Origin of the sequence: Geminicoccus harenae (assembly GCF_019800005.1) — a bacterium.
Lineage (GTDB): Bacteria > Pseudomonadota > Alphaproteobacteria > Geminicoccales > Geminicoccaceae > Geminicoccus > Geminicoccus harenae.
Window position 1 is genome coordinate 57,672 of the sequence record NZ_JABGCL010000002.1, and the last position, 57,507, is coordinate 115,178.

Consider the following 57,507-nt stretch of genomic DNA (forward strand, 5'->3'; position numbering starts at 1 on the left):
CAGCTCCAGGCGCATCCCCGCACTCATCGGCCGGGCTCCGGACAGCAGCGGGCCCGGCCGCGGGGGGCGGGCACCATGCGCCCAATCCCTGCCGGTCCGGCGTGGCCGCCCATCACGGTGCCGTGGCTCACAGGGCGAAATCGTCGCCGAGATAGACCTTGCGGACCATCTCGTCGGCGACGATCGAGCTCGGCGTGCCCTCCATGATCACGCGCCCCTCGTGGAGGATGTAGGCACGGTCGATGATCTCCAGCGTGTCCCGGACATTGTGGTCGGTGATCAGCACGCCCAGGCCGCGGTCCTTCAGATGCGCCACCAGGCTGCGGATCTCGGCTACATTGATCGGGTCGATGCCCGCCAGCGGCTCGTCCAGGAGCATGAAGCCCGGCCGCGATGCCAGGGCGCGAGCGATCTCGACGCGGCGCCGCTCGCCGCCGGACAGGCCCAGCGCCGGGGCGCGGCGGAGATGGCTTAGCCCGAACTCGGCCAGCAGTTCGTCCAGCATCTCCTCGCGGCGTAGCCGGCTGGGCTCCACCAGCTCCAGCACCGCGCGCAGATTGTTCTCGACGCTGAGGCCCCGGAACACCGAGGCTTCCTGGGCCAGATAGCCCACGCCCAACCGGGCACGGCGGAACATCGGCAGGTCGGTGACGTCCGAGCCGTCCAGCACCACCTGGCCATAGTCCGGCGAGATCAGCCCGGTCAGGATGTAGAACGAGGTGGTCTTCCCGGCACCGTTCGGCCCCAGAAGACCGACCGCCTCGCCCCGGCCGACCCGCAGGCTGACGTCGCGCAGCACCGTGCGGCCGCCATACTGCTTGCCGATCTTGAAGGCCGACAGCTCGGAGACCGCGGCACCGCGGCGTGCGGCGGCCTGCACCTGCTCGTGGCGCTGCTGGGCTGGCAGGAGGTCGGGCGACACCAGGCTCACGGCTGCTCGCTGCCCCCATTCTCGGGGCTGAACACGGCGCGGACCCGCTCGCTGCGCTTGCCGCCCGACACGGTCGACAGGCCGGTGTTCAGGTCCATGTCCAGCCGGTTGCCACGGATCACGTTCTCGCCGCGGGTCAGGACCACGTCGCCGGTCAGCTGCATCGTGCCCGCCACCACGTCATAGACCCCGGCATCGCCCTGGGCGCTCTCCGCGGGCGAGGTGATCACCACCTTGCCGAACGCCTCGATCATCCGGATCGAGTTGTCGGCCGGATTGGCGCCGCCGCCTGCGCCAGACCCGCTGCCGGACCCGCCGCCTCCCGCCTCGTTGCGGGCATAGTGCACCAGCAGCCGGTCGGCGCGCAGCTTCATGTCGCCCTGCACCGCATCGACATTGCCGGCGAACGTAGCGAGCTGCTTTGGCTGCTCCACGGTGAGCGTGTCCGAGGTGATCTCGATCGGCTGGCGGGAGTCGTGGCCGGCCAAGCCGTTGCTTTCCTGCGCTGCCGCGATGGCCGTCGGCAGGCAGGCGATCAGAGCGAGTGCCGCTGCTGCCCGGTGCCTCATCAAGGAGCCTCCCCCTCGGGCCGGTCCTGCGTCAGCACGACCCGCACATTGCCCTGAAACCGGATCACGTCGCCCCCTTCCTCGATGGCGAAGCCATCCGCGTCGATCGTTCCCCTGGACCCGGTCCCGTGGACCGGCTGCTCGCCCGCCGCGCGACGCTCGTCCAGGAGGATGGTCGCCTGCTCGGTCGTGAACTCCATGCCGTCCGGCGTATAGAGCTTGACGTCGCGGGCAAGGTCCAGTCGTTCGATATCCCGCTGATAAAGCGCGTCCTGCGATTCCAGCCGGGTCAGCCCACCGTCCATGCTCTCCATCCTGGCGCGCATGTGGGAAAGCGCGATCCGGTCCGGCGCCTTGGGGTCGATCTGCGCCTCGTCGGCCTCGACCACATAGGGCCGCCCGCCTTCGCTGTCGGCGCCGACATAGCGCGGCTGGCGCATGCGCATGGGCTCGGTAATCGAGATGCCCTCGAACAGGCCGGACGGGGCGATCATCCCGGCGACGTCGCCGAAGATCTTGGGCCAGGCGATCACCAGCACGATCAGGCCGATCGCGATGCCGGGCAGCACCAGCCGCATCAGGCCGACGAAGCGGCGCCTTTGCCGCCGGGGCGGCGTGCTTGGTCCTGCGGCGGCGGCCCGGCCCCGCTCGGGGGCCGGCTCGGGCGGGGCGGTAGTGGGTGCCTCGACCACGCGCTCAGGCCACCCCGGCCTTGAGGCAGTCGTGCAGGTGGATCGCCCCCACCGGGCGACCGTCCACCACCACGAACAGCACGGTGATCGCGGCGGCATTCATCGTGCGCACGGCCTCCACCGCCAGCGCGTCGGGTGCGATGGTGCGCGCCCGGCTGGTCATCAGTGCTTCCACCGAGCGGCCCAGCAGGTCGGGCGCCATGTTGCGGCGCAGGTCGCCATCGGTGACGATGCCGACCAGCCGACCGTCCTCGTCGACCACGCCGACGCAGCCCAGCCGCTTTTCCGTCATTACCAGCAGGGCGTCGGCCATGCGGGTGCCGACCGGGACGAGCGGCAGGTCGGCGCCCTCGTGCATGAGCTGGCGTACGCGCACCAGCCGGGCGCCGAGCTTGCCGCCCGGATGCAGCTCGGCGAAGGCATGGCTGGAGAAGCCGCGCCGGCCGAGCAGGACCACGGCCAGCGCGTCACCGAGAGCCAGCATCGCGGTGGTGGAGGTGGTGGGTGCCAGGCCCAGCGGGCAGGCCTCGACCACCGCCGGCAGGACCAGGGCCACGTCGGCGCTGCCGGCGAGCGTGCTGGGTGCCCGGCCGACCATGGCCGCCAGCGGGATGCCGAACCGGCGGGCATGCACCAGGATCGCGTGCAGCTCCGGGGTCTCCCCGGAATTGGACAGTGCCAGCACCGCGTCCTGGGCGGTGATCATGCCGAGATCGCCATGGGCGGCTTCGGCCGGGTGGACGAACTGGGCAGGGGTCCCGGTGGAGGCGAGGGTGGCGGCGATCTTCGCCGCCACATGGCCGCTCTTGCCCATGCCGGTGACCACCACCCGGCCGGTCGCTCGCTGGAGCAGGTCGCAGGCCGCCACGAAGTCGCGCCCCAGCGTCCCGGCCAGGTCCTGGAGTGCCCGGGCCTCGGTGGCGAGCACCTCGCGGGCGGCCGCCAGATCGGCAGCCGCGATGGCACCGGCCATATCCGTGCCGGCCGGGCCGGCTCCGGGCTGGCCCTCGGCTGGGAGGATGGTGGCGGCCATGGCCTTCGGCATGAGCGGCTCCGCTGGCCGGTTCAGTGGGCGAGGATATCCTGTTCGGCAAAGCCGGCCAGGTCCAGTTCCGCCCGGGTGGGCAGGAAACCGAAGCAGGCCTGGGCCAGATGGAGGCGGCCCTCCCGGCGCAGCATCGCCTCCAGCCGCTCCTTCAGGCGGTGGAGATGCAGGACGTCGCTGGCGGCATAGCGCAACTGCGCCTCGCTCAACTGGTCGTTGCCCCAGTCCGAACTCTGCTCCTGCTTCTGCAGCTCCACGCCCAGGAGCTCGCGGCTCAGGTCCTTCAGGCCGTGGCGGTCGGTATAGGTGCGCACCAGCTTCGATGCGATCTTGGTGCACCAGAGCGGTGCCACCGCCACGCCCAGGAAATGCCGGAGCACGGCCACGTCGAAGCGGGCGAAATGGAAGATCTTGAGGACAGTGGGATCGGCCAGGAGCGCGCTCAGGCGCGGTGCCGCGTAGTTCCGATCGGCAAAGCGCACCAGATGGATCTCGCCGTTGGCCTTGGCGAGCTGCACCAGGCAGAGCCGGTCGCGATGCGGCTGCAGCCCCATCGTCTCGGTGTCCAGCGCCACCGGCCCGTCGGCAACGAAATCCGGCGGCAGGTCGCCCTGATGAAGCTGGAATTCCATACGCACCGTTTCCGATCCTTCGGTCCTGGGAAGCACCCTAGACCCTAGATGGTAAACGATCCGTGAACGCTAAGAGTAAGTGGTGCCCAGGAGAGGACTCGAACCTCCACGCCCTTGCGAGCGCTAGCACCTGAAGCTAGTGCGTCTACCAATTCCGCCACCTGGGCACTCGGTGCGGGGCGGGAAGTAGGCGAGTTCGCGACGGCCGTCAACGGGTGCCGGTGCGCTTTCCTGCAATTCTCCGCCGCGGTGCCGCCGCGCCGGCAATACCGCGTCCAGGCGGTGCCGGCCGTGGCCACGACCGGGTGCGTTTGCCAGCCGATCGGTGCCGGACTAGATCAGCGGCAGTCGGGGTGATGGGCGAAGGAGAGCGGGATGCGCGGCATGGTGGTTGCGGTGACGGGCGGCACCGGCTTCATCGGCGGGCATCTGATCCAGCAGCTCTGCACCGGGGGGGCGCAGGTCCGCGTGCCCTGCCGGAACCCGGACCGGGCCCTTGTGCTCAAGCCGCTGGGGCAGGTCGGGCAGGTGACGCCGATCGAGACTGATCTCGGCCAGGACGAGCAACTGGCCCGCGCTCTTTCCGGCGTCGACGCGGTGGTGAACCTGGTGGGCATCCTCCACGAGCGTCGCGCCGGCGATTTCCAGCGCCTCCATGCGCAGCTGCCCGAGCGGATCGGCCGCCTGGCCCCGGCAGGCGCCAAGCTCGTCCACATCTCGGCGATCGGCGCCGATTCGAACTCGCGCAGCATCTATGCCCGCACCAAGGCCGCCGGCGAGCAGGGCCTGCTCCGGGCACGGCCGGATGCGGCGATCCTGCGGCCGTCCGTGGTGTTCGGGCCCGAGGACCAGTTCCTCAACCGGTTCGCAGCGATGTCGGCCACCATGCCGTTCCTGCCAGCGATCGGCGGCGGGCATACCCGGTTCCAGCCGGTCTATGTCGGCGATGTCGCCCGGGCGATCGTCGCGGCACTGGCAGGCCAGGCCAGGCCCGGCGTCATCTATGAGCTGGGCGGGCCGGAAGTGCTGAGTTTCCGCGAGACTCTAGTCTGGCTGCTGCGGGTGCTGGGCCGCAAGCGGCGGATCATCAACGTCCCGTTCGGCGTGGCCGAGTTCCTGGGGCGGATCCTGCAGCATCTGCCGGCACCGCCGCTCACCCTCGACCAGGTGGTGCAGCTACGCACCGACAACGTGGCGAGCCCGGACCGGCCGGGCTTGGTCGAGCTGGGCATTCCTCCGACACCGATGGAAGTCGTGGCGCCGCCCTACCTCCAGCTGTTCGCCCGCCAGCAGGTCCGGACGCTTCCGGCGCAGTAGTCCTGATATGAGACTATATCTCAGAAGCGGCTGAACGTGATGGGCTGAGCCCGATGATCCCAGCAGTAGATCCAGAGAAACAAGTATCGAGTCGGGACCAAACTCTTGGCGTGAACTTTACCTGCCCCATCCTTCTCGTTTAGGACGCTTCCAAGGCGGCACGTCCCGCGTGCCGCGGCTTCTGCAAGTCGTGCGTGAAGGACAGGGCGATGGCCTCGAAGATGATGCAGTTCGTTGCCGTGCCGCAGACCCTGCCGCACAAGCGCAGCGCCGAGGAGCGGGTCCAGGATTTCGCCGAGATCTATGACCGCTTCCGACCGGAGCGTGCGTCCGAGCAGGCGTCGCGCTGCGAGCAGTGCGGCATCCCGTTCTGTCAGATCCACTGCCCGCTGCACAACAACATCCCCGACTGGCTGCGCATGACCGCCGAAGGGCGGCTCGAGGAGGCCTACGAGCTGAGCTCGGCCACCAGCGCCATGCCGGAGATCTGCGGCCGGATCTGTCCGCAGGATCGCTTGTGCGAAGGCAACTGCGTGATCGAGAAGGGCTTCAACTCGGTCACGATCGGCACGGTCGAGCGCTACATCAACGACACCGCCTTCGAGATGGGCTGGGTCAAGCCGCCCGTGCCGCTGCGTGAGCGGGACGGCCGCGTCGCCATCATCGGTGCTGGGCCCGCCGGCTATTCCGCTGCCTTCGAGCTGCGCCGCAAGGGCTGGCAGGTCGATGTCTACGACCGCTACGACCGGGCGGGCGGGCTGCTGATGTACGGCATCCCCGGCTTCAAGCTGGAAAAGGAGGTCGTGGTCCGCCGCACGCGGCTGCTCGAGGAGGCAGGCGTGCGCTTCCACCTGAACTGCGACGTGGGCGCCCCCGGCCAGCCGGGCTTCGCCGAGTTGCGCGCCCGCTACGACGCCGTCTTCATCGGCACCGGGGTCTACAAGGCGCGCGCCCTGCAGGTGCCGGGTGTGGGCCTGCCGGGCGTTGTCCCGGCCCTGCACTACCTGACCGCGTCGAACCGCAAGAGCCTGGGTGACCAGGTGGCCGCGTTCGAGGACGGCAGCCTGAATGCCGCCGGCAAGCACGTGGTCGTGGTGGGCGGCGGCGACACCGCCATGGACTGCGTGCGCACCGCGATCCGCCAGGGCGCACTCTCGGTCAAATGCCTGTATCGGCGCGACAAGGAGAACATGCCGGGCTCGATGCGCGAGGTGAAGCATGCCGAGGAGGAGGGCGTGGAGTTCGTCTGGCTCTCCGCACCCGAGGCCTTTGTCGGCGATGCCCGGGTCGAGGCGGTGCGCGCGGTCCGCATGCGGCTGGGCGCCCCCGATTCCACCGGCCGCCAGTCGCCGGAGCCGGTGCCGGATTCGGGCTTCCGGTTGCCGGCCGACCTGGTGATCGCGGCGCTCGGCTTCGACCCCGAGGATCATCTCGCCATGTTCGGCGAGCCGGAGCTCAAGGTCTCGCGCTGGGGCACCATCACCATCGACTGGAACACCATGCAGACCAATCTGGCAGGCGTGTTCGCTGGCGGCGACATCGTGCGCGGCGCCTCCCTGGTGGTCTGGGGTGTCCGGGACGGCCGCGATGCCGCGGCCTCGATGCACCGCTATCTCCTGAACCGCACGGCCGGGCACGACGCGCTCGCCACGGCCGCCTGAGGGACGACGATCATGAGCCAGCTTCCCATCGAGAGCGGTGCGGCGTTCGTCCGGGCCTATCGCGAGAACCGCAAGGTCCTGCTCGAGCGGGGCATGTATGCGGACGAGGACGAGCATTCGTCCTGCGGTGTCGGCATGGTGGCCGCGATCGACGGCAAGCCGCGCCGCGAGGTGGTGACCAAGGCGATCGAGGCGCTGAAGGCGGTCTGGCACCGCGGTGCCGTCGACGCGGACGGCAAGACCGGCGACGGTGCCGGCATCCATGTCCAGATCCCTGACGCCTTCTTCCGCCGCTACGTCACCGATGTCGGCGTCGACGTGGAGGAGCGGCTGGGCGTGGGCATGGTGTTCCTGCCGCGCAATGATTTCGGCGCGCAGGAGACCTGCCGCTCGATCGTCGAAAGCGAGATCATCCGCGGCGGCTACCAGATTCGCGGCTGGCGCCAGGTCCCGGTCGACACCTCGGTCCTGGGCGACAAGGCCCAGGCGACCCGGCCGGAGATCGAGCAGATCATCGTCGGCAACCCGGACCCGGCGATCGACGCCGACCGGTTCGAGCGCGACCTCTACATCATCCGGCGGCGGATCGAGAAGCAGGTCCAGGCCGCGCACATCGCCGAGTTCTACATCTGCTCGCTGTCCTGCCGCTCGATCATCTACAAGGGCCTGTTCCTGGCCGAGGCCCTGTCGGTCTTCTACCCGGACTTGCAGGACGAGCAGTTCGTCTCGACCTTCGCGATCTTCCACCAGCGCTACTCGACCAACACCTGGCCCGCCTGGCGGCTCGCCCAGCCGTTCCGCACGCTCGCCCATAACGGCGAGATCAATACGCTGCGGGGCAACACCAACTGGATGAAGAGCCACGAGACCCGGATGGAGGCCGAGGTCTTCGGCGAGTTCAACGAGGACGTGAAGCCGCTGATCCAGGCCGGCTCCTCGGACAGTGCTGCGCTGGACGCGGTGGTCGAGGCGCTGATCCGGGCCGGGCGCGCCCTGCCGCTGGTCAAGACCCTGCTGGTGCCGCCCGCCTGGTCGAACCGGATCGTCATGCCCCAGGCCCATGCCGACCTGTTCAACTACTGCAACTGCGTGATGGAGCCCTGGGACGGGCCGGCAGCCCTGGTCGCCGCGGACAGCCGCTGGGCGATCGCCGGCATGGACCGCAACGGCCTGCGCCCGATGCGCTACGCCCGCACCGCCGACGGCCTGCTGGTGGTGGGCTCGGAAGCCGGCATGGTGCCGCTGGACGAGGGCAGCATCGTCGAGAAGGGCCGGGTGGGGCCGGGTGAGACGATCGGCGTCGACCTCACCAGTGGGCGCTTCTTCCGCGATGACGAGCTGAAGGACTGGCTGGCCGGCCTCAAGCCCTATTCCAAGTGGGTGGAGAACATCCGCAGCCTGGAGGATCTGGCCGCCGCGCGCGACTTCCAGCCGGCGAGCTTCCCCCGCGACGAGCTGCGCCACCGCCAGGCGCAGTTCGGCGTGAGCGTGGAGGACCTGGAGCTGATCCTGGCGCCCATGGTCCAGGACGGCAAGGAAGCCCTGGGCTCGATGGGCGACCACAGCCCGGTGGCCGTGCTGTCCAAGCGCTATCGCGGCCTCCACCACTTCTTCCGCCAGCAGTTCGCCCAGGTCACCAACCCGCCGATCGACCCGTTGCGCGAGTGGCGGGTGATGAGCCTGAAGACCCGCTTCGGCAATCTCGGCAACGTCTATGACGAGGACCCGAGCCAGACCTCGATCCTGCAGCTCGAAAGCCCGGTCATCACCACGACCGAGCTGCTGGCGCTGGAGGAGCACTTCCAGAAGCGCATGCGCCGGATCGACTGCACCTTCCCGGCGGACGGCTCGGAGTCGCTGAAGCTGGCGCTGGAGCGGATCCGCCACGAGGCCGAGGACGCGGTGCGCGGCGGGGCCGAGAACCTGCTCCTCACCGACGAGGACGTGGGGCCGGAGCGGGCGCCGCTGCCGATGATCCTGGCCGTGGGTGCCGTGCACAGCCATCTGGTCGGCCAGAAGCTGCGTGCCTTCTCCTCGATCACCGTGCGCTCGGGCGAGTGCATGGACACGCACTGCTTCGCCGTGCTGATCGGCGTGGGTGCCACCGCGGTGAACGCCTACCTCACCGAGGCGGCGATCGCGGATCGCCATGCCCGCAACCTGTTCCCCGGCCTGACGCTGCAGGAGTGCCTCGCGCGCTTCAAGGAGGCGATCAACCAGGGCCTGCTCAAGATCATGTCCAAGATGGGCATCTCGATCGTGTCGAGCTACCGGGGCGGGTGCAATTTCGAGGCGATCGGCCTGTCCCGCTCGCTGTGCCGCGAGTACCTGCCGGGCATGGTGTCGCGCATTTCCGGCATCGGCCTGGCCGGCATCAGCAAGCGCATCCTGGAGATGCACGATCGCGCCTTCGGCGAGGGGGCGGCCGTGCTGCCGATCGGCGGTTTCTACCGCTACCGGCGGGGCGGCGAGCCGCATGCGCTGGAAGGCAAGGCGATCCACCAGCTCCAGCACGCGGTCCAGACCGACAGCTACTCGGCCTACAAGCGCTTCACCGAGATGCTGTACGACCATGAGCCGATGGCGATCCGCGACCTGCTCGCGTTCGCGCCCAAGGCCCAGCCGGTCCCGCTGGACGAGGTCGAGAGCATCACCGAGATCCGCAAGCGCTTCGTCACCCCCGGCATGTCCTTGGGCGCGCTCTCGCCCGAGGCGCACGAGACCCTGACGATCGCCATGAACCGGATCGGCGCCAAGGCCGATTCCGGCGAGGGCGGCGAGGGCAAGGAGCGCTTCACCCCCAGGCCCAACGGCGACAACGCCAACTCGCCGATCAAGCAGGTGGCGTCCGGCAGGTTCGGCGTCACCGCCGAGTACCTGAACGCCGCCAAGGAGCTGGAGATCAAGGTCGCCCAGGGGGCCAAGCCCGGCGAGGGCGGCCAGCTGCCGGGCTTCAAGGTGACGGTCGAGATCGCGCGGCTGCGCCACGCCACCCCCGGCGTGACCCTGATCTCGCCGCCGCCGCACCACGACATCTACTCGATCGAGGACCTGGCCCAGCTCATCTACGACCTGAAGCAGATCAATCCCGACGCCAAGGTCTGCGTGAAGCTCGTCTCGGAGGCCGGGATCGGCACGATCGCGGCCGGTGTCGCCAAGGCCAAGGCCGACGTGATCCTGATCTCGGGCAATGTCGGCGGTACCGGCGCCTCGCCGCAGACCTCGATCAAATATGCCGGCACGCCCTGGGAGATGGGCCTGTCCGAGACCAACCAGCTCCTCACGCTCAACCGGCTGCGCCACCGCATCACCCTGCGCACCGATGGCGGGATCAAGACTGGCCGCGACGTGGTGATCGCCGCCATGCTGGGTGCGGAGGAATACGGCATCGGCACGTTGTCGCTGGTGGCGGTCGGCTGCATCCTGGTCCGCCAGTGCCACTCCAACACCTGCCCGGTGGGCGTGTGCACCCAGCGCGACGACCTGCGCGCCAAGTACGAGGGCCGGCCCGAGCACATCGTCAACCTGATGAGCTTCATCGCCGAGGATACCCGCGAGGTCCTGGCCTCCTTGGGCCTGCGCTCGCTCAACGAGGCGATCGGCCGGACCGACCTGCTCCGCCAGGTCAGCCGCGGCTCCATCGACCTGGACGACCTGGACCTCAACCCGATCCTGGCCAATGTCGATCCCGGCCCGCACCCGCGCTACTGCGTGGTGGAGGGGCGCAACGAGGTGCCGGACACGCTGGACGCGCGGATGGTCAAGGACGCCCGCCCGCTGCTGGAAGACGGCGAGAAGATGCAGCTCCAGTACAATGTGCGGAACGTGCATCGCGCCGTCGGCACAAGGCTGTCCGCGCACATCACCCGCAAGTACGGCATGGCCCGCCTGCCGGAGGGCCACATCACCGTGCGGCTGCGTGGCTCGGCCGGCCAGTCGCTCGGCGCCTTCGCCGTGCAGGGCCTGAAGCTGGAAGTGTTCGGCGACGCCAACGACTATGTCGGCAAGGGCCTCTCGGGCGGCACGATCGTGGTCCGTCCGCTCGTGTCCTCGCCCTTGATCCCGCACCAGAACGTCATCATCGGCAACACCTGCCTCTACGGCGCCACGGCCGGCAAGCTGTTCGCCTCGGGCATGGCCGGCGAGCGCTTTGCTGTGCGCAATTCCGGTGCGGTCACCGTGGTGGAAGGCGTCGGCGACAATGGCTGCGAGTACATGACCGGCGGCACCGCGGTGATCCTGGGCCCTACCGGTGACAATTTCGCGGCCGGCATGTCGGGCGGCATGGCGTTCGTCTACGACCCGGGCAACCTCCTGGAGACCCGGATCAACAGCGAGATGGTGATCTGGCAGCGGGTCGAGGTCGACCATTATGCCGACCTGCTCCAGGCGCTGATCCGCGAGCACGTGGCCGAGACCGGCAGCCCGCTCGGCAAGCAGATCCTGCACGACTACCCGGCGGAGCTCGGCCGGTTCTGGCAGGTCGTGCCCAAGGAGATGCTGGACAAGCTGGCCGTGCCGGTGACCCGGGACGCCACGGTCGAGCAGGCGGCATTGCTTGCCTGACCGGCCGGCGGGCCAAGCGGAGACCCAGGCGGAGGCGGCGGAGCGGATCCTCCGCCGGTCGCTGGAAGGGGACGAGCGGGTCCTGTGGACCGGCCGTCCCGAGCCGGCGGCCCTGGTCAGGATGGAGCGCAGATGGCGCCCGGGCGGGCTCGCTCTGGTCCTGATCGCGCTGTGGATCGCGTGGCGGACCGAGGCGCTGCTGCTGGCGGCGCTGGTGGCGGCGTTCGGTGTGAACGCGCTGACCCTGGCTTGGCGGGCGGCGCGGGCGGCACCCGGCATCCTCTATGCCGTCACCGACAAGCGGGTGCTGATCATCGATCCGGCACGGCTCCAGCCGGTGCAGCCTTATCCGTTCACTGCGCTGAAGCTCCAGCTTCGCCAGGCAGAAGGTGCCGAAACCGGCGACCTCCTGCTGCGGCGGCGCGATTTCTTCCCGGCCGCCATCGAGGGAGTGGCCCGCCAGCGCCGGCCGGTCTTCCAGGCGATCGACGATCCGCAGGCGGTGGCCGAGCTGATCCGGCGCCAGGCGGTGCGGTTCGCACACGCGGCATGAAACGTCGCATCTCCGCCACGGTAGCGTGAGCAGTGCCCAACCGGGTCGGAACATTTATTGACAGTAGATTAACAAAAAAACCATCTGGCCTGAGAACACAGATACAGGGCCAGGGACAGATGTCGCGTTTGCTTCGCTGGATGTTGCTCGGCAGTTGCGCCCTCCACCTTGTCCCGCTCGCCGCCGAGCAGGCCCGGGCTTCCGGGTATTCGATCCGCGAGCAGAGCGCGGTCGGCCAGGGCAGCTCGTTCGCCGGCATGACCGCGGGCGAGGGCGGCCTGTCGGCGATGTTCTTCAACCCGGCCGCCCTGGGCTTCGCCACCGCGCCTACGATCGAGCAGCACGTCACCCTGGTGGTGCCGGACGCGGAGCTGGTCTCGTCCTCGGCCTCCACGGTGCTGGGCACGCCCATCGGCGGGCGCAACCGCCAGGGCGACGTGTTCCCCGACGTGGGTGTGCCAGCACTCTATGCCGCCTATCCGGTGGACGAGCGCTGGACGCTGGGCCTTTCGGTCAATGCCCCCTATGGGCTCGGTTCCAAGTATGACGAGGACTGGGTCGGCCGCTACCATGCGGTCAAGTCGAAGCTGTTCTCGGTCAACGCCACGCCGACCGTGGCCTATCGGCCGGTCTCCTGGCTGACCCTGGGCGGCGGGATCAGCGCGCAGTATCTCCATGCCGAGCTGACCAATGCCGTGGATTTCGGCACGATCGGCGCACTGCTCCAGCAGCGCACCGGCGCCAACCTGCCGATCGCACCGGTGCCGGGCGCCCAGGACGGCAAGGCCAAGGTGGAGGGCGACGACATCGGCTTCGGCGTGGTGCTGGGCGCCATCGCCGAGCCGGTGGCGGGCACGAGGCTGGGCGTCTCCTACCGCTCGCAGATCAGCCAGTCGCTCAAGGGCGACGCCGATTTCGACCTGGGCACGTCCGGCATGGGGTCCATCATCTCCGCCGCCACCGGCCAGTTCGTGGACGGGGGCGCCAGGGCATCGCTCACCACCCCCACCACCGTCTCGCTCGGCGTCTCCCAGGCGGTCGGCAGCGACCTGACCCTGCTGGCCGACCTCCAGTGGACCGACTGGTCGCAGTTCGACGAATTGCGCATCGACTTCGACAACCCGGCCCAGGCGGCGAGCGTCACCACCCAGAACTGGAGCGACACCTGGTTCGCCTCGGTGGGTGCCGCCTACCGGCTGAACGAGCAATGGACGCTGCGGGCCGGTGCCGCGTTCGACCAGTCGCCGGTACCCAATAACGACCGCACGCCGCGCATCCCGGACGCCGACCGCTACTGGCTCTCGGCCGGGGTCTCCTGGGCGCCCTGGCAGGACTGGACCTTCGACCTCGGCTACTCCCACATCTTCCTGGAAGACACCGAGGTCGACCTGACTGCCGGCGGTGCGGGCAACGCCACGCGCGGCAATCTCTCGGCCAACTACGAGAGCCAGATCAACATCATCGCGGTGGCGGCACGGGTCGCGTTCTGAGGCAGGAGGGCTTCCCGGCTGCCTGTCATCGGTCTGCCACGGGGCCATGCTAGCCGGGTCCGGTAGACGAACATCGCGGGACCGCTCAAGCTCATGGCCCCTGCCGCATTGGAAGAGTTCCCGAAGATCGGCCCGCTGCAGGGCTTGCCCGCCGCGGCCCTGGCCGATCTCTACCGGCAGTGTCGTCGCATCGAGCACGAGGCCGGCCAGATCCTGGATCAGCCTGCCGCCGAGGACGGTGTCCTCCTGATCCTGGAAGGCGAGGCCGAAATCCGCCACCACCGGCCGCCCGCACGGCCCTTATGGCTGGAGAGTCTGGGCCCGGGCAGCCTGATCGGTGCGTTCGCCCTCCTGGACAGGCCGCGCGAGCACTGCACCATCCAGGCATTGACCCCGATCCGGATGGTCCTGATCCCGCCCGACCTGTTCCGCTCCCTCCTGGAGCGGCATGCCTGCGTGAGCATGCGGCTGCTGCATGAACTGATCCGCAGGGTCCATGGTCTCGACGACCGGCTGGCCACGCTGACCAGGGCCCAGGCCGAGATCGAGCAGGTCCGCCGGAACCTGATGCGCTTCATCTGCTGAAGGCGCGGACCCGTCCCGGACCTCTGCCAGGACCTCGTCCGAATCCCAATTCTCGGCTGCACCTCGTTTGGTCATTCATTGGTGGATGACCGCTGCGGTACCAAGTGTCGATTTCTTGCTGCATCTAGTAGATTTCATTAAGGCACACGGGATGCATCATGATGCCCGGAAAGATATGCAAACATCTGCCGGAAATGAATCCCTGAATATTCGTACTGAAGAGGAATCAATGCAGATCATCGGAACTCCATCCAATGACTTGTTGAACGGAAGCACAGGTGATGACGTGATGATCGGGCTGCAGGGCGATGACCGGCTGCTCGGTGCTGCAGGGAACGATCTGTATTTTTTCTCGGGAATGTTCGGGAAGGACACGATCGAGGACAGCACCGGTAGCGGCGACGAGATCAGGCTCGGGCCGGCGATCCGGTTCCGGCAGCTGAACCTGTCGCAGACCGACGCCGGGCTGCGGATCATCGACACTGCCACCGACAGCGAAATCCTGGTCCGCGGCCAGTACGGAACACCAGGCGGCGTCATCGAGAAGCTGAGCCTTGCCTTCAACAACACGAGCTATGTCTGGAACGGCACCGGTTTCGTCCTGCAACTGCGGCCCGATCAACAGGGCACGGACGGTGACAACTTGAAAGTGCTCGGCAGCGGCAACGACTATTTCGCGGGGCTTGGCGGTGATGACGTCATCTTCGGTGCAGCCGGCAACGATACGCTGGACGGTGGCGCCGGTCGCGATCGGTTGGCCGGCGGCATGGGTGACGACGAGTTGTTCGGCGGCGCCGGCAACGACCGCCTGGACGGAGGCAGCGACCTGGACCTGATCTTCGGCCAGGACGGCGACGACTTCCTGCTAGGTGGCGACGGTGCCGATCGACTCCATGGCGATGCGGGCCGCGACCTGATCTTCGGCGGCATCGGCGACGACTGGATCGAGGGCGGTGCCGGTGGCGACCTCAAGCTGGCCGGCGGGCTCGGCGACGATCAAATCTTCGGCGGGACCGGCAACGACCTGCTCGACGGTGGTTCCGGCAATGATCAGCTGAATGGCGATGCTGGCACCGACGAGCTGGTCGGCGGTGCCGGCGACGACATCCTGTCCGGTGGCACTGGCCAGGACCGGCTGGTGGGTGGCTTCGGCGACGACCGGCTCCTCGGTGGCACGGGGGATGTTCTGCTGATCGGCGGTCGGGGCAACGACTTCCTCGATGGCGGCGAGGGGACCGACACCGCCAGCTACAATGGCCCGGCCGCCCGCTACCGGATCGAGGAGACCTCGACCGGCTGGCGGGTCACCGACAGCGCCCCGCTGGGCAATCTCGGCGTGGACCTGCTCACCAGCGTCGAGCAACTACAGTTCAGCGACCAGCTCGTCATGCTGGGCTGAGCCGGGCGGTCGGGCCCCCTACCAGCTCGAGCCCAGGCCCAGCCGCTCCAGGATCCGCAGCCGCACCAGCCCGGAATCGTTGCGGTGGCACGGGTAGGTCCGGTCGACCCGCAGCTCCTCGACGATCCGGGCCGGACATGAATGAAGCACCCACGGTCGTGCCAGCAGCCGGGTCGGCGCGCCGACGGCCGGTGCGGCTTCGGCAAGCCGATGATCGACCGTATGGACGGTGGCGCCGTGGGCCGATGCAACCGCCAGGTGCATCGCGTCACCGGCGCGGAGCCCGAGCAGGTGCTGGTCCGCCAGCCAGTTCTGGACGCGCGCCGTCATTGGCTCGCTGGCAAACGCCGCCACGAGCAGCGACGTGTCGAGATAGAGCATCAGAAGCGATCGCCATCTCGCATCGAGCGCACCAGCTCGGCAGCGTTCTCGGCCGGTGGCGGCATGGCCGCCGTCATGGCGCTGAGCCGGGCCGCGTCGATCCTCCTACGTGGCTTGGCTACCGCGGCAAGTCCGGCTACCGGCTTGGCGCGCCGGGTGATCTCGATGGATTCTCCCGCCTCGGCCCGGTCGACCAGCTCGCTCAAGCGCGCCTTCGCATCCGCCAGGGTGAACCTGTCCATGGCATGTTCCTGACCATCCAGATGGTCATGTCGCATGTCCGGACATGCGCCTCCATCGCGTCGTGATGCGCCCGGTCGGCGGCGACCGGGTCCCGCGCTGCTTGGCGCCGCTACCAGCTCCCGCCCAGGCCCAGCCGCTCCAGGATCCGCTGGCGCAGCCGCACCAGCTCGGGGTCGTCGCGGTGGCGCGGGTAGGGGCGGTCGACCCGCAGTTCCTCGACGATGCGGGCCGGCCGGTCGCTGAACACGATCACCCGGGTCGCCAGGAACAGCGCTTCCTCGATGTCGTGGGTCACCATCAGCGCGGTGAAGCCGGCGCGCTGCCAGAGCGAGACCAGCTCGCCCTGCATGGTGAGCCGGGTGAGCGAATCGAGCTTGCCCAGCGGCTCGTCCAGGATCAGCAGGCGCGGGTCGTTGACCAGGGCGCGGGCCAGGGCCGCCCGCTGCGCCATCCCGCCCGAGAGCTGGTGGGGCAAAGCACTGGCGAACCGGGCGAGGCCCACCAGCTCCAGCGCCTGGTCGACCCGGTGGCGCTGGCTCTTCAGGATGCCGCGCGCCTCCAGGCCCAGCGCCACGTTGTCCCAGACCGTGCGCCAGGGGTAGAGGGTCGGGTCCTGAAACACCACGACCCGGGACGGGTCCGGCCCGGTGATGGGCAGGCCATCGGCCAGGATCCGGCCGCCGCGCGGCGGCTCCAGCCCGGCGATCAGCCGGAGCAGGGTGGACTTGCCGCAGCCCGAGGGGCCCAGCAGCGCCACGAACTCGCCGGGCTCGATGTCCAGGGCGATGTCCTGGAGCACGGGCAGCAGCTCGTCCTGCAGGACGAAGCCGTGGCTGACCCGCTCGACCGACAGGGCCATTCCGGGCGGCAGTGCTGCCGGGGCCAGCGCGGCGCTCACCATTTCAGCATTCCCTTCTGCCAGGCCAGGTGCCGGTCGCGCACCTTGAACAGGAGCGTCACCAGGCTCGAGCACATCAGCGCGGTGATCAGCAGGGCGGCATACATGTTGCCATAGGCCGCCCAACCCAGCGCCCATTGCAGGTACCAGCCCAGGCCGGCCTTCACGCCCATCATCTCGGCCACCACGAGCACGGCGAACGAAGCGGCCATGCCCATGAACAGGCCGACATAGACATGCGGCATCGCCGCTGGCACGGCCACCTTCAACACCAGGAACCGGTTCTTTGCTCCCAGCGTGCGGGCGATGTCGTAATAGGCGGAGTTGACGCTCGCCACGCCCGACCAGGTCAGGATCGTGACCGGCACGAAGGTCGCCAGGGCAATCAGGAACACGCTGGCCGCCCAGCTCGACGGGAAGGTGAAGAACGCCACGGGCAGCCAGGCCACCGGCGGCAGCGGCCCGATCAGGCGCAGCACCGGGTGCACCCAGTAGCCGACCAGCCGCGACCAGCCGAGCCCGAGCCCGGTGACGAAACCGGTGACCGCACCTAGCAGGTAGCCGGTCACCAGCAGGCCGAGCGAGGCCAGCACGCATTCGACGAGGCGCGGCCAGTCATCGATATAGACGGTGAGGAGTTCCTGCGGCGGCGCGAAGAACGGCCGGGGCAGCAGGTCGAGCTTTGCGGTCGCGATCTCCCAGACCGCAAGGCCGATGCCCAGGACCAGGAACCACGGCCCCGCCCGGCGCAGCCGTGCCAGGCCCGGTGCCCGCGGCAGGAGACCCGCCAGCGCCAGCACCGCGGCTGCGGCCGCGGCCAGATAGGCCAGCTCCTCGGTGAACGCCCAGTCGTCCGTGGCGTTCGGCCAGAGAAGGGTGAGTGCGGCCGCCCCGGCCCAGGCGAGGCCCGCCAGGAGCAGGACCGGGTCGATCCGGCCCGGCGCCTGCCCCAGTTCCAGGGCCGGCAGGCCGGCACTGCTCGTCGCATGCGCCAAGTTGCTGGTTCCTTTCCTGCCTCAGACCGCGACGGGCGCGTAGATCTTGTCGGCGAACTTCTCGGGATCGGTCCGGGGCCGCATCACGCCGACCAGCTTCAGCTCCTCGGTGTACTGCGCCAGCTCCTGGCGCAGCGCGTCGCCCGACGGCGAATGGCTGTGGCCGTGGTAGCGGATCTGCGTTTCCAGATCCTCGATGCTCGTGTTGGGCGAGAAGGGCTGGTAGGCCTCGGCGGCGATCCGCGGGTTCTCCGCGGTGAAATGCTGGGCCTCGATCAGCGCCCGGGTCAGGCGCTGGACCGCCTCGGCATTCTCGTCGAGCAGCGAGTTGCGCACCCCGATGATGCAGCAGACCCGCCGGGCGTACTCGTCGTCCATGTTGGAGGCGACCTCGACGAACTGGTCGCTTTGCAGGAACTTGTAGGTGAGCGGGTCCCAGTGCGCGATCGCATCGGCCTCGCCGCGCTCGATCACCGCACCCAGGAGCTCGCCCGGGAACACCCGCCAGTCGACCTCGCTCTCGGGATCGATGCCCTGCTTGGCGAGCTGGATCGCGAAGAAATGCTTGGACGGGCTGGCGAGGTCGCTGATCGCCACGGTCTTGCCGCGCAGGTCGGCGACGCTGGCGATGCCCGCGTCCTTGGCGGCCAGCAGGCGCAGGCAGCCGGAATGGAGGCCCGCCACGATCTTGACGTCGAAGCCCTGCTCGAGGGGCTTCAACCAGCGCAGCGCCATGCCGTGCCCGGCATCGGCCTTGCCCGTGGCGATCGTCTCGAGCAGCGCCTCGGTGGAGCCGGCGAAGTTGACGAACTCGACCTGGAGCCCGTGCTTCTCGAAGATGCCGCTGGTCTGGGCAGCCGCCACCGGCGCCCCGCACACCGCCCCGGTGTTCCAGGCAAAGCGCAGCGGGATCAGGCCGGCCTCGCCAGTCGCCGCCACGGGGGTCGTGCAGATCGCACCCTTGTCCAGAAGCGCTGCGGCCGAGCCTTCCAGCACGCCCGCCCGCGCCATGGCCGAGAACCCGCCCGCCGCCAGCGGCACCGCAGCGCCCAGCCCGGCGGCGGCCAGGAGCCCCCGGCGCGAGAGCCGGCCACCATCCTGATTGGTCATCGAATCTCTCCTCGCTCCGGCTGAGGCTGGTCGTCGGCAGGCGGCAGGGTGACGATCCCGTCCGGATTGTCGGTCACCGCGAAGGTGGTGAAGTACTCGATGTCCGGGTAGCTGCCGTAGCGCGCCAGGATCCCGTCCAGCCACGGCCCCTGATAGAACCGCCGCGCGTCCTCCAGCGTCTCCCACTGGTACACCCCGCCGGCCACCCCGCGCTCGCTCCAGATGAACTGCTTGCGAATGAGCCCGGGAGCCTCGCCGAAGCCGGCGGCGATCTTGGCGAAATGGGCCCGACAGGCTTCCTTGCCGATCGTGGCGGGTAGTCGATAGCGGACGATGGCGGTGATCATCACGAGGTTCCTGCCGCAGACCGAGCACGTGCCGCGCGGATCCGGTGGTCCGACGGCAGGAGGAACTTGTCGGCGGGGCGGCCGCTGTACAATCAAGTTAATCTAGCGGCTGACTAAAGTATCTCTGCGGGACCTTTCCGGAGGGATGGTCCTTGCCTCGGGCGGCAGCGATGGGAATCATGCCGTGACCGCGCGGGAGAAACTGGATGCAGCGTCGGCACGTGCTGGGTGCCATGGGCCTGGGCAGCCTGCTGCTCGCGCCTGCGGTCGGCGTCCGGGCGGCCACCGACATCAGGTTCGCGCTCGACTGGGACTTCCAGGGCCCCAACGTGCCCTTCCTGATCGCCGAGGCCAGGGGCTATTTCGCAGCCGAGGGCCTCTCGGTCCGCATCGACCGCAGCAGGGGCTCGGCGGACGCGGTCACCCGGGTCGCCTCCGGCGTCTACCAGATGGGTTTCGCCGACATCAATCGCGTGATCGAGTTCAGCGCCACCCACCCGCGCCAGCTCGTCAAGGCGGTGATGATGATCTACGACGCCGCGGCGCTCGGGATCTACGCGCTGCCGTCCAGCGGGATCGTGACGCCTGCGGACTTGGCCGGCAGGAAGCTGGGCGGGCCGGCCACCGACGCGTCTTTCCGGCTGTTCCCGGCCTTCGCCACGCACGAAGGCCTGGATCCTGCAAGCGTGACGCGCATCGATATCGACGTCGAGCGGCGGGAGGCCATGCTGCTGCAGGGCGAGGTCGACGTCATCTCGGGCTATTATTTCTCGGTCATGCTGAAGCTGGCGGACATGGGCGTCGACCCGCGGGGCGTCGTCGTGATGCTCTACAAGGATCACGGGCTGGACTTCTACGGCAACGCAGTGATCGCCTCGGAGCGCTTCATCGCCGAGCAACCGGACGCGGTGGCCGCGTTCAACCGCGCGGTCGCCAGGGCCATGCAGGACCTGATGGCGGACCCCTACGGCGTCATCGAGATGGTGCACGCGCACCATCCCCATATCGATGCCGAACTGGAAAAGCAGCGGCTGACGCTGGCGCTCGCGGTCAACATCCTGACCACGCGGGTCTGGAACGACGGCTTCGGCGATGTCGACCCGGCGAGGCTGGCCCGCTCGATCGACCAGCTGGCGGGTGCCTTGTCTCTCGAGCAGAAGCCGACCGTGGACATGGTCTGGACCGACCGGTTCCTGCCTGCACCCAGCGCCCGCAGGCTGGGCGGCTGAGCGTTCGCGGCACGCCGCTTCGACCAAGGTCCGGCTCCGGAACCAGGACCGCTGCCTCGACCGCCATGGACGGTGCTCTACTGGCAGGTGGGCTCTGTCTTGCCCGTCGGGAAGGTACTGCCATGTACGTGATCATCCGCAGGTTCCGGGCCATGACGGACGTGGACGAAGTGGCACGTCGGGCGATGGCCGGCCTGGCTCCGGCTTTGAAGGAGGCGCCCGGCTTTGCCGGCTACCACGTCTTCGACGAGCGCGGCGGCGGGGGGCTCCATCACCCTGTTCGAGAGCCGCGAGGCCGCCGAGGCGGCCCATGAACAAGCACTGGCTGGATCAGGGACAATCTGATCGACTTTTATGACGGCCAGCCGCCCGACGTGGCCAAGGGCGAGGTGCTGGGCTCGCTGGCCGCCTGAGCCCGGGGGTCGGCGGCCCCGCCTTGCATTGACGCCGCCGCCCGCCGGTTCCAGCTTCCCGCCCACGCGTCGGGGAGATTGGAACGTGTCGAGAAAACCCAGGAAGAAGCCGGACGAGCTGCGCTCGCACCGCTGGTTCGGCGTGCAGGACCTGCGCTCCTTCGGCCATCGCTCGCGCGTCAAGCAGATGGGTCGCGACGCGGTCGACTATGCCGGCAAGCCGGTGATCGCGATCGTGAACACCTGGTCGGACATCAATCCCTGCCACTTCCACTTCAAGGAACGGGTGCAGGACGTGAAGCGCGGAATTTGGCAAGCGGGGGGCTATCCGCTGGAGCTGCCGGCGATCTCGCTCTCCGAGCCGTTCGTGAAGCCGTCGACCATGATGTACCGCAACTTCCTGGCGATGGAGACCGAGGAGCTCCTGCGCTCGCACCCGATCGACGGCGTCGTGCTGATGGGCGGCTGCGACAAGACCACGCCCGCCCTGCTCATGGGCGCCATCTCCATGGACCTGCCGGCGATCTTCCTGCCGGCCGGACCGATGCTGCGCGGCAACTGGGGCGGGCGCCAGCTGGGCTCCGGCTCCGATGTCTGGAAGTACTGGGCCGAGCTCAAGGCCGGCAACATCACGGAAGCCGACTGGGAGGAGATGGAGAACGGCATCGCCCGCTCGCACGGCACCTGCATGACCATGGGCACCGCCTCCACCATGACCGCGGTGGCCGAGGCCATGGGCTTCTGCCTGCCGGGCGCCTCCTCGATCCCGGCTGCCGACAGCGCCCATGTCCGGATGAGCGCCGCCTGCGGCCGGCGGATCGTCGAGATGGTCTGGGAGGACCTGACACCGTCCGACATCGTGAGCCCGGCCGCGGTGGACGACGCGATCCGCTGCCACATGGCGATGGGCGGCTCGACCAACGCCATGATCCACCTGATCGCGATGGCGAGACGCGCCGGCATCCCGCTGGAGCTGGACCGGTTCGACCAGCTCGCCGGCGAGGTCCCGGTGCTCGCGAACATCCGCCCGTCCGGCACGCTGCTGATGGAGGATTTCTTCTACGCGGGGGGCTTGCGCGCCCTGTTGCGCCGGCTCCTGCCGGTGCTGGACGGCGGCTCGCTGACCGTTAACGGGCTGACCCTGCGCGAGAATGTCGAGGCGGCGCCGATCTGGAACGAGGACGTGATCCGGCCGCTCGACAACCCGGTGAAGAAGGAGGCGACCGCGATCCTGCGGGGCAACCTGTCGCCGTTCGGCTGCGTGATGAAGCCGTCGGCCGCCGACCCGCGCCTCTTGCGCCACCGCGGCCCGGCCCTGGCCTTCGAGAACTACGACCATCTCCAGGCCGAGATCGACCGGGACGACCTGGACGTCACCCCGGACCATGTGATCGTGCTGAAGAATGCCGGGCCGATCGGGGCACCGGGCATGCCGGAGTGGGGGATGCTGCCGATCCCGAGAAAGCTCCTGCGGGAGGGCGTGCGCGACATGCTGCGGATCTCGGACGCCCGGATGAGCGGCACCTCCTATGGCGCCTGCATCCTCCACGTCTCGCCGGAAGCGGCCGTGGGCGGCACGCTGGCCCTGGTGCGCACCGGCGACCTGATCGAGGTCGACGTGGCGGCCAGGCGGCTGGAGCTGCTGATCGACGAGGCCGAGCTGGCGCGCCGCCGCCAGGACTGGAAGCCGCCCTACGTCCCGTCGCGCGGCTACTGGAACATGTTCGCCGCCCATATCCGCCAGGCGCACGAGGGCTGCGACTTCGACTTCCTGGAAGGCACGGAGCGGCTGCCGGAGCCGCCGATCCACTAGAAGGGGCACCCCGGCTGGGCGGAACCGGCCGGGGGTTGGGCGTCAGCGCAACGACGACTTGGCCAGCCGCCCGACCTGCCAGGGCTCCTGGCTGGCTAGGCCGAACAGGGTGACCTCCGCACCTTCGGGCAGCTCGGCGAAGCGGTCCTCGCTCATCCGGAACACCACCCGGCCGGTGCCGCCCTCGCGCCCGAAGCTGCCGCCACGCAGCGTGGCGTCACCGACCCGCAGCAGCATGCCGTTGCCCATGACCGGGAAGGGCCGGTCCGAATCGACCACCAGCTCCACCATCGGCCGGCTGCCGCCATCGGTACCCTTGCCGAGCCCGCGGCGCAGGCTGAGCGAGGCCCGGTGGGCCGTACGGGCCGTCTTGGCGCGGGCCACGGTCATCGCCCGGGGCTCGGCCGCGGCGATCACGGCCGAAGCCGGCGACGTCCGCGCCTGGGCGGCTGCCACCGTCGGTGCATTGTTGGACTTCATGCCCCAGGGGAACTGGGCCTGGGTCTTGGAGAGCCGGATGTCCGCCAGATAGATGGTGCCCTTCGGCATCTGGTTGCCGAAGGAGAACTCGATCGCCTTGAGCTTGGTCCGGTCTATGTTCTTGAACGCTATCGCCGGGATGCGCAGCGAGCTCAGCACCGGGTGGCGCACATAGTAGTAGCCCTCGTAGTCGACACCGATCGGGGAGAACATCTTGGCGAACGGCTCGATCGGCACCTTGACAGAGCGCTTGCCGTTCGCGTCCACCAGCACGATGTCGCCCTTCAGCGGCACGCCGTCCTTGACCGGCGGGGGCTCGTAGCAGTCCGGCTCGCTCAGCGTGCCGCCGCAGCCCATGGTCATGCGGATCTCGACGCTGGACCAGCCGGTCATGTCGATCGAGCTGCCGCTCTTGGCCAGCGTCACCAGCAGGCTGGAGCGCTTGTTCGCGGAGGCGGCCTGCCAGGCGAACGCCAAGCCCTGCTTCTCGTGGTCGGGAATGGTGATGGCGGCGGCCTTGCCCCGCACCAGCTTGTGCGCGACCCCGGCCTTGCTCTTGAGCGAGCTCTGCGCGAAGTCCTCGAGCAGCCGGCTCCAGGCGCGGTCGGGCGACGAGGAATAGGCCCGGTCCAGCTCGGTGAGGTCCCGGAACGGTGCTGCCGGATACCAGCTGCTGTCCAGCAGCCGGGCGAACACCTTCTCGGAATGTCGACCTACGGTCGAGCGGAAGAAGGCCAGCACCGGGTGGAAAGCGGTCTGGCGCTGCGCGCTCGATCCGCCGCTCATGTCGAACAGCGGCTTGTGGCCGACGCAGCCGGTCGCGTCCGATTCCTGCCACTCGCTGTTGTAGTAGTTGTGGTTGGCGCCCCACACGGCGAACGTCGCCTTGAGCGATTTGCGCGTCTCGGTGCGCTCGGCCATCGCCCGCTCGAAGAACCGCAGCCCCTGCAGATCGGACACGTCGCCGTCGCACATCGGCAGCAGCACGGCGAACGGGGTATCGATGGGTGCCGGCTGGGATTCCTGGGCGTCGGTCGGTGCAATCGCGAACAGGCCCTTGACGAGGGTGTTTGCCGGCAGGCGCTTGGCCCAGGGCTCGCTCTTGTCCAGGAGCAGCTGGTGCGCCGCGACGATGCCGTCGCCGCCCCGCGAATGGCCGAGCATGCCGATATTGGCGAAGTCCAGCCGGCCGCGCAGGTCGATGCCGACCGTCTTCGGCGTGCCGCCGGCCCGGTGCCAGGTCGCGAGCTGCTGGAGGTGGCGCAGGATCAGCCGGCCGCGCCGCAGGATCAGGGAAGGGTCGTCGAACGTGTCCGGGGCGCCGTTGACCCCGCGGTTCGCGTTGATCGACACGACCACGTAGCCCCAGCTCGCCAGGCGGTCGGCCAGGTAGTGGTAGCCCATGTGGCTGGGCGTCTGGATGTAGCCCTTCGGGCACTTGCCGTCATAGGTGTAGGTCGTGTCGTCATCGACCCGGATCTTGAGCTCCTTGTCGTAGCGGCCACAGGTCGCATGGTTGCCGTGCAGGAAGACCAGCAGCGGGCGCGGCTCGCTCGCCGGCGCGTTCTTCGGGTACCAGACCGCCGCCGCGATCTGGGTCTCGAGCTCGTCCGAAAGCTCCCGGTCGAGCTTGGGCGCCAGCGCGTAGCTGCCCAATCCCACCGCGTAGGAGCCTCGCCTAGTCGGGTCCGGCGCGGTCGCGGCCTGGGCCAGCGACACGCTGCTCAAGGCGATGGCAAGCAACAGGAACCATCGCATCATTCTGGCGGCCACGGCCGTTTCCCCCCGAGCGCGCTGCGTTGCCGGCTCAGGCTATACGCAGCGGATAGGCGTGCAACGCGGCAGCTGATCGCTGGTCGGGATGATCATGTCAAACAGGAGTTGCCGGTAACGGCATGAACTTGCGGGGCAGTTGCTGGAATTGTTCAGCCTGTCCCCTTGCAGGAGGATTATCGGCGGGGCCATCTCCGGGCAGCGTCGAGATCGTCCAGCACGAGCTGGCTGCGCACGTAGCTGGTGGCGGCATCCCGGTGCGGCTGAAAGTCCCAGCTCGTCCACGCACCACGGCGCATCGCCTGATCCACGAGGCGCCGGCGCCGCTGGCTGGCGATCACCTCCTGGCGCAGCCTCGCAGCATCGAACCGCCGGGCCAGCTCGTCCCGCAGCGCCTGGACGCGCGCCGTCTGGTCCGGCTCCCCCGCCAGGTTGCGGCGCTCGTGCGGGTCGGCGGCCAGGTCATGGAGCTGGTCCGGATCCGGCGCGGACGCGACATATTTCCACGGGCCACGGCGGAGCATGAACAAGGGTGCTATCGCCCCTTCGCCCAGATATACGCCCAGCGCCTCGTCATGGCCGCCCGTGCCCGACAGATGCGGCACGAGCGAGCGGCCATCCAGCGGCAGCGCCGGATCGAGCTCGCCGCCCGCCAGCTCCACCAGGGTCGGCAGGACGTCCACCAGCGATACCGCCGCGGCAACCCGGCGAGGGCCGAACAGGAACGGTGCGTGGACGAGGAGGGGCAGCCGGGCCGAGGGCTCGAACCAGCTCATCTTGTACCACAGGCCCCGCTCGCCCAGCATGTCGCCGTGATCGGAGGTGAACAGCAGCACGGTGCGCTCCAGCCGCCCGGTCTCGGCCAGTGCTGCCAGGATCCGGCCGAGCTGGCGGTCGACATAGGAGATCGAGGCGTAATAGCTGCGCCGCGCCCGGCGGATCATGGCGTCGGTGATCTCGAACTCGTCCATCGCCGAGACGTGGCGCAGCCGGGCCGAGTGCGGATCGAGCGGCACGTCCGCGGCACGGGTCGCCGGCAGGTCGACCGCATCCTCCGGATAGAGCTCCACATATTCGGGCCGCTGCACGTAGGGGTCGTGCGGATGGGTGAGCGACACCATCATGAACAGCGGCCGCTCGTCGCTGCCGCGCGCCACGTCGAACAGCTCGCGCTCGGCCGCGAACACCACCTCCTCGTCATAGTCCAGCTGGTTGGTGCGGAACGCGACCCCGGCGTCCCGCACGTTGATCATGTTGTGGTACCAGGACGGGCGGTGCTCGGGATGCTCCCAGTCCGGGGTCCAGCCATAGTCGGACGGGTAGATGTCGGTGGTCAGCCGCCGCTCGAAGCCGTGCAGCTGGTCCGGGCCGCAGAAATGGGTCTTGCCGGACAGCACCGTCCGGTAGCCCAGCAACCGGAGATGATGCGCGAGCGTCGGCAGGTCGCCGGGGAAGTCCGCGGCATTGTCATAGGCGCCGATGCGCGAGGGCAAGGCGCCGGTGAGCATGGAGAAGCGCGAGGGCGAGCAGAGCGGCGCGTTGCAGTAGCTGGCGTCGAACACCACGCCGGTCTCGGCCAAGCGCTGGAGCACCGGCGCCTGCACGAGCGGGTGCCCGTAGAACGGGAGCCACTGGGCGGCGAGCTGATCGACCTGGAACAGCAGGATGTCGGGGCGCATCGTCCGGCTCGCCTGGTGGCAGGGAAGCCAGGGATGGCACAGAGGCCGGCCACATGGGAACAGTCGGGCTGACAGGCCCGCCGCCGGGCCTGGGCGATCAGCTCGCGGCGCGTTCCCCGGCCTGCATCTGCAGGCGCAGGTCGTCGATCACGCTGTCCAGCATGAACATGACCCGGGCCTCGCCATAGTCGTAGAAGACGTCGTTCGGGTCGGTGGAGACCTGGCGGCGGAGCCGGTCGGCGGCCAGCCGCAGCACGGTCTCGATGCAGTCGAGCGACTTGTGGCGCGCGGAGATCAGCTGGTTCTCGCATTCCTCGATCTGCTGGTCCAGGCGCTCCATCTCGCGCTCCAGCTCGGCAAGCCCGGTCTGCTGCTCGGCGGTGGACAGCTCGGAGATCATGGTCTCGATCTCGCGCGCCGACATGCCGGCGAGCTTCAGCGGCTCGATGGTCCACTCGGGAAGAATGCCGCGCATTCGCTCCTGCCGCTCGCAAAGCTGCTCCCGCTGCCGGTGAAGCTCGTTGATGCGGCGGACGAGGAGCATGTTGTTCACGATCACGGTCATCTGAGCCACCCCTTCGCGGGTCAGTGGTGCAAGAACAATTCTATGGGTTGTTTTCATGTATCTTGGTTAAGAGGGTGTAAACAAATGGAAATTCAGAATAAATATTGCCAGAGACTGGCAAAAATTCCCTAAAATTTTATCTATATGTCCTGCGAAGAAGGCTCGTTCGACCGACAGGTTCGCGGAAACCGCGCCAGCACGAGGTTCCTCGGCATGAGACGGCCACTTGTTCGCCTGATGCGCGAGACGCGTTGCTATCTGATTGCGCTGAGCCGAGCCGCGCGACGAATCGAGGCTGGACGTGCAGGGAAAGGCTCACCTATTTTTCATGTCCGGGGATCAATTTTGTTGCGCTGATGCCACAGAAAGAAACACCTCCCACCTCGCTTCTGCCGCCTAGTCCCATGCATCTGCCCAGGCAGGCGCTCGGTGCCCGCATCCGCAACTGGCTGCTGGCCGGGATGATCGTCACCGCGCCGCTGCTGATCACGGCCTACGTGGTCTGGCAGGTCGTCGATTTCTTCGACGGCTGGATGAACTCCATCCTGCCGGCGCGCTGGAATCCCGAAACCTACCTGCCGTTCAGCCTGCCGGGCGTGGGCCTGCTCATGGCGATGGCGATCCTGGTGCTGATCGGCTGGTCCACGGCCGGCCTGATCGGTCGTACCGTCGTGCGCTGGAGCGAGCTGGTGCTGGCGCGGACGCCGGTGATCCGCTCGATCTACGCGACGCTGAAACAGCTCTTCGAGACCCTGTTCGCCCAGCAGGCGAAGGCGTTCCGCGACGTGGTGATGGTCGAGTTCCCGACGGCCGGCCAATGGTCGGTCGGGTTCATGACGGGCGAGGCGCCGGATGCGGTGGGCGACCAGGTCGAGGGGCCGCATGTCTCGGTGTTCGTCCCGCTCACCCCGAACCCGACCTCCGGCTTCATCATCTTCGTGCCGCGCAGCCGGATCCGGGTGCTCGACATCACGGTGGACGAGGCGTTCAAGATGATCCTGTCGTTCGGCATCGTCGGTGGCAACCGGAGCGGCCTGCCCCAGCCGTCAGCCCCCGTCGAGCAGCCCCAGGGCATCCGTGCGCCGGAACAGGTGTAGGAGCAGCCGGAGCGCAGCACCGCGCGGCTGACGCAGCCCCGGATCGTCGGCCAGCGCCCGGCGCGCGGCGGCGGCCGCCATCGGGATCAGCTCAGCATGGCGCTGCAGGTCGGCCAGGCGCAGGACCGGCACCCCGCTCTGCCGCTCGCCCAGAATCTCGCCCGGCCCGCGCAGCCGCAGGTCCTCCTCGGCCAGGGCGAAGCCGTCATTGGTGCGTCGCAGCGCGTTCAGCCGGGCACCCGCGGTCGCGGAGAGCGGCGGGCGCCAGAGCAGGATGCAGGCCGACGCCGTCCGGCCGCGGCCTACCCGGCCGCGGAGCTGGTGGAGCTGGGCCAGGCCGAAACGCTCGGCCGCCTCGATCACGATCAGGCTGGCCTCGGGCACGTCCACCCCGACCTCGATCACCGTGGTCGCCACCAGGAGCGAGGTCCGGCCCTCGGCGAACGCGCGCATCGCCTCGTCCTTGGCGGCGTCCTTCAGCCGGCCATGCACCACGCCCACCGCATCGCCGAACAGCAGGCGCAGCTCCTCGACCCTGGCCTCCACCGCCGCTTGGTCCTCGCGCAGGCTGACCTCCACCAGCGGGCAGACCCAGTAGACCCGCTCGCCCCGCTCCAGGCGCCGGCGCACCGCGTCATGGACCTCGGCGATGCGCTCGACCGGGACCGCCGCGGTCGCGATCGGCTGGCGGCCGGGCGGGCGCTCGGCGATGACGCTGGTGGCGATGTCGCCATAGGCGCTCATCGCCGCGGTCCGCGGGATCGGGGTGGCGGTCATCAGCAGCAGGTCGACGGCGGCACCCTTGGCGCGCAGGGTCAGCCGCTGGCGCACGCCGAAGCGGTGCTGCTCGTCGATCACCGCCAGCGCTAGGTCGGCGAACGCGGCATCCTCCTGGAGCAGGGCGTGGGTTCCGACCACCAGGGCAGGCTCGCCGGACTGGAGCCGGCGGATGATCGCCTGCCGCTCCTTGCCCTTGATCCTGGCCGCCAGCAGCAGGGGCTCCAGGCCGAGGGGAGCCAGCAGCCGCGCCAGCCCCTGGGCGTGCTGGGCTGCCAGCACGTCGGTGGGCGCCATCAGCGCCGCCTGGTGGCCCGCCTCCACCGCCGCCAGCATGGCGAGGAGCGCCACCAGCGTCTTGCCGGCGCCGACATCGCCCTGGAGCAGGCGCAGCATGGGCTGGGGCTGGGCCATGTCGGCCAGGATCTCGGCGGTCGCCTGTTCCTGGTCGCGGGTGAGCGGGAAGGGCAGGCTCACGAGCAGGCCCTCCCGCAGCCTTCCATCGCCCTGGACCGCCCGGCCCGGCGCCGACTCGCGGCTGCGCCGGGCGATCTGCAGGCCGAGCTGGCCGGCCAGCAGCTCGTCCATCGCCAGCCGGGCCTCCGCCTTGGCATCGGGGCGGGCATGGATCCGGCGCACCGCCTCGGCGAAGCTCGGCCAGCCGGCCGCCCGCACCAGTTCCGGCTCCAGCCATTCCGGCAGCTCGGCCAGCTTGCCGAGTGCCCGGCGCACCAGGCCGCGGATGGTGCCCTGGTGCAGCCCTTCGCTCGACGGATAGACCGCGAGCGGCAGGCCGGCCTCATCCGGCCGGAGGCTGTCCGGGTGCGCCATCTGCCAGCGCTCGCCGAAGCGCTGCACCCGGCCCTGGATCAGCACCTCCCCGCCGATCGGGAAGCGCTGCTCGACCATGCGCTGGACGTTGCCGAAGAACACGAGCTCGATCTCGCCGGCCGCACCGGCTGCGGCCACCCGGAAGGGCCGGTGGCTGGCGGGCGCCGGATGGTGGGCGAGGATCCGCACCGCCAGGGTGCGCACCAGCCCCTCGTCCGCCGGTTCCAGCCGCTCCGCCGGGGCCGTGTCGAGAAACGAGGCCGGCCGGTGGGTGAGCAGGTCCAGCACCGCCGGGTCGGCCAGCCCCAGGAGCTTGGCCAGGCGCCGCTCCAGGGCGGGGCCGACACCCTGGAGCCCGCGCAGCGGCGCGAACAGCGGCAGCAGTGCCGTCGGCCGCTCGTGCGCCGGCAGCACCACGGCGCGCGCACCGTCCTTGGAACCGTCCATCATCTCCGCTAGACCGCTCGCCTCCGCCCCGTTGCCGGCACCGTCCCTCTGGGCCCCGTCCCCCTGGGCATCGTCCGAAGGCATGCGCATGACCGAGACGACCGAAGATCGCAAGAAGCGCCTGTTCTACCAGAGCCATCATCGCGGCCAGGTCGAGAACGACATCCTGCTGGGCCGCTTCGTGCGCCGCCATCTCGACGGCTTCGACGACGAGGCGCTGGACGCGCTGGAGCGCCTCCTGGGCGAGGCGGACGTGGACATCTGGGCCTGGGTTACCGACATGCAGCCTTTGCCCGCCCGGCACGACAACGAGGTCTTCGCGCTCCTGCGCGCGGAGGCCAACAGGAAAGCCTGACGTCGATGAGCAGCGCCACCGTGGCCGAAGCAGCGGCACCGTCCGCCACCAAGCCGCGCCGGCTTCTCCTGGCCCGCGCCGCACTCGGGCTGGACGCCCTGCATCTGGCCCGCCGGATCGCCAAGACCGGCACCTCCACGGTATTCGTCGCCCGTGACGCCGAGCGCGCCGCGCAGTTCGCCGCCCAGTTCCGCTTCTTCGCACCCGCCGTCCCGGTCCTGCCGTTCCCGGCCTGGGACTGCCTGCCCTATGACCGGATCTCGCCCAATGCCGGGATCATGGCGACCCGGCTGGCGACGCTGGCGGCACTCGGCGAGAAGGCCTCGTCGCGGCTCGTGCTGACCACGGTGAACGCGCTGACCCAGCGCGTGCCGGCCCCGGAGGTGGTGCAGGGCGGGCGGATGGTCGCCAGGCGCGGCGCCAGGATCAAGCGCGACGACTTGGTGGCGCATCTGGAAGGCAACGGTTTCCGGCGCAGCGGCACGGTGGTCGAGGCCGGCGAATATGCCGTGCGCGGCGGCCTGCTCGACCTGTGGCCGACCGGGGCGCCCGAGCCTTTGCGCCTGGACTTCTTCGGCCCGGTCCTGGAGACGATTCGCGGCTTCGACCCGCTCACCCAGCGCACCACCAGCAAGCATGAGAGGGTCGTGCTGCAGGCGGTGAGCGAGGTGACCCTGTCCTCGGAGACGGTGGAGCGGTTCAAGACCGCCTACCTCCAGCGTTTCGGTGCGGTAACGGACGATCCGCTGCTGGAGGCGGTGGCGGCCGGGCGGCACTTCCCGGGCATGGAGCACTGGCTACCCCTGTTCCACGACCGGCTGGTGACGCTGTTCGACCATCTGGGGCAGGGCTGGGCGGTCGCCTTCGACCATCATGCCGAGGAGGCGATCGCGGCACGCCAGGCGCTGATTGGCGAGCACTATCAGGCACGGCTGGAGCCGGCTCCCAAGGGCACCAGCTTCGGCACGACCGTCTACCGGGCGCTGCCGCCGGAGCTGCTCTACCTGGACGAGAGCAGCCTGCGCCGCCGGCTCGATGCGGTCCAGACGATCGCGTTCACGCCTGCACCGCCGCCGCTTGCCAAGCCCGACGGGATCGACCTGGTGGTCGACCTCGGCGCCAGGCCGGCACGCGACTTCACCCAGGAGCGGCAGAACCGCGAGATCAACCTGTTCCAGGCGATCGCCGACCATGTCCGCGACCTGACCAAGCAGGGCAAGGACCCGATCCTGGCCACCCACAGCGAGGGCTCGGCCGACCGGCTCCGGACCGTGCTGGGCGACCACGGCCTGCCGGGCCTGCCGGTGGTGCCGGATCTGGCGAGCGCCAATGCCCAGCCCGGGGCGAAGCTCGCCGTCCTGCCGATCGACCGGGGCTTCGTCACCAGCGACATCGTGGTGCTGGGCGAGGTCGACCTCCTGGGCGACCGGATGCAGCGGCAGTCGGCCCGGCGCAAGCGGGCGGACAAGTTCATCCAGGACCTCTCGGTGCTGGGCGAGGGCGACTATGTCGTCCATGCCGAGCACGGCATCGGCCGGTTCGAGGGGCTGGTCACGCTGGAGGTGGGCGGTGCGCCGCACGACTGTCTGCGCGTGGTCTATGCCGGCGGCGACAAGCTGTTCATCCCGGTCGAGAACCTGGAGATCCTGTCCCGCTACGGCCATGCCGACCAGGAGGCCCAGCTCGACAAGTTGGGCGGGGCCGGCTGGCAGGCGCGCAAGGCCAAGGTCAAGCAGCGCGTGCGCGAGATGGCGCAGGAGCTGCTGGCACTCGCCGCCCAGCGCGCCCTGCGCAAGGGCCAGCCGCTGGAAACGCCGGCCGGCCTTTACGACGAGTTCGTGGCGCGCTTCCCGTTCGAGGAGACCGAGGACCAGCTCAACGCCATCGAGGCGGTGCTCACCGACATGGCGAGCGGCCAGCCGATGGACCGGCTGATCTGCGGCGATGTCGGCTTCGGCAAGACCGAGGTGGCGCTGCGCGCGGCCTTCGTCGCGGCGGCCGCCGGCCGGCAGGTGGCGGTGCTGGCACCGACTACCCTGCTCGCCCGCCAGCATTTCCGGGTGTTCGCCGAGCGGTTCGGCGACCTGCCGATCCGGGTCGAGCAGCTTTCCCGCTTCGTGCCGGCCAAGGCCCAAAAGCAGATCAAGGCGGAGCTGGCCGAGGGCAAGGTCGACATTGCGATCGGTACCCACGCGCTGCTGGCCAAGGACGTGCAGTTCCACAATCTCGGCCTGGTCGTGATCGACGAGGAGCAGCATTTCGGCGTGGTGCACAAGGAGCGGATGAAGCAGCTCCGTGCCGAGGTCCACGTGCTGACCATGACCGCGACGCCGATCCCGCGCACCCTGCAGATGGCACTGGGCGGCATGAAGGACATGAGCGTGATCGCCACGCCGCCGGTCGACCGGCTGGCGGTGCGCAGCTTCGTCCTGCCGACCGACCCGGTGGTGATCCGGGAAGCCCTGATGCGCGAGCATTATCGCGGCGGGCAGAGCTTCTATGTCTGCCCCCGGATCGCCGACCAGACCAAGCTCGCCGAGGACCTGCGCAAGCTGGTGCCGGAGCTCAAGGTCGGGATCGCCAATGGCCGCATGGCGCCCAAGGAACTGGAAACCGTGATGGGCCAGTTCTACGACCACCAGATCGACATCCTGCTGGCAACCAACATCGTCGAGAGCGGGCTGGACATCCCGTCCGCCAACACGCTGATCGTCCACCGCGCCGACCTGTTCGGCCTCTCCCAGCTCTACCAGCTCCGCGGCCGGGTCGGCCGGTCCAAGCTGCGCGGCTACGCCTATTTCACCACGCCCGACAAGCAGCTCGCCGAGACCGCCGAGCGGCGCCTGAGCGTGATCCAGTCGCTGGAAGGGCTGGGGGCAGGCTTCCAGCTCGCCAGCCACGACCTGGACATCCGCGGTGCCGGCAACCTGCTGGGCGACGAGCAGTCCGGGCATGTCAAGGAGGTCGGCTTCGAGCTCTACAACTCGATGCTGGAGGAGGCGATCGCGGCGGCCAGGGCCGGTGCCAAGGGTGAGGAGGAGCAGGTCGACTGGACTCCGCAGATCACGGTCGACGCCGCGGCGCTCATGCCCGAGAGCTGGATCGGCGATGTCGATCTGCGTCTCGCCATGTATCGGCGGCTGGCCTCGCTCACCGAGCGCGAGGAGATCGACAGCTTCGCCGCGGAGCTGGTCGACCGGTTCGGCAAGCTGCCGGCCGAGACGGCGAACCTGCTCTCGATCATCACGATCAAGCAGCTCTGCAAGAAGGCCAACGTGGCCAAGCTGGATGCGGGCCCCAAGGGCATCGTGCTCAGCCTGCACCAGAACCGCTTCCCGCAGCCGGACCGGCTGATCGGGCTGATCGCGGAGAGCAAGGGCAAGATGAAGGTCCGGCCGGACCACAAGATCCTCTATCTCCAGGACACCAAGAGCCCGGCCGAGCGGCTGAAGGCCGCCAACCGGCTCATGGAGCAACTGGCGCGCCTGGCGGCCTGAGCGTTCTGGTCAGCGATGCTTCCGGAAGGGCCATGGCAGTTGCCGCCATCCTTCACGGAAGAATAGCGTCGTCTTCCGTCCCGCCTTGACACCGTTGCACGAGCTGACCTCCTTAGCGGGACATGTTCGGCTCGTGTAATCGTCTTGCCCGGAAACTGCGGAATAACCCCGCAGCACAAGCATAAGCCGGGCGGAAAGGCTGCTGGTGGTCGACGTCCAGCATATTGCCGGCGCAGGCCGGGATTCCGATGTCATGTGCCCGGAGCCCGGACGGAAGGGCCCGCCATGCGAGGACGGCCCCTATGGCCGATGAGGCCGCAGCCGCGCGGCCGGAGGGTGGCCGGAGCCGCTGGCTCTGGTGGCTCGGCCTCCTGCTCCTGCTGGGCTACATCGCCTGGATCCTCACCCCCTATCTGCGCTCGGTGATCGTCCGGGACGCTGCGGTCACCGCGCGGATCCATGTCGCAACCGCGCCACTGCGCGGCACCATCCACGAGCTGGCGGTCAGCATCGGCGAGCGGGCGGGCGCGGACGGGCTGATCGCGACGATCCGCAATCCGCTGGCCGATCGCAGCGCGCTCGCCCAGGCGGAGGCGCGGGTGGCGTTGGCCCAGGCGAACGTCGCCGACCTGCAGGCGGAGCTGGACGAGCTGAAGCGGCTCGACCTGGAACTGCAGGACCGGTTCGCGCGGCATGCCGAGCTGTTCACCCATGACCTGGAGAGCGTCGTCGCCGGTGCCAGGGCCGAACTCGCGCTGATCGGCCGGCGCCTGGCGCTGGTCCGCAGCATGACCGAGCGCAAGGAGGCGCTCGGCCGGACTGGCACCGCCTCGCAGAGCGCCATCGACGAAGCCAGGCTGCAGCTCCTGGAGCTGGAGCTGCTGCAGGCCGAGCAGGAAACCGTGGTGGCACGGGCGGAACTGCGCCTGCGCGCGATCACCGACGGCCTGCCGCTGCTCGAGAACGGCAACGACCCGGACTGGGGCCTGCGCAGCCGCACGACGCTGCGGCTGGAACTGGCCCGGCTGGCCGGCAGCCTCGCCGATGCCACGGCCTCGCTGGCGGAGGCGCGGGCGGTGGCGTCGGCGGCAAGGGAGACGTTCGAGCAGGTCAGCACCGGCACCGTGACCGCACCGGCGGGTGCGATGATCTGGAGCGTGGTCACCGGGGCCGGCACCACGGTGGAGGTGGGCGCGCCGGTGGCGAAATGGCTGGACTGCAGCGTCCTGCTGGTCGACGTACCGGTGAGCGACGTGGAGGCGGCCCTGCGGCGCCCGTCCATGCCGGCCGAGGTGATCCTGGAGGGCGAGCGGCGGGTGCGCCATGCCCGGGTGCTGCTCACCAGAGGTGCCGCGGCCACCATCGGCGAGGCCGATCTGGCGGCGATCGCCAAGGGGCGCGGTTCCGGCGTCGGTCAGGCGATCCTGACCCTGGAGCAGACCGAGGCGGACACGGCCGCCTGCCCGGTCGGCCAGGCTGCCCATGTCGACTTTCCCGAGATCGGCCTGATCGACATCCTGCGCGCCCGGCTGGGCGTCTGAGGGCCGGGATGGTCGCGCGCGCCATCGGCCCCCAGGAGCGCCAGCGGGAGCGCTCCATCCTGTTCGGGCTGACCCTGGACCTGATGATCGGCGTCCCGGTCCTGCTCGCCGGAATCGTGGGCGGCTCGCTGACCAGCCTCGCCGAGGCGGTCCGCGGCCTGCTGATGATCGCGATCGAGGCCTATTCGCTGGTGGTGCTCCGCCGCATCCATCGCGGCCAGCTCGTCGATTTCGAGTTCGGCGTCGGCAAGCTCGAGCAGATGTGCAACCTCATCATCGCCGCGGCCATGGTGGGTGGCGCGCTCTGGATCGCGCAGGGCGCGGTGGCGCTGATGATCGAGGGCCAGAGCCACGCCTCGCCGTTCGGCCTGGCCATGGCGGCCTGCATCGGGGCGGTGAACAGTTTCCTCAATTTCGTGGCCTGGGCCCGCGTCCACGAGGCGGCCAAGGGCAGCCGCTCGGTGATCATGCAGGCGCAGCTTCGGGCGCGCGTCGCCAAGCTGGTCTCGTCCCTGTTCGTCCAGGTCGCGCTGACGATCTCGGCGGTGGCGAGCGACCCGGTCATCGTCGCCTGCTCGGACGTGACCGGCGCCCTGTTCGTGTCCGGCTTCATCCTGGTGATCGCGGCGCGGATGTTCCGGGCGGGCATGGCCGACATGCTCGACCGCGCGGTCGACGAGGCGGCGCAGTTCCTGATCCTGCGCGCGCTGATCCATCACTTCGACAGCTATGGCAGCCTCGACCAGATCCGGACCCGCCGCTCCGGCGAGCGGCTGTTCGTCGAGATCACGCTGGGCTTCGAGCCGGACCTACCGATCGCGGAGGTGGACCGGCGGACGAGCGCCATCCGGCAGATGATCATGCAGGAGATCGCCGGCACCGACGTCTCGATCGTGGCGAGGGCGCTGGCCTAGATCGTGCCGGGTGCCGGCGATCCGGTGCGCATGATCGAGTTCAGTCATGTTGTCATGAAGGCGGCCCAAGCAGTTGCTTCTAAAAGCAAATGCGGCGCGTGTTCACCTGCTTCGTGAAGCTGCGGCTCGGGTTCGTCTCGTAAAACGACACGCAGGAGCAGCGAAGGAAGCCCGCTTCCCGGGCACCATCCGCCAGCATAGCACGACTGGCGGCGCATGCGCGTGGTCCGTTCAGCGCCGCCCCTCGCGCCACCAGGCGAACACGGTGGTGCCCAGCAGCAGGGCCAGGGCCAGCCAGGCCGGCATCAGCGGCACCAGCTCGGTGCGCGACACCCGGTAGGCACCGTGGTCGATCAGGCCCATCCAGCCGCGCCCGGCGGTCTGGCGGTCCACGCCCACCCGGCGGATGTCCGGGACCGGTTGCTCCGCCAGCCAGGTGAAGGTGCCGCCCGTGGCCTGGACCACCGGGCGCAGCGGCAGGTCGGTGGCCGTGACCGCCTCGCCCTCGATCCGAGCCACCGGCAAAGGCGAGGCGAAGGCGACGTGCTGGCCGTCCTCGATCCGCCACAGCCCGCCCTCGTCGGCGGCGATCTCGGCGCGGGCGACGCCGTTCTCGTCGGGCACCAGGGTCAGCCGCTGCACGCCGCCGGAGGGCGAGGTCACCGTGACGTCGTGGGGCAGGCTTTCCAGCGAGTGGCGCTCGATCGTCAGGCGCCGGTCGGCGCCCTGTGCAGTCAGCTCCTCCTCCTCCAGCTCGGGCTCCTTCATCAGCCAGTGGACGAGGCGGCGCAGGAGCAGGCTCTGCGGCCCGCCGCCCTCGAAGCCGCGCGCCCACAGCCAGGCATGGTCGGACAGGAGCTGGGCGACCCGGCCCTCGCCCTGGCGCTTGAGCAGGAGCAAAGGCTGCTCGGCGACACCGGCCATCACCACGCTGGCATCGGCCGGGTCGACCTCCACCTGGCGGAACCAGCGGCCCCAGCGCCGGCCATCCGCGTCCAGGCCGCGGGTGACCGGGTGGCGCCGGCCGAGCTCGGTGATGGCGGGCGTGAACGGCAGCTCGCTCACCTGACCGGTGGGGGCACCCGGCAGGACGCGGGCCAGTGGGGTGCGGAACAGGGACGAGCTGGTGGCGAATTCCGGCCCGGCGGCTTCCAGCAGTGCGCCGCCGCGCTCCACCCAGGAGGCGACGTTGTCCAGGTAGATCGCCGGCAGCAGGCCGCGGCGGGCGTAGCGGTCGAAGATCACCAGGTCGAACTGGTCGAGCTTCTCCTCGAACAGCTCGCGGGACGGGAAGGCGATCAGCGCCAGCTCGCGGATCGGCGTGCCGTCCTGCTTTTCCGGCGGGCGCAGGATGGTGAAGTGGACCAGATCGACCGCCGCATCCGCCTTGAGCAGGTTCCGCCAGACCCGGAGGCCCGGATAGGGCTGGCCCGAGACCAGCAGCACGCGCAGCCGGTCGCGCACCCCGTTCACGAACACGACCTGCCGGTCGTTCTGTGCGGTGAGCTGGCCCTCCAGCGGGTCGACCTCCAGCTCGATCGCCGCCTCGCCGCCGCGCTCCAGGCGGAACGGGAGGTCGGTGCTCTGGCCCGGCACCAGATTGGCCCGGCCGACCAGCTGCCCGTCGATCGACAGGCGCACCGGCACGGGCGCACTGCCCTGGCCCGGCTCGTCCTCCACCCGGACCGTCACGGTCTGCGGCTCACCGACCATCGCATAGGTCGGCGCCCGCTCGACCACGAGCCGCCGGTCGACCTCGTCCTGCCGCCCGGTCAGCAGGACATGCAAGGGTGCCTCCAGGCCGAGGCTAGCCGGGTCCTCCGGCGCGTCATGCACCCTGCCGTCCGTGACCACGACCACGCCGGCCAGCCGGCTGCGGTCGATCTCGCCCAGCGAGCGCCCGAGCCGGTCGAAGAGCGCGGTACCGCGATCCCGATCGGCCTCCAGCGTGACCTCGCGCAGGTCCAGGTCGGGCACCGCAGCCAGGCGCTCGCGCAGCTCGGCGACGGCCTGGTCGGTGCGGGCGGGACGCTCGCCGATCTCCTGGCTGGGGGTGCGGTCGGTGACCAGCAGCAGCTCGTCGGACAGGCGCTCGCGCTGCTCGGCCAGGATGGACGGGCCGGCCAGTGCCAGGAGGATCACCGCGAGTGCGAGCGCCCGCCAGCCGATCCCCGACGAGCGGCGCCAGATGCCCAGGCCCAGCAGGACCAGGCCCAGCAGCGCGCCGACGGCGATCGTCCACCAAGGCAGGAGCGGGTGAAAGACGAGGTCGATGCCGGTCATTGGCCGAGACGCTCCAGGAGGGCCGGGACATGGACCTGATCGGTCTTGTAGTTGCCGGTCAGCGCATACATCACGAGGTTGACCCCCACCCGACGCGCCATCTCGCGCTGCTCCTCGCCGCCGGGCGTCACCGGCAGGAGCGATGCCCCGAACCGGTCAACCGCCCAGGCACCGGCGAAGTCGGAGCCGGCCACGATCACCGTGGACACGCCGTCATTGACCTGGCTGCGGGGCGTGTCGACCCAGACGGTGCGCGGCGCGAACCGGCCCGGGAAGTTCGGCATCAGGTAGAAGGACTTGCTGAGCGCGTGGTCGCCGTCGACCGGGGCCAGCGGCGGCAGGTCCAGACCATGGAACAGCTCCGCCAGCCGCTCCGCCCCCGGCCCCGTCTCGTCCGCCATGGTCCTGGCTGCATCCCCTGTGTCGAACAGGATCATGCCGCCATGGCGCAGATAGTCGCCGACCTTGGCGATCGCCGCCTCGGACAGGTCGGGATGCTCGGGTGGCACGGGCCAGTAGAGCAGCGGGTAGAGGGCCAGGTCGTCGGCCTCGACATCCACCGGCAGGGGCTCCTCCGGCTCCACCGAGGTGCGGTCGCGCAGCACCAGCGACAGGCCCTCCAGGCCAGCCGCAGAGATCTCGTCGACCTTCTGGATGCCGGTCCGGACCCAGGCCAGCCGGGTGCTCTCGGTGGCTTCCAGTGCCCGGACCTCCGCCTGAGCCATGGCGGGCCCGCCATGGCCCAGCAGCACCAGGGCGGCCAGCGCGGCGGTGGCGGCCGGGCGCAGGCGTCCCGGCAGGGGCAGGTGGCCGCGCAGCACCATGGTGATGACCAGATCGACCAGTGCCAGCAGGAAGGCCGCCGCCAGCAGCCAGGGGCCGAGTTCGGTCTCGCTGCTGGGGCCGACCCGCACCTCCGGCAGGGCCAGCACGGTACCGTCCACCGGCTCCAGGGCCGGTAGGTTCTGGCTGACGTCCAGCGCCCGGCGGGGGATCTCGTCGTCGCCGGCCTGCAGCTCGACCGGCGCCCAGAAGCCCGGCGGGGTGGCGGCCGAGGCGCGGGCCGCCGCGAGGGCCGCCCCGTCCAGCGTCTCCACGCCCAGAGGCGGGGCCGCCAGCATGCCGGCGCCGGACAGCACGGCCAGCGGCCTGAAGCTGCCGCTCGCCTGGGTCTCGTCGCCGCGGCCAAGGGCCGTCAGCCGGCGCAGCATGTCGACGAACAGGCCGGACAGCGGCAGGTCGGTCCAGGCCGGGTCGGCGGTGGTGTGGATCAGCACCAGCCAGCCATCGTCCTGGCGCCGCCCGGTCACGAGCGGCGTGCCGTCGGTGAGCGCTGCCAGGATCGCGGCGGTCAGGTCCGGGCCGGGCCGCGCCAGCACCTGGCGGCGCACGGTGACATCGTCCGGCACAAGCAGCCCGGCGAACGGCCCGTCCGTGGGGAACGGTGCGAGCTGCAAGGGCTCGGTCCAGGTCAGGGCACCGCCCAGCTGGCGGTCGCCGAACCGCAGCGGTACGGGCACCAGCGGGTCCTCACCGGCCGCGAGCCGCGGGCCAGCGAAGCGGATCAGGACGCCGCCGCCGTCGATCCAGCTCCGCAGCGCTGCCCGGTCCTGGTCGGTGAGGGCCGCGGCATCGGGCAGGACCATCGCCGCGGGCTCCCCCTCGATCAGCTCCGCCACCGTGCCGCGCCGGACCTCGGCATAGGGGGACAGCGCCCGGTCGATGTACCAGGTCTCGGCCAGGAGCGGCTGGTCCGCCCCCTCGTCGGCGGGTGCCACGATCCCGACGCTGCGGCGCCGCCAGCGCTCGTCCACCAGCACCGTTTCGCCGGCACCGCGCCGCCCGTCGATCTCGAGGCGCTCCACCTGATTGCGCAGGTCGATCGGCAGGTCGAGGCTGCCCTGGACCTGGCGCTCGTCGGCCGCGATCGCGACGTCGGCATGGGCCAGCACCTCGCCGCGCCCGGCGAGCGCCAGGACCCGGAGCGGCTGCGCCTCCGGCCGGTTCGCGGCGCGCTCGACGCTGAAGGCCAGGCCGGCGGCATCCGGATCGCCGTGGCGCAGCAGGAGCGGCGCATCGGCCGGGTCGGGCAGCACCAGGCGCACGGGTGCCAGGTCCCGCAGGCGGGCGGCCAAGCGCACGGCATCGGCCACCGCGTCCGGTCCGGCCGCGGTGCCGTCCGCGAACCACCATACCGCCGAGGGCGGCTCCGCCAGCCCGTCCAGGGCCTGGAGGGCGGCGGCCCGGTCGGCCGGCCAGCTCGCCGGACCGCGTCGCTCCAGCTCGGCCAGGGCGTCGGGTGCGGTCATCGCCATGGGCTCCACCCCCTGCTCGGTGCCGGCGGTGCGCAGCAGCACCACCGGGCGGCCCTCGCGCCGGGCTGCGGTCAGCACGCGCTCCACCGAGGCGCGGGTGACGCTCCAGCCGGGGGCGGCGGCAAAGCCGTCATCGACCACCAGCAGGAGCGGCCCGTCCCGGCCGGTATCGGGGATGGGCTGGAGGACCGGGCCGGCGACCGCGAGGATCAGCAGGGCGGCCAGCAGGGTGCGCAGGGCCAGGAGCCACCAGGGCATCCGTGCGGAGGTCTTCTCCTCCTCCTGGATGCCGAGCAGCAGCCGGATCGGCGGGAACAGGCGGCGCTTCGGGCTGGGCGGGATCACCCGCAGGAGCAGCCAGATGGCCGGCAGGGCCAAGAGGGCGGCGAGCACCAGGGGCTGGGCGAAGGCGAGCGATCCGAGCCAGGGCAACGATCAGGTACTCCCGGCAGTCGGCAGGGCCAGCGCCTGCCACAGGGCCACCAGTGCCACCGTCGCCGGCTGGTCGGTGCGGTGCAGGATGTGGATCCAGCCGAGCCGCCCGGCCGCCTCGGCGAGGCTCTGCCGATGCGCCTGCCACACGGTGCGGTAGCGCCGGCCGAGCTCGGCGGCGTTCTCCACCAGGCGCCGGCCGTCGCCCTCCATCCCCTCGACCACCATCCGGCCCTCGTAGGGGAAGGTCTCCTCGGCCGGGTCGACCACCTGGACCAGCACGCCGCGCACGCCATGCGCCACGTGCGGCCGCAGCCAGTCGCGCAGGAGCTCCGGGGGATGGAGGAAGTCGCCGAACAGTACCGCCCGGGCATGGGCGGGAATGCGGTCGGCCGGCAGGTGGGCGTCCTGGGCAAGCGGCTCGCTGGAGCCGAGTGCCCGCAGGATCCGGCTGGCGACGGTCTTGCCGACCACCGCGCGCTCGTCATGCCCCAGCACGCCGACCCGCTCGCCGCCATCGACCAGCAGGTCGCCCAGCGCGATCATCAGCACGGCGGCGCGCTCCAGCTTGCGCGGCACGGCATGGCTGGAGCGGAAGGTCATGGACGGGCTGCGGTCGCACCACAGCCAGGCGGCCTGCGCCGCTTCCCATTCGCGCTCGCGCACGAACAGGCGGCTGCCGCGCGCCGACTGGCGCCAGTCGATCCGCTGCGCCGGGTCGCCCGGCTGATAGGGGCGGAACTGCCAGAAGGTCTCGCCCGGGCCGGCCCGGCGCCGGCCATGGACGCCCTGCACCACGCCCGCCGCGATCCGCCTGGCCTCGAGCTGGAGGGCCGGCAGGCGGGCGGCCAGGCCAGCCGCCTCGGCGCGCTGGGCGAGCGGGTCGCGCTGCGGCTCAGAGCGCATGGGCGAGCAGGCGGCGGATCAGCTCGTCGGCGTCGATCCCTTCCGCGCGGGCGGCGAAGCTGGGGGCGATCCGGTGGCGCATCACCGGCCCGGCAAGCGCCCGCACATCGTCCAGCGAGGGGGCGATCCGGCCGTCCAGCAGCGCCTTCGCCCGCACCGCCAGCGCCAGGGCCTGGCTGGCGCGCGGGCCGGCCCCCCAGGCCAGCAGCCGGTCGAGGTCGGGCAGGGCACCGCTGCCGGGCCGGGCCGCGCGCACCAGCTTCAGGATCGCGTCCACCACCTGGTCGCCGATCGGCAGGCGGCGCACCAGGCGCTGCCACTGGTCGAGCAGGCGCGGGTCGGCGATGGCGGGTGCGGTCGCCTCGGTGCCGCCGGTGGTCACCAGCACCATGCGGCGCTCGGCAGCCTCGCTCGGATAGTCGACGTCGATCTGCAGGAGGAAGCGGTCGAGCTGCGCCTCGGGCAGGGGATAGGTGCCCTCCTGCTCGACCGGGTTCTGGGTCGCCAGCACGTGGAACGGGCGCGGCAGGTCGTGGTCCTCGCCGGCCACCGTCACCTTGCGCTCCTGCATGGCCTGCAGGAGGGCCGCCTGGGTGCGCGGGCTGGCGCGGTTGATCTCGTCGGCCATGAGCAGTTGCGCGAACACCGGCCCGCGAATGAAGCGGAACGCGCGGCGCCCGTCCGCGGCCTCGTCCAGCACCTCCGAGCCCAGCACGTCGGACGGCATCAGGTCGGGGGTGAACTGGACCCGCTTCTGGCTGAGCCCCAGCACGACGCCCAGCGTCTCCACCAGCCGGGTCTTGGCGAGGCCAGGCACGCCTACGAGAAGGCCGTGCCCGCCGGCCAGGAGGGTGACGAGCGATTCCTCGACCACCCGCTCCTGGCCGTAGACCACCATGGCCACGGCGTCCTTGACCCTGGCCAAGCCGTCCACCGCCGCCTCGACGGCCTGAACCGCCACCTCTGTGCCCGGCTCGTTGGCAACGCTCATCCGCCCTCCATCGGCAAGATCGCGAAACGAAGGCCCGGCACCCGGAGCGGCCCGGCGGCGCGGGCAGCAGGACCGGTGCCGGCTGTACGGGGGCGGCCGGTCTTGCTCGACCACCTGCACCCAACACACATATGACCAGAGGATCGGCGTTTCCACCTCGACGCGCAACGCGGCAGGATGGTTCGGCCGCAGGATGGTTCGGCCGCAGGGTGGGCAGGAGCAGGACGGGAGAGCGGAGTTGAGCGAGGGCGGGCCGGGAGGCGGCGGTGCCAGGCCGATGATCGACTGCGGCGACCTCGAGCTGCGCATCGAGGCGGACGGGAGCTGGCATTATCGCGGCTCGCGGATCGACCGGCAGCCACTGGTCCGGCTGTTCGCCTCGGTGCTTAGGCGCGAGCCGGACGGCAGCTACTGGCTGGTGACGCCGGTCGAGCGCGGCCGGGTCGAGGTCGGCGACGCGCCGTTCCTGGCGGTCGAGGCGGAGGTGGCGGGCGAGGGGCAGGCGCGGCGGATCCGCCTGCGCACCAACCTGGACTACTGGGTCGAGCTCGGCCACGAGCACGGGCTGCGCAGCGGGCAGGGCCCCGATGGCGGGCCGCGCCTCTACGTGCAGATGGAGAACGGCCTGGAGGCGGCGCTGGCCCGGCCGGTCTGGTACCAGCTCCTGGAGCTGGCGATCGAGGATAGCGGGCCGGACGAGCCGGTGGGCCTCTGGGCCGGCGGCCGCCGCCATGACCTGTCGGCGCTGGCGGTCGATGGAGGCGCGGCTTGAGCGATGAGGACCTGGCGGCAGCCTGGCGTGACCCCGCGCTCCTGCGTGCCCGGCTGGATCGCGCACGGCCCGTGCCCAAGCGTTTGGCGGAGAGCCTGAACCGCGGCGACGAGGGGTTCGAGGAGCTGCGCCCGCCCGGGCTGCCGCGGCCGGCCGCCGTGCTGGTGGGGCTGGTCGAGCGGCCGGGCGGGCCGTTTCTCCTGCTCACCACCCGCACCGCCCATCTGCGCCACCATGCCGGTCAGGTGAGCTTCCCGGGCGGGCGGATGGAAGTGGCCGATCCCGACCCGGCCGCGACCGCGCTGCGCGAGGCCGAGGAGGAGATCGGCCTGCCGCCGGACGAGGTGGAGGTGCTGGGCGAGCTCGATCCCTACGACACGGTGACCGGGTTCCGGATCCACCCGGTGGTCGGCTGGATCCGGCCCAAGGCTGCATGGATCCCCGACCCGTTCGAGGTGGCCGACGTGTTCGAGATGCCGCTGGCGTTCGCGGTCGACCTCGCCAACCACCGCCGCGAGCAGCGGATGCGCGACGGGCGGATGCGCACCTACTGGACGCTGCCCTGGAACGGCCGGCATGTCTGGGGGGCGACTGCGGGGATCATCGTGAACTTCGTGCAGCTCCTGCGCTGGCGGCCATGAGCGGCTGGCCCGAGCGGCTCGACGCTCCCTGGCTCCGCTGGACGAGCACTCGCCGCGTGGTGGCGGCGCTGACCGAGGGTGGCGGCCAGTGCTGGTTCGTGGGCGGCTGCGTCCGCGACAGCCTGCTGGCGCCGGGCCGGGACGATGCCGCGCTCGACATCGACCTGACCACCGACCTCCTGCCCGAGCAGGTCGCGGCCCAGGCGGCGGCGGCCGGGCTCAAGCCCGTCCCGACCGGCATCGAGCACGGCACGGTGACGGTGGTGGCGCAGGGCCGCCCGTTCGAGGTGACGACGCTGCGCCGCGACGTCGCCACCGATGGGCGTCATGCGACCGTGGCGTTCGGCGGCAGTCTCGCCGAGGACGCGGCCCGCCGCGACTTCACGATCAACGCCCTCTACGCCCGCCCGGACGGGGAGCTGGTCGACCCGCTGGGCGGGCTCGCCGACCTGCAGGCCAGGCGCGTGCGCTTCGTGGGCGACCCGGAGCGGCGGATCCTGGAGGACCATCTGCGCATCCTGCGCTTCTTCCGCTTCTACAGCCGGTTCGGCGGCGACAGGCCCGATCCTGCAGGTCTCGCGGCCTGCATCCGCCACGCCGCACTCCTCCGGAGCCTGAGCGCCGAGCGGGTCGCCAAGGAACTGCTGAAGCTGCTGGCTGCCCCGAACGTCCTGGCCAGCCTCCGGGCGATGGCGGAGGGCGGGATCCTGGCGGCGCTGGGCATGGAGGATGCTGAGCCGGGCCGGCTGGCGCCGCTCCTGCGCCTCGCACCTGACGCTGACCCGCTCCTGCGGCTGGCAGCCCTGTTCCACCGACCCGCGCCGGAGCCGGGCCGGGGCGAGCGGCTGGCCCTGCGTCTGCGCCTGTCGGCTGCCGAATCCCGGCGCCTCGAAGCGGCGCTGGGCGAGGCGGCGCCGCCGCTGGACGAGGTACCGGAGGAACTGGAACGCCGCTGGTACCGCGAGGGCGGCACTGCCGGCTGGCGGGACCGGTTCCTGCTGGCCGCCTCGGCACGGGGGCTGGGCCCGGAGGCGGTGGCGGCACCCCTGGCGCTCGCCCACGACTGGACCCGGCCGGAGTTCCCGATCGGCGGGCGCGATGCGCTGGCGCTCGGGATGCGGCCCGGCCCAAAAGTCGGCACGCTCCTGCGTGAGGTCGAGGCCTGGTGGCTCGGCCGAGGCATGCGGCCGGACCGGAACGCATGTCTTGCCGAGCTCACGGCGCGTTACCGGCTTGACGAACCTCCGCCAGCCCCCTAATCACCCGCTCGCACGGCCGTTGGGGGATAGTTCAACGGTAGAACGACCGGCTCTGACCCGGTTAATCCTGGTTCGAATCCAGGTCCCCCAGCCAACGCTACGAGCCAGTCAGTTCCCCAAGATTGCCGGTCGACCGTCACCTGCCAGGATGCTGGCGGGCACTAATCATTTGGGCTGGTTTCGTTCACGGCTGCCGAAGTGCCGGCTCCGGTGCGGTCGCGGCATTGCCGCGACCGCACCGGCGAGGCTGCCGGCTCAGCCCTGCATGATGTCCTTGAACCGGCCGAACCACTCGCTCTCGTTCTCGACCTGCACCCTGGTCGGGATCGAGATCAGCCGGGCGAAGTCCTCCGGCGTGGTCGGATAGGCCGGGTCACCAGCCAGGTCGGCCGGCGCAGTCAGGCCCGGCACCATGCCCGGCAGGCCCAGGCCATCGCACCAGACCTGCTGCGCGTCCCTGGACAGGGCGAAGTTCACGTACTGCCTAGCCCAGTAGAGCTCGTTCTCGGGCAGCCCCTTGGGCACCCACAGCCCGTCCGTGTCGACCTTTGCGCCTTCCTTCGGCACCGTCCAGCTGACCGGGATGCCGTTCTTTTTCGCCTCGCGGGCATTGCTGATGATGGTGCAGGCGAGGTCGATCTCGCCGTTCTGGAACCAGGTGGTGAAGTCCGGGTCCTCGCCCAGCAGCGGCTCGTTCTCCTTCACCTCGGCGATGAAGTCCCAGGCCGCCTGCATGTTCGCCGGGATGTCCTCGACCTTGCCGCCGCCGGCGACCTGGGCGGGGAAGTGGAAGCCGATCCCGTCGTCATAGAGGGCGATGCGGCCCTTGAACCTGGGGTCGGTCATAGCCTGCCAGCTGTCGGGCGGGCCGTCCGGGAAGGCCTCGTCGGCATAGGCCAGTACGTAGACATAGGAGTAGGTGTTGACGATCGGCACGCCGTCGAGGCCCTTCGGCCTGGCACCGTCGAAGGCGGTGGCGAGGTTGGGCAGGTCGGACAGGTCCTCGGTCACCCCGCGCAGCGCCGACTTGGTGGCGTTGACGGTCGTGTCCCAGTTGACGTGGATCGGCGGGACCCGGCCCTGCGCTGCCGCCTGCCAGATCTTGGGCTGGATCTCGTTGTCCTCGGTGAGGTCGTGGCGCACGCGGATGCCGGTGGCGGCGGTGAACGGCTGGCTCACCCCCTTGTCCAGCGCATCCACCCAGACCCCACCCCAGGCACGCACGATCAGCTCGGACGGCTTGGCCGGCTCGTCCTGGGCGAGGCCCGGCCGCGCCAGCATGGCGGTGCCCAGCATGGCACCGGCGCCGGCCACCGCCGCCCTTCGGCAGATCCTGATCTTGTTCACTGATTCCCTCCTCTCGAAGCTCCGGGAAACGGCAGCAGGTCGTCCGGCGACCAGGCGACGGTCACCGTTCCGCCCGGCTGCGGGAGCGGGCCCTCCGGCCCGCCCATGTCGAACAGCTGGAGGCGCAGGTCGCCCAGGTCCGGCAGGCGCACGCCCAGCACGCGCCGGTCACCCTCGAAGATCACTTCCTCCAGCACCGCCTGATGGCCGGATCCGCTGCCGAGCCGGATCCGCTCGGCACGGATCGCGAGGTCCACCGGTGCACCCGGGGCCAGCGCCGTGGCAGGTGCCCGGGCCAGGAGCTCGGTACCGCCCACCAGCACGCGCGCCCGGCCATCCGCGTCCTGGCCCAGGAAGCTGCCGGGCAGGAAGTTGGTGAGCCCCAAAAAGCCCGCGACGAACCGGTCCGCCGGCCGGCCATAGGTGATCTCCGGCGGTGCGTCCTGGCGCACTCGCCCGTTCGCCATCACCAGGATCCGGTCGGACATCACCAGCGCCTCGCGCTGGTCGTGGGTGACGTTGATCGTGGTCACACCCAGCTCCTGCTGGATGCGCCGGAACTCGAGCTGCATCTCCTCGCGCAGCTTGCGGTCCAGCGCCGCCAGCGGCTCGTCGAGCAGGAGCAGGTCGGGCTCGAACACGAGGGCCCGGGCGATCGCGACCCGCTGCTGCTGGCCACCGGACAGTTCCTGGATCCGCCGCTCACCCAGCCCGCCCAGCTGCACCAGCTCCAGGTAGCGCTCGACCCTCGGCCGGATCTCCGCCTTGGGGAAGTGGCGCATGCGCAAGGGGTAGGCCACGTTCCCCGCCGCGGTCAGGTGCGGGAACAGCGCCAGCTTCTGGAACACCATGCCGACCTTGCGCCGGTAGGGGGGCAACGCCTCCACCGGGATGCCGTGCACCTCGATCCGGCCCTGGTCGGGGGTGAGAAAGCCCGCGATCGCGCGCAGGATGGTGGTCTTGCCCGAGCCGGATGGTCCCAGCACGGTGAGGAAGCGCCCGCGCTCCAGCTCGAACGAGACGTCCTCGCAGGCGACCGCACTGCCATAGCGCTTGGTCACGCCCGCCACGCGGACCATGACCTCGGAAGAAAGCGTCAGCTTGCCGGCCTCCTTGGCCGCTCGGTGAGGGATGCGCGCAAGCTCTACCGCCTGCGCACGGCCATGCAAGGGGTGGGGCAAGGGCCGGGGCAGGGCAGCGGGGCCGCTTGCCGGATGGCCGGCAGCGCCCTAACTGCCGGAAGGAGCAGGGCCGGCAGAGCGAGCATCGGCCCGAACGGGAGCCGCCATGCGCCTTGCCGGCATCCACCACGTCACCGCGATCACCGCCGATGCGCCCGGCAACCGCCGCTTCTACACCGGCCTGCTCGGCATGCGCCTGGTCAAGAAGACGGTCAACCAGGACGACGTGCGCGCCTATCACCTGTTCTATGCCGACGGGATCGGCGCACCGGGCACGGACCTCACCTTCTTCGATTGGCCGGTGGGGCCACGCGTGCCCGGCAGCCATGACCTCGTGCGCACCGGCCTGCGGGTCGCCGGCAGCGACGCGCTGGCGTGGTGGCAGGACCGGTTCGCCCGGGCAGGCGTGGCGCACGGGCCGGTCGAGGAACGCGACGGCCGGGCCGTGCTCGACTTCGAGGATCCCGAAGGGCAGCGCCTGTCCCTGGTGGACGATGGCGGCACGGGTCCCTCCCATCCCTGGGGCGACAGCCCGGTGCCGGCCGAGCACCAGATCCGCGGGCTGGGGCCGCTCGTCATGAGCGTGCCGGACCTCCGCCCGAGCGAGCGGGTGCTCACGGAAGTGCTGGGCCTGGTCCACCGGCACAGCTATCGCGGCCCGGCCACGGTGAGCGGGCCGCCGGTCCAGACCGAAGTGTTCAGCACGCCCGATACCGGCCCCGAGGGCGAGCTCCATGTCCGCCTGGAGCCCCGTCTGCGGCCGGCCGCCCAGGGTGCCGGCAGCGTCCACCACATCGCGTTCCGCACCCCCGACGCCGACTACGAGGCCTGGACCGAGCGCCTGCGCCGGCTGGGCATCCCCTCCAGCGGCCCGGTCGACCGCTACTATTTCCGCTCCCTTTACCTGCGCGAGCCGAACGGCATCCTGATCGAGATCGCCACGGACGGCCCCGGCTTCGCCACCGACGAACCCGCCGACCGCCTGGGCGAAACCCTGGCCCTGCCACCCTTCCTGGAGCCACGCCGCCAGGAGATCGAGGCGGGATTGAAGCCGCTCTGACGGGGTGGCATTCGCCTGTCGGTAGAGGCATGGCACGGAATGCCGGCCGGACCGGCGCCAAGCTCGCCTCCACATCAGCTCATCTGCAGGGCAGCCGTCTGCCGGTTCGAGTTCCGGCAGGGGAAGGTCCAGGTCCATCGGCATAGCAGCGACGGATCAAGCGCCATCGGCGAACGGTGCTTCCGCCGGGGGCACCGCTCGCAATGCCAGAGCATGATCGGCTCATGGCGATGTGGGTCATCGCCTCACCAATTTCAGGAAGCTGCTTCTGGCCTCGGGCAAGGCGGCGGCAACCGGGCAAGCCAGGCGAAGGTTCGTTCCACGTGCGGAGATCGCGCCGCACCGGCCGGTTATACCAAGTCAGGTGCCGCGCGGGACGAGAGGCTGTCCGCGGCCATTCCTGGAGAGCATCCTGGCCCGGCGTGTCGCGCTGGACGATCCACCTGCTCGACAAGCATGGCGGACCGGCATGGAAGGGCAAGCGGCCCACTGGGCTGCAGGTCTTCGCTACCCTTCAGTGCCACGCCCGGCTGCCATGGCTCTGCAATGTAACGAGGCTCATGCACGGGATGCCGAGACCATCGCGCAACTCGTGCGAGCGATCCGCGACCGTCTCCTGATGGTCGTCTCTTCACGAATGGACCAGCGGCTCCTGCCGTCGATGGCACCGTGAGGCTCGTGTCAGGTTGGGCGGCGCATGCTGTGCGACACCTGATGACTGCCCGCGCTCAGCTGGTCGGCATCTCCATCGACTTGTCCGGCCAGATCCGCAGCGTACTGAAGACTGTCGGCCCGCGTGCCAACGGCTGGGCCGGGAGGATGTTCGAGGCCAGGGCTTAAGGAACTGATCGAGAAACGGCTGGAGGTAATCGGCGTAGTTGCGCCTTTTGTCGACGGTGTTCCGAAGGGTGCGCGACCAGGTTGCCGCCTGGATCGCAAGTTGCTGACGATCGCCAGGGTTGACGCGACCTGCCGCTTCCTGATGACCTGCCCCAGCACAGAGCTGGAGTTGCCATCAGCTTCAGTGCTGCCGTGGAAGCACCAGACCGTTTCCAGTGCAGGCACTTGGCGGGGTGTCCGTCTCTGGTCGAGGCGCCTGTTCTCGAGCGTCTTCGCCTGAGCAGCTTGAGCCCAGCAGCCAAGCCATCCCTCCTGAGCCAGGGCGGCTGGCATTTCGCCAGGCGACTGCTGGCGCCCGCCAACATCACGCTACTGCATCTTCGCCCTGCGCCTCCAAGTTCAACTCGGTCGAGCGTGGCCAGCTCTGTTGGCGCGAGCGCTTCTTCGCGCACTGCGTGCTCAATGACTGCCAAGCTGCTGCGATGCCGCTTGCCTGCCCTGAATGCCTCTCACGACCCAAACCGGCAGGTGCACCAACCTCGCCGCCAATCCTTGATCAGGCCAGAACTTAGGGCAGGGGCTCTACTTGCCACGCTTCCTCGACGTCAGAGCCGGGCCAAGCGGTCGGTCAGCAGGGTGAAGAAGCGGTCGGCATCGACGTCGCGCATGACGGTGGCGTTCGCCGGGCGCCGGTCGGTGTTCCACCAGTCCACCAGGGTTCGGCCGATCGAGCGACCTTCCAGCTCGATCTCGACCGGGCAGTCCTTGCCGGCGAACAGGGTCGGGTCGATCAGCCAGGCGATCACGCAGGGGTCGTGCAGCGGCGCCCCCGGCGCGTCGTAGCGCTCCATGTCGAAGCGATTGAAGAAGTCCAGCAGGCCGTGGACCGCTTCCGCGACCCTGCCGCCATTGGCGCGGAGTCGTGCCAGGCGTTCCGCGGTCACCAGCACCTGGTGGGTCACGTCCAGCCCGAACATGACCAGGGGCACGCCCGAGCGGAATACGATGTCGGCGGCATGCGGGTCGACATAGATGTTGAACTCGGCGGCAGGGGTGATGTTGCCGAGCTCGATGGCGCCGCCCATCAGCACGATCTGCCGGAGCCGCTGGGACATATGCGGCTCCTTGCGGATCGCCAGGGCGACGTTGGTGAGCGGGCCTACCGCCGCGATCGTCACGGTGCGGGGCGGGCGGGACATCACCAGCTCGATGATCGCGTCGACCGCATGGCCGTCCCGCAACGGGATGGTTGGCTCGGGCAGCACCGCACCGTTCAGCCCGGTCTCGCCATGCACGTGCTCGGCGGTCTCCAGCGGCCGGACCAGGGGGCGGTCGCAGCCGGCATGAACCGGCACGTCCGTGCGGCCCGCCAGCTCCAGGACCTTGCGGGCGTTCACCCGGGTCAGGCCCAGCGGCACGTTGCCGGCCACCGCCGTGATCGCCAGCAGCTCGATCTCCTCAGGTGCCGCCAGCGCCAGGAGGATCGCGATGGCGTCGTCCTGCCCCGGATCGCAGTCCAGGATGATCGCGTGGCGGGCCATCGGCGTCAGCTCTCCGTCAGCTTGAACTCGATCCGGCGGTTGCGCCGGTAGGCGATCTCGTCGTCGCGCCCGTCCAAGGGCTTGTACTCGCCAAAGCCTGCCGCGGCCAGACGCTCGGGCGGCAGGCCCTGGGAGATCAGGTACTGGACCACGGCGACGGCCCGCGCGGTGGATAGCTCCCAGTTGGACGCGAACCGGCCGCCACGGATCGGCTGGCGATCGGTATGGCCGTCGACCCGCAGCACCCAGGGCACGTCTTCCGGAATCGTCTGCGCGATCTGCTGGAGCGTCTGCGCGACCTTGGCCAGTTCCGCCCGACCCTCCGCGCCGATCTCGGCCGAGCCCGGGTTGAACAGCAGTTCCGACTGGAGGACGAACCGGTCACCCACCACCCGGATGTCCGGCCGCTCGCCCAATGCCTGGCTCAGCACGCCGAAGAACTCCGAGCGGTAGCGCGACAGTTCCTCGACCTTGCGCGCCAGCGCCTCGTTCAGCCGCTGGCCGAGGTCCAGGATGGTCGCCTGCTGGGTGTCGACCTGGCTGCGAGTGTCGTCGAGCGTGCCTTCCACGGCCACCAGCGCCGTCCTGGTGGTATCCAGCAGCCGCTCCAGCTCCGCGATCCGGCTGCGTGCCGAGGCCAGCTCCGCACTGGTGCTCTGCAGAGAGGCTTGCGCATCCGTGGCGGCCGCCTGTTGCTGCGCCAGCGCCGTCTCCAGGCGATCGCGCTCGGCCGCCAGCTGCTCCTCCAGGCTCACGGCCCGCGCCGCCGCCGCCTCCGCCCGCTGCCGCTCGGTGGCCAGGCTCGCCGCTCCCGCCCGGCGTTCCTCGCCGAGTACCGCCTCGAGGTCGGCAATCCGGCGCGCCAGCTGCTCCTCCAGCGTCTCCTTCTCGCGTGCGGTGGCCTTCAGGCTCTCGTCCAGCGCCTTCTGCTGCGCGGACAGGTCGTTCACCGTGCTGTCGAGCTCGCCCACCTTCGCCCGCAGCGCCTCGTTGGCAGCGCCGCTTCCCTCCAGCCGGCCCGTTGCTTGGTCGATCTGATCACGCAGGAACTCCAGGCTCTGGTCGCGTTCCCTGGTGGCCGCGTCCATGGCCTCCAGCTGGCGCTTGATCTTGTCGACCAGCGCCTGGACGTCTTCGGGGGACTGCTGCCGGCCTGCTTCCTGCGAGGCCGGCTGCTCTGTCGGCGCTTGCTCCTGCGCCCGTGCCGCAACGGGCGGCAGCAGCCCGAGCAGGGCCAAGAACATACCCCAGAACATGCAAGAAACCATGCCGACGCGGACCATGCGGATTCCCCCCTTATCCGCAGAGTGTGCCGGCAAGCGCGCGGCTTTCGCAAGCGGGCTGCCGCATCACTGCGGCACGCTCACCCCTCGGGTTCGGGCCGCCACCCGGCCAGTGCCTGGTCGAGCCGGGTCGGGTCGGCAAAACCGTCATGTGCAGCAGCGTCCAGTTCCTGAAGCAGCCGGCTCGTGGCGCTGGAGATGACCGGCCCGTCCGGCCCGCGGTCCGCGGCTGCCGCCTCCTCGCTGTCGACCGGCAGGTCGGGCAGGGCAGCGTGCAGGAGAAGGGCGGCCTGCTCCTGGCCGGTCGCCCGTAGCTGGCGGACCAGTGCTGCCAGCGGTGCGCGCAGCTCGCCCCGCCGCAACTCGGCCAGCGGCCGATCCTGGACCAGGGCCAGCTTGCGGAACAGGTCCAGATCCGGCGCCACCAGCGCCGCCGCCAGCACGGCGACCGGCTCGACTGCCGGCGCGTCGGCGGCCGGGTCGGAAGCAGGCAGGCTGCTGCCCGGTCCGCCGCGGCCAGGGCGGTCGGCCAATCACCTGCGGCCTGGGCCGCGCGGGCGTGCCGCCGTTCCATGGTCGCCTGGACCCGGCGGCCTTCCCAGGCCGGTGCCAGCCGGTCCAGCGCTGCCTTCGCGCCAGCCGCGTCGGTGGTGCCTGCCTGCAGATCCAGGTCGAGCGTCACGGCCTTGGCCTGGAGCGCCGTGTCCGCGTCGCCCTCCTGTTCCGCCACTGCCAGCCGCCGCCGTGCTGCCGGCAGCGCCTGTTCCCGCGCCAGTGCCTCGGCCTGCAGCAGCTTCCACAGCGCGGCTTCCGTCTCATCCTCGGCAGCCGCGGCGAGGAGGCCATCCAGGGCCGCGATCGCGGCGCCGATCGCGCCGGAACGGATCTGGCTGCGGACGACCGGTTCACCCAGCAGACGGCGCAGGGCCGGCGGGTAGCGGCTCAGCACGCCCCCACTCGCCGCCAGGGCCGCGCCGACCTCATCGTCGTGGCCTTGCTGGGCATGGAGGAAGGCCTGCCACAGGGCGGCCTCAGGCCGGTCGGGCTCGCCTAGCCCGGCAAGGCTGGCGGGCGGCACGGTTGTCGGGCGCGCCAGTGCCGCCGCGGCCGTCGCGAGCGGCTTGAGCAGTTCGTCCGTCGGGCCGAAGCCCGCCAGCACCGCATCGGCTTCGACGAGCAGCCCGGCACCCAGCAGCACCCGCACCAGACCGGCACGGGCCGCGGGATCATCCGGTGCGCGTGCCAGGCGCTCCTGCGCCAGCCGCCGCTCGGCCAGTCCCGCACGTCCTCCGAGGCCAGCGAAATCGAGTCGTGCGACCTCCGCTGCCGATGCCGGCTCAGCGGCTCCAGGCGGCAGCTGTGCGATCGGTGGGATCGCCCCCGTGATCCGCACGCCGTCGATCCCGGTAACGGCGGCAAGCTCCGGCCGCAGGGGGCGCATCACCAGCCCGGCCAAGCTCGCCATGATCTCCAGCTCCGGCGTGCCGCCGGCAGCCACGGGGCGCGCCTGCGCGGCGGCCACCGGTGCCACCAGCAGGCGATCGCCAGCACGGGGATCGATCAGCTCGACGGGGCGGCCGACGCCCGGCAGGTGCAGAACAGGGCCCTCCCGGATCTCGACATGAGCGACTGGGTCCTGTCTCGGGTCGACCGGGTCGTCGGCAGCGAGCAGCAGGCGCCAGGTGCGGCCGTCCGTGAGTGGCAGGAGCCTAGCCGCGACGCCTGCGGCCAAGCCGAAGCGGAACACGGTCGCATCGAGGCCGAGCTGGCGCTCGGTCGTGCGGACCCGATGCACCAGCCGGCGGGCGAGCGACGCCGGATCCGCCCCCAGTCGCTCGGTCCGGGCGCCAAACACCAGCCAGAGGCGGTCGTCCCGCCAGAAGGCGGCGGCAGGCACGGGATCGTCCCAGCGGAACTCGAGCACGGCTGCACCGGCGGAGTCGGCCATGGCACGAACCTCCAGGCCGGACGCCGGTGCGGCATCTGCCGGCACGGGTGAGGTCGCAAGGTGATCCGGTGCCGTTGCCCGATGCGCGGCATCGGCCCCATGCGGGCGAGGTGCTCGGCCGTGGCCGATGGTTGCCGGGTCGGGGGCGGCGTCGACCGGATCCTCGGCCAGCAGCGCCGGCAGGACGTGGCTTGGCACGGTGGCGTCGGCCGTGGCGGCGGACGGAGCCGGAACATCCTTCGGGCGCAGGTCCAGCACGAGGTGCTGCTCGCTCAGCCAGTCCGGCTCGAGGCTCACCTCGTGCCGCAGACGCAGGCGCAGCTCAGGACCGGCGGTTCGCGCCGACAAGGCGACACGGGACAGCCGGATCCCGAGATCCTGCCCAGTGGCGAGCAAGTCGCGATCGAACCGCAGCACCAGCTCGCCCGCTTCCTGCCCGCGGGTCATGGTGAAGGGGCGTGCGGCTTCCAGTACGATCCGCGCCGTGGCGCCCTGGGCACCCAGGCGCAGCCGGATCGGCCCGAGATCCCGATCCGGAGCGCTGGCCGGCTGCGCTGCGGGTGGGGCGGGGTGGATGGCGGTTGCGGCAGCTTCGGCCGTGCCGGCCCCCGCGAACAGGGCCAGCAATGCCAGCAACCGCAGGAGCAGAGCCAGGGCCGCACCAATACATGGTTGGCCGGGTGGTGCCGGGGCAGTCATGCCGCGCGGCCTTGCAGGGCGCGACTGATCTTCGCCTTGAGCGTGGCAGCGCTGAACGGCTTGACCAGGTAGTGGTCGGCTCCCGCGTCGCGGGCGGCCAGCACGTCCTCCGCCCTGCCTTCGGCGGTCACCATGATGAAGGGCACCAGGCCGATGCGCGGGTCGGCCCGCATCGCCTTGAGCAGCGCCAGCCCGCCGGTCGGCTGCATGTTCCAGTCGGAGATCACCAGGCCGAACCGGCGGCCAGCCAGGAGTGCCAGCGCCGTCTCCGCGTCGGTCGCCTCCACCACGTTGGCGAAGCCTGCCTGCTGCAGGAGGTTGCGGATGATGCGCAGCATCGAGCGGTAGTCGTCGACGAGCAGGATCGGCAGGTCGCGGTCGATCATCGCGCTCCGTCTCCGTGCGGCAGGCCTCCATCGAATCGGAGACTAGCCGCAAGAGGTTGACGGAGCCTTAAAGGCCCGGGCGTTCTACCGGCTCAGGATGCCCGACGACGCCGCCCGGTCCGCGCCTGGGCCGCATCGGCCGTTGCCGTCGCCTCGCGCGGCAGCAGCCGCGCGAGGTAATGGCCGGTATGGCTCCCTGGATGGGTGGCGACCTGCTCCGGCCGGCCCTCGGCGACGATCTGGCCGCCGCCCGTGCCGCCGTCGGGGCCCAGGTCGACGATCCAGTCGGCGGTCTTGATCACCTCCAGGTTATGCTCGATCACCACCACCGTGTTGCCGGCATCCACCAGGGTGTGGAGCACCTCGAGCAGCTTGCGCACGTCCTCGAAATGCAGGCCGGTGGTCGGCTCGTCGAGGATGTAGATGGTCCGCCCGGTGGCCCGACGCGCCAGCTCCTTGGCGAGCTTGACCCGCTGCGCCTCGCCCCCCGAAAGGGTCGTGGCCGACTGGCCCAGCGCCACGTAGCCGAGGCCCACCCGGCGCAGCGTCTCGAGCTTGTGCCGGATCGGCGGGACCGCCTCGAAGAGCTGGGTGGCCTCGTCGATCGTCATCGCCAGGATGTCGGCGATCGACTTGTCCTTGTAGGTGATCTCCAGCGTGGAGCGCTCGAACCGCTTGCCCTTGCACACGTCGCACTGGACGTAGACGTCCGGCAGGAAGTGCATCTCGATCTTGACCACGCCGTCGCCCTGGCAGGCCTCGCAGCGCCCGCCCTTGACGTTGAAGCTGAAGCGGCCG

45 protein-coding genes, 2 tRNA genes and 1 pseudogene (2 of these 48 running past the window's edge) are annotated in these 57,507 nt (G+C 70.3%); 20 read left to right on the forward strand and 28 right to left on the reverse strand.

The annotated features are described in order from the left end of the window. The 7 genes from rpoN to HLA95_RS01650 all read right to left on the reverse strand — a co-directional run. Positions 1 to 27, reverse strand: the 5' end (the start) of a protein-coding gene (gene rpoN / locus HLA95_RS01620; RefSeq protein WP_222182182.1) for an RNA polymerase factor sigma-54. 1,434 nt of this gene lie to the left of the window's left edge; only the first 27 of its 1,461 coding nucleotides appear in the window; the start codon lies at positions 25 to 27; the stop codon falls past the left edge of the window. Positions 28 to 127: 100 nt separating this feature from the next. Then, positions 128 to 841, reverse strand: a complete 714-nt coding sequence (gene lptB, locus HLA95_RS01625; RefSeq protein ID WP_255591365.1) for an LPS export ABC transporter ATP-binding protein — start codon at positions 839 to 841, stop codon at positions 128 to 130. Positions 842 to 927: 86 nt separating this feature from the next. Continuing rightward, on the reverse strand, positions 928 to 1,500 hold the full coding sequence (lptA, locus tag HLA95_RS01630; protein ID WP_191061861.1) for a lipopolysaccharide transport periplasmic protein LptA: 573 nt from the start codon (positions 1,498 to 1,500) through the stop codon (positions 928 to 930). Then, entirely contained in the window at positions 1,500 to 2,192 is a 693-nt protein-coding gene (gene lptC / locus HLA95_RS28885) for an LPS export ABC transporter periplasmic protein LptC (protein WP_222182184.1), read from the reverse strand. Before lptC ends, lptA begins: the two co-directional genes overlap by 1 nt. Positions 2,193 to 2,196: 4 nt before the next feature. Further along, entirely contained in the window at positions 2,197 to 3,165 is a 969-nt protein-coding gene (locus HLA95_RS01640) for a KpsF/GutQ family sugar-phosphate isomerase (protein ID WP_222182306.1), read from the reverse strand. Positions 3,166 to 3,257: 92 nt separating this feature from the next. After that, positions 3,258 to 3,869: a ribonuclease D gene (locus HLA95_RS01645; protein WP_191058188.1), complete on the reverse strand. Its 612-nt coding sequence runs from the start codon at positions 3,867 to 3,869 to the stop codon at positions 3,258 to 3,260. Between the two features lie 80 nt (positions 3,870 to 3,949). Continuing rightward, a tRNA-Leu gene (locus HLA95_RS01650) sits at positions 3,950 to 4,036 on the reverse strand. A 208-nt stretch (positions 4,037 to 4,244) separates the two neighbouring features. Between HLA95_RS01650 and HLA95_RS01655 the strand changes: the two genes are divergently transcribed. From HLA95_RS01655 to HLA95_RS01685, 7 genes are all read left to right on the forward strand, one after another. After that, the gene (locus tag HLA95_RS01655) at positions 4,245 to 5,186 is read left to right on the forward strand and encodes a complex I NDUFA9 subunit family protein (protein WP_191058189.1); all 942 of its coding nucleotides are present in this window, start codon (positions 4,245 to 4,247) and stop codon (positions 5,184 to 5,186) included. A 209-nt stretch (positions 5,187 to 5,395) separates the two neighbouring features. Then, positions 5,396 to 6,847: an NAD(P)-dependent oxidoreductase gene (locus HLA95_RS01660; RefSeq protein WP_191058190.1), complete on the forward strand. Its 1,452-nt coding sequence runs from the start codon at positions 5,396 to 5,398 to the stop codon at positions 6,845 to 6,847. Positions 6,848 to 6,859: 12 nt separating this feature from the next. Then, entirely contained in the window at positions 6,860 to 11,413 is a 4,554-nt protein-coding gene (gene gltB / locus HLA95_RS01665; protein WP_191058191.1) for a glutamate synthase large subunit, read from the forward strand. After that, a complete protein-coding gene (locus HLA95_RS01670) occupies positions 11,406 to 11,966 on the forward strand; it encodes a hypothetical protein (RefSeq protein WP_191058192.1) in 561 nt (186 codons plus the stop codon). The genes gltB and HLA95_RS01670 overlap by 8 nt, the downstream gene beginning before the upstream one ends. Before the next feature lie 119 nt (positions 11,967 to 12,085). After that, positions 12,086 to 13,456, forward strand: a complete 1,371-nt coding sequence (locus HLA95_RS01675; protein ID WP_191058193.1) for an OmpP1/FadL family transporter — start codon at positions 12,086 to 12,088, stop codon at positions 13,454 to 13,456. A 93-nt stretch (positions 13,457 to 13,549) separates the two neighbouring features. Continuing rightward, positions 13,550 to 14,041, forward strand: a complete 492-nt coding sequence (locus tag HLA95_RS01680) for a Crp/Fnr family transcriptional regulator (protein WP_191058194.1) — start codon at positions 13,550 to 13,552, stop codon at positions 14,039 to 14,041. 151 nt (positions 14,042 to 14,192) lie between these two features. After that, the gene (locus tag HLA95_RS01685) at positions 14,193 to 15,440 is read left to right on the forward strand and encodes a calcium-binding protein (protein WP_191058195.1); all 1,248 of its coding nucleotides are present in this window, start codon (positions 14,193 to 14,195) and stop codon (positions 15,438 to 15,440) included. 162 nt (positions 15,441 to 15,602) lie between these two features. On the opposite strand, the pseudogene HLA95_RS29030 reads toward HLA95_RS01685, so the two are convergent. From HLA95_RS29030 to HLA95_RS01715, 6 genes and pseudogenes are all read right to left on the reverse strand, one after another. Continuing rightward, positions 15,603 to 15,821 (reverse strand): annotated as a pseudogene (locus tag HLA95_RS29030) (PIN domain-containing protein); the annotation flags it as partial. Then, positions 15,821 to 16,063 carry a type II toxin-antitoxin system Phd/YefM family antitoxin gene (locus tag HLA95_RS01695; protein WP_191058196.1) on the reverse strand — a complete coding sequence of 81 codons (243 nt, stop codon included), beginning with the start codon at positions 16,061 to 16,063 and terminating at the stop codon, positions 15,821 to 15,823. The pseudogene HLA95_RS29030 and the gene HLA95_RS01695, both read right to left, overlap by 1 nt. A gap of 110 nt (positions 16,064 to 16,173) precedes the next feature. Then, a complete protein-coding gene (locus HLA95_RS01700; RefSeq protein WP_191058197.1) occupies positions 16,174 to 16,965 on the reverse strand; it encodes an ABC transporter ATP-binding protein in 792 nt (263 codons plus the stop codon). Then, positions 16,959 to 17,957, reverse strand: coding sequence for an ABC transporter permease (locus HLA95_RS01705; protein WP_222182187.1), 999 nt, complete (start codon positions 17,955 to 17,957; stop codon positions 16,959 to 16,961). The genes HLA95_RS01700 and HLA95_RS01705 overlap by 7 nt, the downstream gene beginning before the upstream one ends. 21 nt (positions 17,958 to 17,978) lie before the next feature. Further along, positions 17,979 to 19,067 carry an ABC transporter substrate-binding protein gene (locus HLA95_RS01710; protein ID WP_222182188.1) on the reverse strand — a complete coding sequence of 363 codons (1,089 nt, stop codon included), beginning with the start codon at positions 19,065 to 19,067 and terminating at the stop codon, positions 17,979 to 17,981. Further along, positions 19,064 to 19,414 (reverse strand): hypothetical protein, encoded by a 351-nt coding sequence (locus HLA95_RS01715; RefSeq protein WP_191061103.1) that lies wholly within the window; start codon positions 19,412 to 19,414, stop codon positions 19,064 to 19,066. The genes HLA95_RS01710 and HLA95_RS01715 overlap by 4 nt, the downstream gene beginning before the upstream one ends. A gap of 206 nt (positions 19,415 to 19,620) precedes the next feature. Between HLA95_RS01715 and HLA95_RS01720 the strand changes: the two genes are divergently transcribed. The 3 genes from HLA95_RS01720 (at position 19,621) to araD (ending at position 22,869) form a co-directional block, all read left to right on the forward strand. Continuing rightward, on the forward strand, positions 19,621 to 20,643 hold the full coding sequence (locus HLA95_RS01720; RefSeq protein WP_191061104.1) for an ABC transporter substrate-binding protein: 1,023 nt from the start codon (positions 19,621 to 19,623) through the stop codon (positions 20,641 to 20,643). Between the two features lie 122 nt (positions 20,644 to 20,765). Further along, positions 20,766 to 20,957: a hypothetical protein gene (locus HLA95_RS01725; protein WP_222182190.1), complete on the forward strand. Its 192-nt coding sequence runs from the start codon at positions 20,766 to 20,768 to the stop codon at positions 20,955 to 20,957. Between the two features lie 184 nt (positions 20,958 to 21,141). Then, positions 21,142 to 22,869, forward strand: a complete 1,728-nt coding sequence (gene araD, locus HLA95_RS01730; protein WP_223861653.1) for an L-arabinonate dehydratase — start codon at positions 21,142 to 21,144, stop codon at positions 22,867 to 22,869. A 42-nt stretch (positions 22,870 to 22,911) separates the two neighbouring features. Here the strand turns inward: araD and HLA95_RS01735 are convergent, their stop codons facing one another. The 3 genes from HLA95_RS01735 to HLA95_RS01745 all read right to left on the reverse strand — a co-directional run bounded on the left by HLA95_RS01735 (position 22,912) and on the right by HLA95_RS01745 (position 27,366). Beyond that, positions 22,912 to 25,110: an alpha/beta hydrolase family protein gene (locus HLA95_RS01735; protein ID WP_222182192.1), complete on the reverse strand. Its 2,199-nt coding sequence runs from the start codon at positions 25,108 to 25,110 to the stop codon at positions 22,912 to 22,914. 188 nt (positions 25,111 to 25,298) lie between these two features. After that, the gene (gene betC, locus HLA95_RS01740) at positions 25,299 to 26,801 is read right to left on the reverse strand and encodes a choline-sulfatase (protein WP_191060652.1); all 1,503 of its coding nucleotides are present in this window, start codon (positions 26,799 to 26,801) and stop codon (positions 25,299 to 25,301) included. 97 nt (positions 26,802 to 26,898) lie between these two features. Beyond that, positions 26,899 to 27,366, reverse strand: coding sequence for a hypothetical protein (locus HLA95_RS01745; RefSeq protein ID WP_191060651.1), 468 nt, complete (start codon positions 27,364 to 27,366; stop codon positions 26,899 to 26,901). Positions 27,367 to 27,770: 404 nt separating this feature from the next. On the opposite strand from HLA95_RS01745, the gene HLA95_RS01750 reads away from it, so the two are divergent. Further along, positions 27,771 to 28,463: a DUF502 domain-containing protein gene (locus HLA95_RS01750; protein ID WP_222182194.1), complete on the forward strand. Its 693-nt coding sequence runs from the start codon at positions 27,771 to 27,773 to the stop codon at positions 28,461 to 28,463. Here the strand turns inward: HLA95_RS01750 and recG are convergent. After that, positions 28,413 to 30,608, reverse strand: a complete 2,196-nt coding sequence (gene recG / locus HLA95_RS01755; protein WP_306422225.1) for an ATP-dependent DNA helicase RecG — start codon at positions 30,606 to 30,608, stop codon at positions 28,413 to 28,415. The two genes, HLA95_RS01750 and recG, sit on opposite strands and share 51 nt — an antisense overlap. Here recG and HLA95_RS01760 point away from each other — a divergent pair. The 4 genes from HLA95_RS01760 (at position 30,607) to HLA95_RS01775 (ending at position 36,825) form a co-directional block, all read left to right on the forward strand. Then, entirely contained in the window at positions 30,607 to 30,873 is a 267-nt protein-coding gene (locus HLA95_RS01760; protein ID WP_191060788.1) for a succinate dehydrogenase assembly factor 2, read from the forward strand. The genes recG and HLA95_RS01760 overlap by 2 nt on opposite strands. A gap of 5 nt (positions 30,874 to 30,878) precedes the next feature. Continuing rightward, positions 30,879 to 34,370, forward strand: a complete 3,492-nt coding sequence (gene mfd / locus HLA95_RS01765) for a transcription-repair coupling factor (protein ID WP_191060789.1) — start codon at positions 30,879 to 30,881, stop codon at positions 34,368 to 34,370. Positions 34,371 to 34,672: 302 nt separating this feature from the next. Beyond that, complete coding sequence (locus HLA95_RS01770) at positions 34,673 to 35,911, forward strand: HlyD family secretion protein (protein WP_222182196.1); 1,239 nt, start codon at positions 34,673 to 34,675, stop codon at positions 35,909 to 35,911. Between the two features lie 8 nt (positions 35,912 to 35,919). Continuing rightward, entirely contained in the window at positions 35,920 to 36,825 is a 906-nt protein-coding gene (locus HLA95_RS01775) for a cation diffusion facilitator family transporter (RefSeq protein WP_191061160.1), read from the forward strand. A gap of 231 nt (positions 36,826 to 37,056) precedes the next feature. Here the strand turns inward: HLA95_RS01775 and HLA95_RS01780 are convergent, their stop codons facing one another. From HLA95_RS01780 to HLA95_RS01795, 4 genes are read right to left on the reverse strand one after another with little or no spacing between them, the layout of a single operon-like run. Continuing rightward, on the reverse strand, positions 37,057 to 39,108 hold the full coding sequence (locus tag HLA95_RS01780; protein WP_191061161.1) for a hypothetical protein: 2,052 nt from the start codon (positions 39,106 to 39,108) through the stop codon (positions 37,057 to 37,059). Next, a complete protein-coding gene (locus HLA95_RS01785) occupies positions 39,105 to 41,855 on the reverse strand; it encodes a DUF4159 domain-containing protein (protein ID WP_222182198.1) in 2,751 nt (916 codons plus the stop codon). Before HLA95_RS01785 ends, HLA95_RS01780 begins: the two co-directional genes overlap by 4 nt. 3 nt (positions 41,856 to 41,858) lie before the next feature. After that, a complete protein-coding gene (locus HLA95_RS01790) occupies positions 41,859 to 42,761 on the reverse strand; it encodes a DUF58 domain-containing protein (protein ID WP_222182200.1) in 903 nt (300 codons plus the stop codon). Further along, positions 42,751 to 43,752, reverse strand: coding sequence for an AAA family ATPase (locus HLA95_RS01795; protein ID WP_222182202.1), 1,002 nt, complete (start codon positions 43,750 to 43,752; stop codon positions 42,751 to 42,753). Before HLA95_RS01795 ends, HLA95_RS01790 begins: the two co-directional genes overlap by 11 nt. A gap of 238 nt (positions 43,753 to 43,990) precedes the next feature. Here HLA95_RS01795 and HLA95_RS01800 point away from each other — a divergent pair, with 238 nt between their 5' ends. The 4 genes from HLA95_RS01800 to HLA95_RS01815 all read left to right on the forward strand — a co-directional run bounded on the left by HLA95_RS01800 (position 43,991) and on the right by HLA95_RS01815 (position 46,518). Next, entirely contained in the window at positions 43,991 to 44,524 is a 534-nt protein-coding gene (locus HLA95_RS01800) for a DUF1285 domain-containing protein (RefSeq protein ID WP_222182205.1), read from the forward strand. Beyond that, positions 44,521 to 45,165: a CoA pyrophosphatase gene (locus HLA95_RS01805; protein ID WP_255591281.1), complete on the forward strand. Its 645-nt coding sequence runs from the start codon at positions 44,521 to 44,523 to the stop codon at positions 45,163 to 45,165. The genes HLA95_RS01800 and HLA95_RS01805 overlap by 4 nt, the downstream gene beginning before the upstream one ends. Then, positions 45,162 to 46,424: a CCA tRNA nucleotidyltransferase gene (locus HLA95_RS01810; RefSeq protein ID WP_222182207.1), complete on the forward strand. Its 1,263-nt coding sequence runs from the start codon at positions 45,162 to 45,164 to the stop codon at positions 46,422 to 46,424. Before HLA95_RS01805 ends, HLA95_RS01810 begins: the two co-directional genes overlap by 4 nt. Before the next feature lie 20 nt (positions 46,425 to 46,444). Then, a tRNA-Gln gene (locus HLA95_RS01815) sits at positions 46,445 to 46,518 on the forward strand. A 161-nt stretch (positions 46,519 to 46,679) separates the two neighbouring features. Here the strand turns inward: HLA95_RS01815 and HLA95_RS01820 are convergent. Beyond that, a complete protein-coding gene (locus HLA95_RS01820; protein ID WP_191062517.1) occupies positions 46,680 to 47,720 on the reverse strand; it encodes an ABC transporter substrate-binding protein in 1,041 nt (346 codons plus the stop codon). A gap of 47 nt (positions 47,721 to 47,767) precedes the next feature. Continuing rightward, positions 47,768 to 48,850, reverse strand: a complete 1,083-nt coding sequence (locus HLA95_RS01825) for an ABC transporter ATP-binding protein (RefSeq protein ID WP_191062287.1) — start codon at positions 48,848 to 48,850, stop codon at positions 47,768 to 47,770. A gap of 208 nt (positions 48,851 to 49,058) precedes the next feature. On the opposite strand from HLA95_RS01825, the gene HLA95_RS01830 reads away from it, so the two are divergent. Then, positions 49,059 to 50,012, forward strand: coding sequence for a ring-cleaving dioxygenase (locus tag HLA95_RS01830; protein ID WP_222182209.1), 954 nt, complete (start codon positions 49,059 to 49,061; stop codon positions 50,010 to 50,012). 1,445 nt (positions 50,013 to 51,457) lie between these two features. Here HLA95_RS01830 and HLA95_RS01835 read toward each other — a convergent pair. The 5 genes from HLA95_RS01835 to uvrA all read right to left on the reverse strand — a co-directional run. Further along, a complete protein-coding gene (locus tag HLA95_RS01835) occupies positions 51,458 to 52,393 on the reverse strand; it encodes a nucleoside hydrolase (RefSeq protein WP_222182211.1) in 936 nt (311 codons plus the stop codon). Between the two features lie 5 nt (positions 52,394 to 52,398). Continuing rightward, the gene (locus tag HLA95_RS01840) at positions 52,399 to 53,649 is read right to left on the reverse strand and encodes a peptidoglycan -binding protein (protein WP_255591283.1); all 1,251 of its coding nucleotides are present in this window, start codon (positions 53,647 to 53,649) and stop codon (positions 52,399 to 52,401) included. A gap of 40 nt (positions 53,650 to 53,689) precedes the next feature. Continuing rightward, positions 53,690 to 56,323 carry a hypothetical protein gene (locus HLA95_RS01845; protein ID WP_222182213.1) on the reverse strand — a complete coding sequence of 878 codons (2,634 nt, stop codon included), beginning with the start codon at positions 56,321 to 56,323 and terminating at the stop codon, positions 53,690 to 53,692. After that, entirely contained in the window at positions 56,320 to 56,709 is a 390-nt protein-coding gene (locus tag HLA95_RS01850) for a response regulator (RefSeq protein WP_191061884.1), read from the reverse strand. Before HLA95_RS01850 ends, HLA95_RS01845 begins: the two co-directional genes overlap by 4 nt. 92 nt (positions 56,710 to 56,801) lie before the next feature. Continuing rightward, a protein-coding gene (uvrA, locus tag HLA95_RS01855) for an excinuclease ABC subunit UvrA (RefSeq protein ID WP_222182215.1) crosses the window boundary here: on the reverse strand, positions 56,802 to 57,507 show its final stretch. Its footprint extends 2,183 nt past the window's final position; only the last 706 of its 2,889 coding nucleotides appear in the window; the start codon falls outside the window, past its right edge — the gene reads right to left on this strand; the stop codon is at positions 56,802 to 56,804.

What these genes read in the sequence shown, in the direction of transcription:
- HLA95_RS01795 (WP_222182202.1), bottom strand. Translation starts at nt 43,752, where the DNA reads ATGAGCGTTGCCAACGAGCCGGGCACAGAGGTGGCGGTTCAGGCCGTC.
- HLA95_RS01720 (WP_191061104.1), top strand. Translation starts at nt 19,621, where the DNA reads ATGCAGCGTCGGCACGTGCTGGGTGCCATGGGCCTGGGCAGCCTGCTG.
- HLA95_RS01715 (WP_191061103.1), bottom strand. Translation starts at nt 19,414, where the DNA reads ATGATCACCGCCATCGTCCGCTATCGACTACCCGCCACGATCGGCAAG.
- HLA95_RS01645 (WP_191058188.1), bottom strand. Translation starts at nt 3,869, where the DNA reads ATGGAATTCCAGCTTCATCAGGGCGACCTGCCGCCGGATTTCGTTGCC.
- betC (WP_191060652.1), bottom strand. Translation starts at nt 26,801, where the DNA reads ATGCGCCCCGACATCCTGCTGTTCCAGGTCGATCAGCTCGCCGCCCAG.
- HLA95_RS01820 (WP_191062517.1), bottom strand. Translation starts at nt 47,720, where the DNA reads ATGCTGGGCACCGCCATGCTGGCGCGGCCGGGCCTCGCCCAGGACGAG.
- HLA95_RS01775 (WP_191061160.1), top strand. Translation starts at nt 35,920, where the DNA reads ATGGTCGCGCGCGCCATCGGCCCCCAGGAGCGCCAGCGGGAGCGCTCC.
- HLA95_RS01700 (WP_191058197.1), bottom strand. Translation starts at nt 16,965, where the DNA reads ATGGTGAGCGCCGCGCTGGCCCCGGCAGCACTGCCGCCCGGAATGGCC.
- HLA95_RS01735 (WP_222182192.1), bottom strand. Translation starts at nt 25,110, where the DNA reads ATGATGCGATGGTTCCTGTTGCTTGCCATCGCCTTGAGCAGCGTGTCG.
- HLA95_RS01675 (WP_191058193.1), top strand. Translation starts at nt 12,086, where the DNA reads ATGTCGCGTTTGCTTCGCTGGATGTTGCTCGGCAGTTGCGCCCTCCAC.
- HLA95_RS01750 (WP_222182194.1), top strand. Translation starts at nt 27,771, where the DNA reads ATGCATCTGCCCAGGCAGGCGCTCGGTGCCCGCATCCGCAACTGGCTG.
- HLA95_RS01850 (WP_191061884.1), bottom strand. Translation starts at nt 56,709, where the DNA reads ATGATCGACCGCGACCTGCCGATCCTGCTCGTCGACGACTACCGCTCG.
- HLA95_RS01835 (WP_222182211.1), bottom strand. Translation starts at nt 52,393, where the DNA reads ATGGCCCGCCACGCGATCATCCTGGACTGCGATCCGGGGCAGGACGAC.
- HLA95_RS01780 (WP_191061161.1), bottom strand. Translation starts at nt 39,108, where the DNA reads ATGACCGGCATCGACCTCGTCTTTCACCCGCTCCTGCCTTGGTGGACG.
- HLA95_RS01745 (WP_191060651.1), bottom strand. Translation starts at nt 27,366, where the DNA reads ATGACCGTGATCGTGAACAACATGCTCCTCGTCCGCCGCATCAACGAG.
- lptA (WP_191061861.1), bottom strand. Translation starts at nt 1,500, where the DNA reads ATGAGGCACCGGGCAGCAGCGGCACTCGCTCTGATCGCCTGCCTGCCG.
- HLA95_RS01830 (WP_222182209.1), top strand. Translation starts at nt 49,059, where the DNA reads ATGCGCCTTGCCGGCATCCACCACGTCACCGCGATCACCGCCGATGCG.
- HLA95_RS01770 (WP_222182196.1), top strand. Translation starts at nt 34,673, where the DNA reads ATGGCCGATGAGGCCGCAGCCGCGCGGCCGGAGGGTGGCCGGAGCCGC.
- HLA95_RS01680 (WP_191058194.1), top strand. Translation starts at nt 13,550, where the DNA reads ATGGCCCCTGCCGCATTGGAAGAGTTCCCGAAGATCGGCCCGCTGCAG.
- HLA95_RS01725 (WP_222182190.1), top strand. Translation starts at nt 20,766, where the DNA reads ATGTACGTGATCATCCGCAGGTTCCGGGCCATGACGGACGTGGACGAA.
- mfd (WP_191060789.1), top strand. Translation starts at nt 30,879, where the DNA reads ATGAGCAGCGCCACCGTGGCCGAAGCAGCGGCACCGTCCGCCACCAAG.
- gltB (WP_191058191.1), top strand. Translation starts at nt 6,860, where the DNA reads ATGAGCCAGCTTCCCATCGAGAGCGGTGCGGCGTTCGTCCGGGCCTAT.
- HLA95_RS01845 (WP_222182213.1), bottom strand. Translation starts at nt 56,323, where the DNA reads ATGACTGCCCCGGCACCACCCGGCCAACCATGTATTGGTGCGGCCCTG.
- HLA95_RS01685 (WP_191058195.1), top strand. Translation starts at nt 14,193, where the DNA reads ATGCATCATGATGCCCGGAAAGATATGCAAACATCTGCCGGAAATGAA.
- HLA95_RS01825 (WP_191062287.1), bottom strand. Translation starts at nt 48,850, where the DNA reads ATGGTCCGCGTGGCGGGCGTGACCAAGCGCTATGGCAGTGCGGTCGCC.
- HLA95_RS01640 (WP_222182306.1), bottom strand. Translation starts at nt 3,165, where the DNA reads ATGGCCGGTGCCATCGCGGCTGCCGATCTGGCGGCCGCCCGCGAGGTG.
- recG (WP_306422225.1), bottom strand. Translation starts at nt 30,608, where the DNA reads ATGCGCATGCCTTCGGACGATGCCCAGGGGGACGGGGCCCAGAGGGAC.
- HLA95_RS01655 (WP_191058189.1), top strand. Translation starts at nt 4,245, where the DNA reads ATGCGCGGCATGGTGGTTGCGGTGACGGGCGGCACCGGCTTCATCGGC.
- HLA95_RS01810 (WP_222182207.1), top strand. Translation starts at nt 45,162, where the DNA reads ATGAGCGGCTGGCCCGAGCGGCTCGACGCTCCCTGGCTCCGCTGGACG.
- HLA95_RS01840 (WP_255591283.1), bottom strand. Translation starts at nt 53,649, where the DNA reads ATGTTCTGGGGTATGTTCTTGGCCCTGCTCGGGCTGCTGCCGCCCGTT.
- HLA95_RS01660 (WP_191058190.1), top strand. Translation starts at nt 5,396, where the DNA reads ATGGCCTCGAAGATGATGCAGTTCGTTGCCGTGCCGCAGACCCTGCCG.
- HLA95_RS01790 (WP_222182200.1), bottom strand. Translation starts at nt 42,761, where the DNA reads ATGCGCTCTGAGCCGCAGCGCGACCCGCTCGCCCAGCGCGCCGAGGCG.
- HLA95_RS01760 (WP_191060788.1), top strand. Translation starts at nt 30,607, where the DNA reads ATGACCGAGACGACCGAAGATCGCAAGAAGCGCCTGTTCTACCAGAGC.
- HLA95_RS01710 (WP_222182188.1), bottom strand. Translation starts at nt 19,067, where the DNA reads ATGACCAATCAGGATGGTGGCCGGCTCTCGCGCCGGGGGCTCCTGGCC.
- HLA95_RS01695 (WP_191058196.1), bottom strand. Translation starts at nt 16,063, where the DNA reads ATGGACAGGTTCACCCTGGCGGATGCGAAGGCGCGCTTGAGCGAGCTG.